This window comes from Microbispora sp. NPDC049633, from assembly GCF_040675265.1.
GTDB classification, from domain to species: Bacteria; Actinomycetota; Actinomycetes; order Streptosporangiales; family Streptosporangiaceae; genus Microbispora; species Microbispora maris.
Window position 1 is genome coordinate 1 of record NZ_JBFAOO010000024.1, and the last position, 56393, is coordinate 56393.

Genomic DNA, 56393 nt, shown 5'->3' on the forward strand with positions numbered 1-56393 from the left:
ACGGTGACACGCTGGTCTGGGGCACCCCCCCCCGGCGGAACGCCGGCCCCCCCCCCGGGCGGCCCGCCCCCCCCCGCGCCCCCCCCGCCCCCCCCGGCGGCCCCCCCCCCCCCCCCGGGTGGCGTCGCGGGCCGGGCCGGCATGGCGTGCGCGGCCAGGCCGCCTGGCCGCTCGCCCGGCGTGCGGGCAGGCGCCGCCGGCATCCGGAGCAGGCCGGTGAAGCGGGGCCGCAGGTCCGGGCCGGAGCGGCCCCGATTCCGGCACCGTTCGCCGCTGTATTTCGCTCGCTTGACGAAAGGGGCATCCGGCACACTTTGCCGGGTGATCCTCACGATCTCGACGACTCTGCGGCCCGCCACGGACCTCGGCTTCCTCCTGCACAAGCACCCCGACCGGGTGCAGGAGTTCGAGCGGTCGTTCGGCACCGCCAGGGTGTTCTACCCGGAGGCGGGCGAGGACCGGTGCACCGCGGCGCTGCTGCTGGAGGTCGACCCCGTGCGGCTGGCCCGCTCGCGGGGCTCGTCCTCGCCCGACTTCTCCCTCGGCCAGTACGTCAACGACCGGCCGTACGCCGCGTCCTCGCTGCTGGCGTCGGCGCTCGCGGACGTGTTCCGCACGGCGCGGGCCGGGCGGTGCGCCTCCCGGCAGGACCTCGCGGACGGGCCGATCCCCCTGGAGATCGCCCTGCCCGCGCTGCCGTGCCGGGGAGGGGCCGATCTCGCGCACCGGCTGTTCGGGCCGCTGGGCTGGGAGGTCGACGCCGCGCCCGTGCCGCTCGATCCCGGCTATCCCGAATGGGGCGAGTCCCGGTACGTACGGCTCGCGCTGCGCGGGAACGTGCGCCTGGCCGACGCGCTCAACCACCTGTACGTCCTGCTCCCCGTGCTGGACGACGCCAAGCACTACTGGCTGGCCGGCGACGAGGTCGACAAGCTCGTCCGCGCGGGGGAGGGATGGCTGGCCGGCCATCCGGACAAAGGGCTGATCACCCGCCGCTACCTCGGCCGGAGGTGGGCGCTCACCCGCACCGCGTTCGCCCGTCTCGCCGAGCTCGGCGACGACGTGGAGGAGAGCCTGGACCCGCCGGTGGAGGAGGAGCACGCCGCCGAGGGCGACACCGCGGAGGAGCACGTCCCGGTGGACGGCGCCGAGGAGGAGCGCGCCGCCGTGGGCGACTCCGCGCCGCAGCCCGCCGTGGTGGACGGCACCGTGCGAAAGACCGTGCGAAAGACCGTGCGGGAGACCGCGCGGGAAACCGCGTGGGAGCCGGGCGCCCAGGCTCCCGGCGACGCCGTTCCGCGGCCGGACGCCGTCCCACGTCCGGACGGCGGACCGGCCGCGGGCGACGGACCGGCTCCGGGCGACGGGGCCGGTGCCGCGCGGGTGCCGCTCAACACGCTGCGCCGCGAGGCCGTCGTGGCGGCGCTGGAGGAGCTCGGCGCCCGCACCGTCCTCGACCTCGGCTGCGGCTCGGGGCAGCTGCTGTCGGCGCTGCTGGACAGGCCGGCCTTCGCGAAGGTGGCCGGCATGGACGTGTCGGCCCGCGCGCTCGCGCTGGCCAAGCGGCGCCTGCGCGCCGAGCGGATGCCGGACGCCAAGCGGGCCAGGCTGGAGCTGTTCCAGGGCTCGCTGACGTACACCGACGCGCGCCTGGCCGGGTACGACGCCGCGGTGCTGATGGAGGTCGTCGAGCACGTGGACCCGCCGCGGCTGCCCGCGCTCGAGCGCGTGGTCTTCGGCACGGCGCGGCCCGCACATGTGATCGTGACCACGCCCAACGTGGAGCACAACGTCAGGTACGAGCTCCTCACGGGGGCGCGGCGCCACCCCGATCACCGGTTCGAGTGGAGCCGGGCGGAGTTCGCCCGGTGGGTGGCGGGCGTCTGCGAGACGTACGGCTACGCGGCCGATCTGCGGCCGGTCGGCGAGGACGACCCGGAGGTGGGCCCGCCCACCCAGATGGCGGTTCTCAGCAGAAGGGAGGGACGGCCGTGACCGAGGTCAGTGTGCCCGAGCTGTCGCTGGTGGTGCTCGTCGGCATCTCCGGGAGCGGCAAGTCGACGTTCGCGGCCCGGCACTTCGCGCCCACCCAGGTCGTCTCGTCCGACTTCTGCCGTGGCCTGGTCGCCGACGACGAGAACGACCAGACGGCCACGCCCGAGGCGTTCGACCTGCTCCACCACATCGTGGGCATCCGTCTGCGCCGGGGCCTGCTGACGGTGGTGGACGCGACCAACGTGCAGTGGGAGGCCCGCAAGAAGCTCATCGAGCTGGCCAGGTCCCATGACGTGCTCGCCGACGCGATCGTGCTCGACGTGCCGGAGGAGGTGGCGCGCGCCAGGAACGCGGACCGCCCCGACCGGGCCTTCGGCCCCCATGTGATCACCCGGCAGCGCAAGGAGCTGCGCCGGTCGCTCGGCAAGATCACCAAGGACGGCTTCCGCCGGGTCCACGTCCTGCGCGGCGACGAGATCGACGACGTGACCGTCACGTACGAGAAGGCGTGGACCGACAGGACCCACCTCACCGGGCCGTTCGACATCATCGGCGACGTGCACGGCTGCCGGGCCGAGCTGGAGTCCCTGCTGGTGAAGCTCGGCTGGGAGGTCGGGCCGGACGGCGCCGCCCACCCCGAGGGGCGTACGGCGGTCTTCGTCGGCGACCTGGTCGACCGCGGTCCGGACACGCCGGGCGTGCTGCGGCTGGTCATGGGCATGGTCGAGGCCGGGACCGCGCTGTGCGTGTCCGGCAACCACGAGCAGAAGCTGGTCCGGGCGCTCGACGGCCGCAAGGTGCGGGTGGCCCACGGCCTGGAGCGGTCGCTGGAGCAGCTCGCGGCCGAGCCGGCGGAGTTCCGCGCGGCCGCCAGGGCGTTCATGGACGGGCTGATCAGCCACTACCGCCTCGACGGCGGCCGGCTGGTGGTCGCGCACGCCGGCCTGAAGGAGGCCTACCACGGGCGCGCCTCCGGGCGGGTGCGGGCGTTCGCCCTGTACGGCGACACGACCGGGGAGACCGACGAGTACGGCCTGCCGGTGCGCTACCCCTGGGCGAACGACTACCGGGGGCGTGCCATGGTCGTCTACGGCCACACCCCGGTACCCGAGCCGGAGTGGGTCAACAACACGATCTGCCTCGACACCGGCGCGGTCTTCGGCGGGCGGCTGACCGCCCTGCGCTACCCCGAGCGGGAGCTCGTCTCGGTCCCGGCGGAGAAGGTCTGGTACGAGCCCACGCGGCCCCTCGCCGCGCCGGCCCCCGCCCGCGATCCCGGCGTGCTGGACATCGGCGACGTGGACGGCACCCGCTTCGTCGAGTCGCGGTTCGGCGGCCGGATCAGGATCGCGGAGGAGAACTCCCGCGCGGCGCTGGAGATCATGAGCCGGTTCGCCGTGGACCCCCGCTGGCTGGTCTACCTGCCGCCGACCATGGCCCCGCCGGAGACCTCGGCGCTTGAGGGCTTCCTGGAGCACCCGGCCGAGGCGTTCGAGGAGTTCGCCCGGGCCGGGGTGACCCGGGTGGTGTGCGAGGAGAAGCACATGGGCTCGCGGGCCGTCGCCGTGCTGGCGCGGACCCCGGAGGCCGCGGCGCGCCGCTTCGGCATCGCCGACGGCACGGCGGGCAGCGTCTACACCCGCACCGGGCGGCCCTTCTTCGACGAGCGCATGCCGGAACTGGTCGACCGGCTGCGCGCGGCCGCGGCGCCGCTGTGGGAGGCGCTGGAGACCGACTGGGTGGTGCTCGACTGCGAGCTGCTGCCGTGGTCGGCCAAGGCGGAGGGGCTGATCCGCGACCAGTACGCCTCGGTGGGGGCGGCCGCCCGGGTGGCCCTGCCCGAGGCGGTCGCGGCGCTGGAGATGGCGGCGGGACGTGGCCTGGATGTAGGCCCTCTGCTCGACCGCACCCGCCGCCGTGCCCACAACGCTGCCCTTTTCCGCGACGCCTATGCCCGTTACTGCTGGCCGGTCTCGGGCCTCGACGGCGTACGGCTCGCGCCGTTCCAGATCCTCGCGTGCGAGGGCAGGGCGACGGCGGTGGAGGAGCCGCACGAGTGGCACCTGAAGACGCTCGCTCTGTTGGACTCGCCGCTCGTCACGCCGACCCGCCACGTCTTCGTCTCCCTCGACTCGCCGCAGGAGCGGGAGGCGGCGGTCGCGTGGTGGACGGCGCTGACCGAGGCCGGGGGCGAGGGCATGGTGGTGAAACCGGCCGCCCACCCGGAGGGGCGGGTGCAGCCGGGCGTCAAGGTGCGCGGCAGGGAGTATCTGCGCATCATCTACGGCGCCGACTACACCGAGTCGCTCGACGTGCTGCGGCGCAGGTTCACCGGAAGGAAGCGCTCGCTCGCGCTGCGGGAGCACGCGCTCGGCCTCGAGGCGCTGGCGCGGCTGGCGGAGGGCGAGCCGCTATGGCGGATCCACGAGGCGGTCTTCGCCGTCCTCGCGCTGGAGTCCGAGCCGGTCGACCCGCGTCTGTGACCGGACGCGTGTCTGTGTCCGGACGCCCGTGTCTGTGACCTGAGGGCCCGTGTCTCTGACCGGACGGCCCCCGGCACGGCCGCCCGCCGGTGAGGCGGGAGCCGTGCCCGGGGGCCCGGGGGTCGTATCTCGAGACGCGGCTCAGCGAGACTCGGCCGCCGCGGGCGCGTCCGCTCCGGGGGCGGCCGGCCCGGTAGCCGGCTCCGGCAGGTCCACGCTGTCGCGCAGCCGCACCTGCGGGAGGAACAGCACGGCGAGGATGCCGACGACCGCGATGCAGGCCGAGATGAGGAAGATGTGGCCGGTGGCGTCGCCGTAGGCGGCGCGCACGATGCCGCGGATCGGCTCGGGGAGCGCCCCCATGTTGAGGCTGCCGCCGCCCGCGCTCTGCGACGCCGGCACCGGGATGCCCGCCTTGGCCAGGCCCGTGGCGATGTTCGCGGTGACCTGGTTGGCCAGCACCGCGCCCAGCACCGAGACACCGATGGTGCCGCCCAGCGAGCGGAAGAAGGTGATCGCGCCGCTGGCGGCGCCCAGCTCGCGCAGCGGGACGGTGTTCTGCACGGCCAGCACGAGGTTCTGCATGGACATGCCGACGCCTGCGCCGACCACGAGCATCCCTGCGCCGACGAGGACCAGCGAGGTGTCGTGGTCCATGGTGGACAGGACGAGGAACCCGAGCGTGAGCACGATCGAGCCGACGAGGATGTACGGCTTGACCCGGCCGCTGCGGGACACCATCCGCCCCGAGATCGTGGACGAGACCAGCACGCCGAACATCATCGGGATCGTGAGCAGGCCCGACTCGGTGGGGGTGTAGCCGCGGCCGATCTGGAAGTACTGGCCGAGGAAGACCGCGCCGCCGAACATGGCCATGCCCACGGCCAGGCTGGCGAGGATCGCGAGGGCCGGCGTGCGCCGCCGGATGACGTGCAGCGGGACGACCGGCTCGCGGACCACGGACTCCACCCAGACGGCGATGCCGAGCAGCACCACCGACGCGCCGACCATGACGAAGGTCTGCCAGGAGATCCAGTCGAAGGAGTTGCGGACGAAGGTGACCCAGATGAGCAGGATGCTCACGCCGGCGGCGATGAGGATCGCGCCGGGGTAGTCCACCGAGGTGCCCGGACGGCGGACCGAGGCGATGTCGAGCGTACGGTGCAGGATGATCAGTGCGATCGCGGTGAACGGGATCGGCAGGAAGAAGCACCACCGCCAGCCCAGCCAGGACGTGTCGGTGATCAGGCCGCCCAGCAGCGGCCCGCCGACCGTGGCCACGGCCATGACCGCGCCGAGGTAGCCGTTGTACTTGCCCCGGTCCTTCGGGCTGATCATGGCGGCGATGACCACCTGCACGAGGATCTGCAGCGCGCCCATGCCCAGGCCCTGCACCGCGCGGAAGGCGATCAGCATCGGCGTGTTCTGCGCGAAGCCGCAGGCGAGCGAGGCGACGAGGAAGATGCCGATCGCGATCTCGAGCAGCAGCTTCTTGCTGAAAAGGTCGGCCAGCTTGCCCCAGATGGGGGTCGAGGCGGTCGTGGTGAGCAGGGCCGCGGTGACCACCCAGGTGTACTGAGACTGGGTGCCGTTCAGCGCGCCGATGATCTGCGGCAGCGCCACCGACACGATCGTGCTGCTGATCATCGCGAGGAACAGGACGAGGAGCAGGCCGCTCAGCGCTTCGAGTACCTGCCGGTGGCTCTTGGCCCCCGTCTCCGGCAGCGTGGGTGCGCTCACGCGCAGCCTCCAATGCGAGTTCGAAGGGGATTACCCGTCAACGATACATGCCCAGCAGGCAACTTTGCTCGGTGGGCAATGTTTCAGCGGCTAAGCTGAACGCACCATGGAACCGACGGCGGGGTTGCGCGAGCGTAAGAAGGCCGAGACGCGGCAGGCCATCCACAAGGCCACGCTGCGGCTCGCCGTGGAGCGTGGGCTCGACCACGTCACCGTCGACGACATCGTGGAGGCCGCCAACATCTCCCGCCGGACCTTCTCCAACTACTTCGGCAGCAAGGAGGACGCCCTCCTGTACGGCGAGGAGGAGCGGGTCCGATCCCTGGTCCGCGCGGTCCGCGAACGGCCGGCGGGGGAGTCGGGCTGGCAGGCGCTGCGCGGAGCCGTGCGCGACATGCTGGAGGACATGGGCGAGCTCGACCGCGAGTGGGCGGTGCGCACCGCGCTCACCAAGCGCCACCCGTCCCTGCTCGCCCGGCAGCTCGCCAACCACGCCGCGCTGGAACGGGACCTGGTCCAGGCGATCGGCGAACGCGACCGGGCCGGGGATCCCGCCGCCGAGCTGAGGTCGCGGATCATGGCCGCCGCCTTCCTGGTCGGGCTGCGCATCGCCACCCACGTCTGGACCGAGGAGCAGGAGGCCCGCCCGCTCGCGCAGATCGTCGAGCAGGCTCTCGACCGGATGGAGCAGCCCTTCCGCTGAGCCCGGCGCCCGCCGGGGGCCGGTTCAGTCCGTGAAGCGGGCCAGGAGCAGCCCGAGCCTGAGCTCGTGGTGCTCGCGCGGGAGCCGGCCGCCGCGCATGAGGGTCACCAGCCCGTGCAGGGCGGCCCAGAAGGTCTCGGTCAGCGCGCCCAGGTCGTCGCCGCCCGCGTGGGGGCGGACGGCCTCGGCCAGCTCGCCGAATGCGGCCTGCAGGGCGGCCGGGGCCTCGGGGGTGGCGAACGGCAGCGGGACGGCCAGGCTGAAGATCACGTCGTAAAGGGCCGGGTGCCGGTCGGCGAAGGCCACGTAGGCCGCGCTGAGGTCGGCGATGGCACGGCGGGTGTCCGGCGCCGCGGTCCTGGCCGCGCGCAGCTCCCGGGCCAGGTCGGCGCAGCTCTCCACGGCGACGGCCGCCATGATCGCGTCCTTGCCCTTGAAGTGGCTGTAGAGCACCGGCTGGCTGTACTCGACCCGCTCGGCCAGCCGCCGGGTCGTGACCGCCTCCCAGCCCTCGGCCTCGGCCAGCTCGCGGGCGGCCGTGATTATCAGCTTTTCCCGCTCGGCGCGCTCGCGCTCTCTGCGTGACTGGATCGACATGCTTCGAACTCTAGCAGCGCTAGCGTTTGTGGCAATGCTCTGCTAGCTTCGTTCTTGTTCCTAGCGCTGCTAGCTCTCGGAGAGAGACATGCTCACCCCCATCGCGTACGGTCTCGCCGTCGTCCTCAACCTGATGATCCTGTTCATCGGAGTCCGCTTCCTGCTCGTGCCGCGGGCCGCGGCCGCCGGCTACGGCGTCCCGGCGAAGAAGGACGGCGACGCCGCCTATCTGACGATCAAGGGCCTGCGTGACGGGACCTACGGTCTGCTGGGCCTGGCCCTGCTCGTCTTCGCCGGCGCCCGCGCCGAGGCCTGGTACATGCTGGTCGTCGCCCTGCTGCCGCTGTGCGACACCCTGATCGTGCTTCGCAACGGCGGCACCCGGGCGGTCGCGTTCGGCATCCACTTCGCGACCGCGGTGATCGTCCTGATCAGCGCCGCCCTGCTCTTCGCCGTCTGATCCCCGCCCGCCGCCACTCTCCACGAAAGGACCCGGCATGTCGCTGGTCGTCCCCAACTTCGCCGAATCCGTGATCGTGCGCTCCGCCGACGCCGAGGTCATCGGCCGGGCCCCCACCACCATGCGGCTGCTGGCCGACAGCAGCGCCACGGGCGGCGCCCTGTCCGCCCAGCGCGTCACGCTCACCGACGGCGCGGACGGCGCCGCCCCCCATCACCACGCCGGCTCCGCCGAGCTGTTCTATCTGCTCGACGGCCGCGCCCAGCTTCTGAGCGGGGACGAGGTCGTCACCGCGGAACGCGGCGACCTCGTCGTCGTTCCGCCCGGCCTCGCCCACGCGTTCGCCGCCGCCCCCGGCCACGACGCCGACATCCTCATCGTCGTCACTCCCGGCGTGGAGCGCTTCGAGTACTTCCGTCAGCTGGAGCGCATCGCCTACGGCAAGCAACCCCCGGAGTCGCTCCTGGAGGTTCAGGAGCTCTACGACAACCACCTGCGCACCAGTGCCGTCTGGAACGACGCCAGGCGCGGGCGGGCCGTCTAGCATCGCGGCATGGCGCCCACCAAGGCCGACCTCGAGGCGGCCAGGAACGCGACGATCGAGGACGTGCTCGGTCCCGGGCTCGACGTGCTGTTCTGCGGGATCAACCCCAGCCTCTACTCGGCGGCCACCGGTCATCACTTCGCGCGGCCGGGCAACCGGTTCTGGCCCGCGCTGCACCTGTCCGGGCTCGTGCCGCGCAGGCTCGCGCCGTCCGAGCAGCACCTGCTCCCGACGTACGGCCTCGGCATCACCAACGTCGTGGCCCGGGCGACCGCCCGGGCCGACGAACTGGCCCCGGAGGAGTTCCGCGAGGGCGGCGCGCGGCTGGCGCGGCTGGTGGCGGAGGTCCACCCCCGCGTCCTGGCGGTCGCGGGGGTGTCGGCCTACCGTGTCGCCTTCGTCCGCCCCGCCGCCCGGATCGGCCCGCAGGAGGAGACGATCGGCGAGACGGCGCTGTGGGTGCTGCCCAACCCCAGCGGGCTGAACGCCCACTGGACGCTGGAGGCGATCGCGGCCGAGATGGGCCGTCTCCGGACGGCGCACCTGTGATCGCGGCCGCCGTCCGGAGACGGGGCCGTCACGGGTGGCCGGGGCGGGACAGGATGCGCCCGGCGACCGGCGGCGGCAGGTGCGCGACCTCGCGGTCGTGGAAGGCCACCATGTCCTCGGCGCGGGCGTACAGCTCGGCGACGGCCCGGGTGCAGCTCTCGACGAGCCGGGTGTCGGTGATCCGCCGTCCGCCCACGTGGGCGCCGATCTCGTCGTAGAGGACCTCGTACATCAGGCCGTGGTTCACGATCAGCAGCTCGGGCAGCGGCGCGCGGCTCTCCAGCGGCCGTACGGACCGGGCGTGCAGCGCCCGCGCCCGCTCGCCCGCCCGGGTGCGCGCCGCGAGCAGGACGATCTCCCACTGCAGGTACGGCGTCGGCGGCATCTCGACGATCCGCAGCCGGCGCAGCTCCGCCCGGGGCGGCAGGTCGTCGGCGAAGCGCATCTCGTCCATCAGCGCCAGCGACCGGTCCCAGTCTCCGTTCGTCATCGCGACCCAGCTCGGGGTGTCGGGCTCGTGGAAGTGCTGGGCGCGCTCCAGCTTCCACACCACGCCCTCGGTCCCGCGCAGGTGATCGTAGAGCTCGGTCCGGTACTCCGCGGCGGGAAGCACCTCTCCCGCGGCCTGTCTGACGTGCTCGAACGCTTCTCCGGGCATGGAGCCTCCCTCGGCCGAAGCCGAATCGCTGGTAGGGGCGCGCCCCGGCTCCGGCCCGGATCTGGATACGTGGCGCGCGTGGGTCTTCCGCGGACGTCCTGGTGGGTGTCAGTTACCCGTCGAGTTGCTGCACACGGCCGTCTCCACCGCGTCCAGCAGCCTGATCCTGATCTGCCTCGTCCCCGCAGTCTCGGTCTCCCGCACCACCTCGGGTTCTGGCTCGGCCGGCTTCAATTCACCCTCCGTTCGTCGGCGTGGCCGCAAACACTCCCCCGAGGGCGACATGACGATCGTTGGCCGCTCCCGATCCGGGGTCAAGGCCCAATTCCGGCCGACGGGGGCGCGCCGGGCGGCGGCACGCCCCGCCGCTCACCGGTATCCCACGCCGTGTCTGTGGTGACGGCGCCGGATCAGCCCCACCACGGTCGCCACCAGCCAGGCGACCAGCAGCAGCCTGCCGATCACGAACAGTGGCCAGGCCCCGGTGAGCAGCCCGACGACCAGGATCGCCACGGCGGCGAGCGCGATCGGCGCGGGGCCGCCCCTCGTGCGCATCATGGCGCCGCCCGGCCCGGCCGGCCCCCAGGCCGGGCCGTGGCGGTGACGCCTCGCCCAGGGCGGCCCCGCGTGCGGGCCCCACGCACCGGCCCACGTGGGGGCCCCCGTCCACGGCCCGCCGTACGGCCCGGACCGGGTGCCCGGCAGCCCGGGGAAGGCCGGGCCCCACGGGCCCCCGGCCCGCCCACCGCCGTCATGGGCGCCCGCCGGCCGCGGGTCGTCCGGCCAGGCGCCGGGGAGGTCGGCGGTCACCCGCCGAAGGTCCTCGGCCGTGCGGGCCGAGAGCGTCGCGTCGAGGCGCTCGTCGAGTTCCTCGCGGGTGATGCGGCCCTGCGCGAACGCGTCGTGCAGGAGCCGCGTCACCTCGTCGCGCTCCCTGTCCCCGATGCGAAGGCCGCCGATCCGCGGCCCGCCGTACGCCGGACCGCCCGGCGGGGCGTGGCCCGCGGATGCGTTGCCGCCATGGGAGGTGTGTGCACCGCCTCCGGCGGCGGGCCGATAGGGGGAGCCCTCGGGGGAGACCATCGTCACTCCTCCGCCGGGTCGCCGTCGGCGAGGATCTGGTAGAGCCGCCGCCTGGTCTCGGCCAGGACCTGCTTCGCCTGCCCGACCTGCCCCGCGGAGCCCGAGTGGGCGATCTGGAACAGCGCGGAGGCCGCCTGCCTGGACAGGTCGAACAGCTCGTGGACGTCGTCCCCGATGTCCGGCGTCATCTCCTCCCACGGCGCCCGGACCTCGTCCCCGTGCTCCTCCACGTAGGTGCGCCCGGCCTCGGTGAGCTGGAACGTCTTGCGCCCCTCGGTCTCCTCCGCGCGCACCAGGCCCTCGTCGGTGAGCTGCTGCAGCGCGGGGTAGACGGCGCCGGGACTCGGCTTCCACCCGCCCTGGCTGCGCTCGGCGATCTCCTGGATGATCTGGTAGCCGTTGCGCGGCTGCTCGGCGAGCAGGGCGAGGATCGCGGCTCGTACGTCACCGCGCTTGGCCTTCCTCGGCCGGCCGAAGCCCCGGGGGCCGAACGGCAAGTTGCCGCCCGCCCACGGCCCGAACGGGCCGCCGGGCCCGAAACCGCCCCATGGGCCGCGCCCCCGCATGCCGCCCCTGTGCCGGTGCTCGTGAGGGCCCCCGCCCTGTTCCTGATGCCACATGGCCGCCCCCTTGACGAACCTCTCGCGCATGGCGCGCCGCATCTCCTGTCTGAACTGCTGTCTGAACTCCGGGCGGGCCCAGGGTGCGCCCATCGCGTGTGCCGAACTCATCGCAGTGCCCCCTTCTGGCCGCGATCTGTTCTCGATGGCTCAACGATATATCGCGATCGTTCTTACGACAATATCGCGGTAAGAGTGACGTAGCTCACGCGGAAGTTTTTCGAGTGCGGGGAACAGCCTCCGAGACCGTAGCGTTATCTCACACGAAGACGGGATCGTTCTGCTCTGAGAGGGCTGGGGGGTGCTCTTGGAGCGGGACGATCCCGTCTTTGTCGTTCCGGTGACCGCGCCGGACGGACGTGAGCGACACCAGTCCGGGTGGTGGGCGCTTCGCGGAATATGTCGGTGCTATGCCGTACAGTCTGCAAGCGTGATCTTGTCATGATGGGGCACTCGCACGCCCTCAGCGGGGCGGCGGTGTGGCTGGCGGTCGCGCCGGCCCTGATGGCGCTGCCTGACGCGGTGGGGCACCCGGAGCTGGCGACGCTGACGGGGCCGATCCTGACCCCGCCCGAGCTCGTCGCGGGCGCCGTGGTCTGCGCCGGTGCGGCCATGCTGCCCGATCTCGACCATCCCAGCGCCACGATCGCCCAGACGTTCGGACCGGTGACCTGGCTGCTCAGCAAGGGCGTGAACTTCGTCAGCGGCGGGCACCGGCACGCCACCCACTCGCTGCTGTTCAGCGTCCTGGCCGGCGTGGGCGCGCACCTGCTCGGGGAGCGCTACGCGATCGGCCGCGACATCCTGGTCGTGCTGATGATCGGCCTGGCGATCCGTGCCGTCGGCATCGGCGTGCCCGGCAGGACGCTCACCTCCGCCATCGTGAACATTGGGCTCACGGCGGCGCTGTTCTTCACGTTCATGACACTCGGGGTCACCTATGCCTGGCTGGGCCTGGCGATCGGGGTCGGCTGCCTGGTACACGTGATCGGCGACTGCCTGACCGAGCGCGGCTGTCCCGTCTTATGGCCGATCAAGGGGCGCTGGCTCCTGCCGTGGGACATCGGCATCAAGACCGGCAAGGCGTTCGAGAAGCAGTTCCTCGGCCCGGCCCTGTCGGTCGTGGTGATCGCGCTGTTCTGCCTGCGGCTGATGCCGGCCTGAGCGATCGTCTTAGCGAACCCGGAAAAATCCGGCTATTTGCCGGTGTCGGCCGCCTGGCGATCTTCCTACCCGAGGGTAACTTGATGTCGAGATATCTTGAGGGATATCTTGACGTCGAGACATCCGCCGAGCCGCACAGGTTAGGGCAACCTAATTGTCGGGAGTGTCCCGTGCGTGCGGGAGGATGCACACGAAACCTGTGACTAGCCCGGAACCCTGGGGAGGCGAACTTCGTGTCCGCGAACAGCTTCGGCAGCCGTGACACGCTGCGCGTCGGTGACGCGTCATACGAGATCTACCGGCTGGACGCCGTCGAGGGGTCGGCGCGCCTCCCGTACAGCCTGAAGATCCTTCTGGAGAACCTGCTCCGCACCGAGGACGGCGCGAACATCACCGCCGACCACATCCGCGCCATCGCGAGCTGGGACCCGAACGCCCAGCCGAGCGTGGAGATCCAGTTCACGCCCGCCCGCGTGATCATGCAGGACTTCACCGGTGTGCCCTGCGTGGTCGACCTCGCCACGATGCGCGAGGCCGTACGCGACCTGGGCGGCGACCCGGCGAAGATCAACCCGCTCGCGCCGGCCGAGATGGTCATCGACCACTCGGTCATCGTGGACTTCTTCGGTCACCCCGACTCCTTCCAGCGCAACGTCGAGCGGGAGTACGAGCGCAACCGCGAGCGCTACCAGTTCCTGCGCTGGGGCCAGACGGCGTTCGACGAGTTCAAGGTCGTCCCGCCCGGCACCGGCATCGTCCACCAGGTCAACATCGAGCACCTGGCTCGCGTGGTCATGACCCGCGACGGCAAGGCGTACCCGGACACCTGCGTGGGCACCGACTCCCACACCACGATGGAGAACGGCATCGGCGTCCTCGGCTGGGGCGTCGGCGGCATCGAGGCCGAGGCCGCGATGCTCGGCCAGCCGATCTCGATGCTGATCCCCCGGGTGGTCGGCTTCAAGCTGACCGGCAAGCTGCCGGCCGGCGCGACCGCGACCGACCTCGTGCTCACGATCACCGAGATGCTGCGCAAGCACGGCGTGGTCGGCAAGTTCGTGGAGTTCTACGGCGAGGGCGTCTCCAGCGTGCCGCTGGCCAACCGCGCCACGATCGGCAACATGAGCCCCGAGTTCGGCTCCACCTGCGCCATCTTCCCGATCGACGGCCAGACCATCGACTACCTCAAGCTCACCGGCCGCTCGCCGGAGCAGGTCGCGCTGGTCGAGGCGTACGCCAAGGAACAGGGCCTGTGGCTCGACCCCTCGGCGCCCGAGCCCGTCTTCAGCGAGTACATCGAGCTCGACCTGTCGACCGTCGTCCCGTCGATCGCCGGGCCCAAGCGCCCGCAGGACCGCATCCCGCTGGCCGACGCCAAGTCGGCGTGGCGCGCGGCGGTGCGCACCTACGTCACCGACGACGGCATCGAGGGCCCGGCCGACGAGGCGTCCGCCGAGTCCTTCCCGGCCTCGGACTCTCCGGCGATCGCCCACAGCGGGGCGGGCGACGTTCCGCACGAGGTGCGGCGCAACGGCGAGCGCCCGCACCGGCCCACTCCGGTGACGCTGTCGGACGGCACGTCCTTCGAGATCGACCACGGCGTCGTCACGATCGCCGCGATCACCTCCTGCACGAACACCTCGAACCCGTACGTCATGCTCGGCGCGGCCCTGCTGGCGAAGAACGCGGTGGACAAGGGCCTGTCGCGCAAGCCGTGGGTGAAGACGTCGCTCGCCCCGGGCAGCCAGGTGGTCACCGGCTACTTCGAGCGGTCCGGTCTCCAGCCGTACCTCGACAAGCTGGGCTTCAACCTCGTCGGCTACGGCTGCACCACCTGCATCGGCAACTCCGGCCCGCTGGAGCCGGAGATCTCCGCCGCCATCCAGGAGAGCGACCTCGCGGTTACCGCCGTGCTGTCGGGCAACCGCAACTTCGAGGGCCGGATCAACCCCGACGTCAAGATGAACTACCTGGCCTCGCCGCCGCTCGTGGTGGCCTACGCGCTGGCCGGGACCATGGACGTCGACCTCAACAACGAGCCGCTCGGCGTCGGCGCCGACGGGCAGCCGGTCTTCCTCAAGGACATCTGGCCGTCGCCCGAGGAGGTCGCGGCGGTGGTGTCGGAGTCGATCAGCCAGGACATGTTCAAGCGTGACTACGCGGACGTGTTCAAGGGCGACGAGCACTGGCGGTCGCTGCCGATCCCGACCGGCGACACCTTCGAGTGGGACCCGGAGTCGACGTACGTCCGCAAGGCGCCGTACTTCGACGGCATGCCCGCCAAGCCCGAGCCGGTGACGGACATCAGGGGCGCCCGGGTTCTGGCCAAGCTGGGCGACTCGGTCACCACCGACCACATCTCGCCGGCGGGCTCGATCAAGGCCGACACCCCGGCGGGCCGCTACCTGCGCGAGCACGGCGTCGAGGTCAGGGACTTCAACTCCTACGGCTCCCGCCGCGGCAACCACGAGGTGATGATCCGCGGCACGTTCGCCAACATCCGGCTGCGCAACCTGCTGCTCGACGGCGTGGAGGGCGGCTACACCCGCGACTTCACCAAGGGCGGGGAGCAGGCGTTCATCTACGACGCGTCGCAGAACTACCAGGCCGCCGGCATCCCGCTGGTGGTCCTGGCCGGCAAGGAGTACGGCTCCGGGTCGTCGCGTGACTGGGCGGCCAAGGGCACCGCGCTGCTCGGCGTGCGCGCCGTCATCGCGGAGTCGTACGAGCGCATCCACCGGTCGAACCTGATCGGCATGGGCGTGCTGCCGCTGCAGTTCCCCGAGGGCGAGAACGCCGACTCGCTGGGCCTGACCGGCGAGGAGACCTTCGACATCGCCGGCGTCGAGGAGCTCAACAGCGGCTCGACCCCCGCCACGGTCACCGTCCGCGCCGGGGACGTCGAGTTCCAGGCCGTCGTGCGCCTCGACACGCCCGGTGAGGCGGACTACTACCGCCACGGCGGCATCATGCAGTACGTCCTGCGCTCCCTGCTCGCCAAGAGCTGAACCGCATCCGCATCGGGCATGACGCTGTCCTGGACGGGATTCCGATCCCGTCCAGGACCGCTGGCCGTCCTACAACATGTCGGCGATCCAGTCGCCGATCTCCGACAGCACGTCGGGCGGAACGGTCCCGATTCTTGCGCCGAACCTTTCGGGTGACAGCGCGCGCACCTGTTCGACCATCGCCCAGCTCGTCTTCGGCAGCCCCGTCTCCTCGGGCGCTATCTCGACGTGCGTGTCCCAGCCGCGGAACCGCGTCGTCAGCGGAACGGCGAGCACGGGGTCCCGTACGAGCCTGTTGAAGATGTCGTTGCTGACGACGACGGCGGGCCGGCCGTACCCCTGCTCGCGGCCGATCGGCTCGCCGAGGTCGGCCCACCAGATGTCGCCTTGCCTAACCCTCATTCCTCTCCTTGGGCTCGCCGGGGAGATCCTCGGGTGGATCGATCAGGCCTTCCCACTCGGGGGCGACGCGGTTCGACGGGGGGCCGAGCCACAGGTCGCGCTCCGCGACGTACTCCGCCCAGCTTTCCGGGTCCTCCCGGCGGGTCCGCTCCATCTGCGCCGCGACGCGCTGCCAGCGGAGCTTCCTCCTGTGCTCCCTTACGGCGTCCTCGACCAATGCGGTCATGCTCTTGCCTTCCTGCTCCGAGAGTCGCGCTATCAGGTCTCTGGTCTCGACGCTGACCCGGATCGTCGTGTGGCGTTGCTCGCTGCCCATACCGCGAGGCTACGACCCTGTCTACAAAAAGCGTTGTCGCCACGTAGGAGTCGACGAAGGATCCGATTACTCTCGCAACATATTTCAAACTACTGACGGTGATTGTCCGAGTTCCTGAGCCGGATAACCGGTTGCCCGGGCGCCGGGGGACGCCGCTAGGGTCCGCGCATGGATCACGACGTGGTGCTGCTGCTCGTCGGGGGAGCGGCCGTCTTCATCGGGGCGGTCGTGCAGGGCGGGGTTGGGTTCGGGCTGGGCCTGGTGGCCGCACCGCTGATCGCACTGCTCGATCCCTCGGTGATGCCGGGGGCGGTCCAGGTGGTCAACCTCGCGATGCCGGTGTTCACGCTGGCCCGGGAGTGGCGCAGGACCGAGTGGCGGGGAGCGGGGTTCGCCCTGCTGGGCCGGCTGCCGGGCAGCGCGGTCGGCGCACTCGTGGTCGTCTACGTGAGCACGGCGGCGCTCGGCGTGCTGGTCGGCGTGATGGTGCTGGTCGCGGTGGCGCTGACGGCCCGCGCGGTCTCAGTGCCGCGCAACGGCGCGACGCTGACCGTCGCGGGCTTCCTCTCGGGGATCACCGGCACGGCCACCGGCATCGGCGGCCCGCCGATCGCCCTGGTCTACCAGAACGCCCGCGGCCCGCAGATCCGCGCGACGCTGGCGACTTACTTCTGCCTGAGCGCCGCCCAGTCGCTCGTCATCCTCGCCGCGCTCGGCAGGCTTCCGGGGCGCGCACTGGCGGCGGGGGCGGCGCTGGTGCCCTTCGTCCTGCTCGGCTTCGCGGTGTCGGGACCGCTGCGCCGCTATCTCGACGGCGGACGGGTCCGCGCCGCGGTCCTGGCGGTGGCCGCCGTCTCCGCCTGCGCGCTGCTGGGGCAGAGCCTCGCCCACTGAGCGCGGCTGTCCGAGATTCGAGGACTGGACAGTCCCTCCTTAAGATCGGCAGGCTTGTGTCCTCATACGTAGGGGGACCGATGGTCAGCAGCGTCCTGGGGGTGCTCATCTCGCTCGTCGTTTCGGCGACCGTGATGTTCCTCGTCATCTACTGGGCCGTGCGGCTCGCGGTGCGGCACGAGCGGATCGGGGCGCAGCACGCTCAGATGATTCAGCAGCCCGCATACGGTCCGCCGCAGCAGCCTTACGGTCCGCCTCCCGGTTACGGCACAGCGCAGCCAGGACCGCCCGCGCAGCCTGTCCAGCCCGTGCAGCCCGTCCACCAGCCCGCGCAGTCCTTCCAGCCGCCGCAGCAGCCTTACGGGCCGCCGGGTCACGGCGGATAGCCGTACGGCGGCGGGCCGTGGAACCGGGTCAGGCGGACGACTCGCGTGGCGCGTTCGCGGGCGCGTTCGCCGGAGTGGTCACCGCCGGAACACCGCCGCCCGCAGGTCGACCACCCGGTCGCACCGGCCGGCCACCTCCGGGTCGTGCGTGGTCACGACCAGTGCGGCGGGCGACGCGAGCAGGGCCTCCAGCACCAGGGCGCGGTTGACCTTGTCCTGCTCGGCCGTCGGCTCGTCGGCCGGCAGCGCCCGCGGCCGGAGCGCGAGGACGCGGGCGGCCGTCAGCGGCGACAGCAGGCCGTAGGACTGGAAGACCAGTGCGGTCTCCCGGCGCGGGTCCGGACGCTCGGCGAGCGGCACTCCGCCGACCAGCACGCGGCCGGCGGCGGGCTTCAGCAGGCCGCTGAGTGTGGTCAGCAGGGTAGTCCTCCCCGAGCCCGAGGGACCGACGAGGGTGACACGTTCGCCCGGCGCGACGTCCAGCGACAGGGCGCGCACGACCTCACCGCCGCCGGCGCGGCGGCTCGGCGAATGGCAGGACAGAACGGGCTCGGGCATCACCGGCCTCCGCATCGCCGCCACGCCGCCGTACGCGGGGCGTCGCTGCCGACAGTAGGAGCCCCGGGATCGCCAACGTGTCACGATCGCCCGTCGCCTGCCGGGAAGTAACGCCGCCCGATGTTGATCGTGCGTTTCTTCATTGTTACCGCGGACAACAAACGTTACCGTCCTGTGTCTTTCACCACCTGGGCTTTGGGCTTACGTTGTCTCAAACAACATTCCCTGGAGCGGTGAACGCCGGGACCCGGCTCCTGCCGTACCGGGTGGCCAGAGTGTCTTGACCGACAGCACTCGCCCAGACGGCGGGACGAGGCACTGGCTCGGCCGCACCCCCTCATAGACCCCCAGCCAAAGAAAGGACCCACGCATCATGCGCAAGGGGATCCTCAGCATCGGCGCCGCTGCCGCGGCGCTCACCCTCGGTCTCACCGCCTGCGGGGGCGAGAGCGGTGACACCTCGGCGGAGACCAGCGGCGCCCCCTCGGCCGCCGCCGGCGACGCCAAGCCCGGCAAGATCGGCGTCATCCTGCCGGACAGCAAGTCCTCCGCCCGGTGGGAGACCGCCGACCGCAAGTACCTCGAGGAGGCCTTCAAGACGGCGGGCGTCCAGTACGACATCCAGAACGCCCAGGGCGACAAGACCGCGTTCCAGACGATCGCCGACCAGATGATCACCAACGGCGCGACCGTCCTGATGATCGTCAACCTGGACAGCGGCACCGGCAAGGCCGTGCTGGACAAGGCCAAGTCGCAGGGCGTGGCGACGATCGACTACGACCGCCTCACGCTCGGCGGCAGCGCCTCCTACTACGTGTCCTTCGACAACACGGCGGTCGGCAAGCTGCAGGGCGAGGGCCTGGTCAAGTGCCTGACCGACAAGAAGGCCGACAAGCCCATCGTCGCCGAGCTGAACGGCTCGCCGACCGACAACAACGCCACGCTGTTCAAGCAGGGCTACGACGGCGTGCTGCAGCCGAAGTACGACTCCGGTGACTACAAGAAGGGTCCGGACCAGTCGGTTCCCGACTGGGACAACACCCAGGCCGGCACGATCTTCGAGCAGATGCTGACCCAGGAGCCGAAGATCGCCGGTGTGCTCGCCGCCAACGACGGCCTCGGCAACGCCGCCATCTCCGTGCTGAAGAAGCAGAAGCTGAACGGCAAGGTCCCGGTCACCGGCCAGGACGCCACCGTGCAGGGCCTGCAGAACATCCTCGCCGGCGACCAGTGCATGACGGTCTACAAGGCCATCAAGAAGGAGGCCGACGCGGCCGCGCAGCTCGCGGTCTCGCTGGCCAAGGGCGAGCAGCCGCAGGCGAGCGGCACGGTCAAGGACACCGAGGGCAACCGTGACGTCCCCTCCGTGCTCCTGGAGCCCCAGGCCATCTTCTTCGACAACGTCAAGGACGTCGTGGCCGACGGCTTCGTGAGCAAGGACGAGCTGTGCACCGGCGAGTTCGCCGACAAGTGCACCGAGGCCGGCATCAGCTAAGCCCATCCATCCACCGGGTGCGTACGGCGACGCGGACCCCCCTTAGCGGGTGACGTGCTGAGCCGCGACGAGCACCGTGCGGGGCGTCCTGTCCCGGGATACGACACAGTCCCGGAAAGGGCACAGGGCGCCCCGCACCGCCCGGAGCGACGAGTGGCGGCCCGGAGAACGGCGCCGTACCGGCCCCATCGATCTACGGAGTAGCCCATCGTGTCCCAGGGACCGATCCTGGAACTGCGCGGCATCAACAAGAGCTTCGGCCCCGTGCAGGTCCTTCACGACGTCGCCTTCTCGGCCTATCCGGGCGAGGTGACAGCACTGGTCGGCGACAACGGCGCCGGCAAGTCGACGCTGGTCAAATGCATCGGCGGCATCCACCCGATCGACTCGGGCGAGTACTTCTTCGAGGGCGAGCGGGTCCAGGTGCACGGGCCCAGGGACGCGGCGGCGCTGGGCGTCGAGATCGTCTACCAGGACCTCGCCCTCTGCGACAACCTCGACATCGTGCAGAACATGTTCCTCGGCCGCGAGCGCCGCAGCGGGCTGGTCCTCGACGAGGACACGATGGAGGAGATGGCGGCCAAGACCCTGGCCGGCCTGTCGGTCCGCACCGTCAAGTCGCTGCGCCAGCACGTCTCCAGCCTGTCCGGCGGCCAGCGGCAGACCGTGGCGATCGCCAAGGCCGTGCTGTGGAACAGCAAGGTCGTCATTCTCGACGAGCCGACCGCCGCCCTCGGCGTGGCGCAGACCGCCCAGGTGCTCGAGCTGGTCCGCCGTCTGGCCGACAAGGGCCTCGCGGTGGTGCTCATCTCGCACAACATGAACGACGTCTTCGCCGTGTCCGACCGGATCGCGGCGCTGTACCTGGGACGGATGGCGGCTCAGGTCAAGGCCTCCGAGGTGACCCACTCGCAGGTCGTGGAACTCATCACTTCCGGGCGGAGCGGGGAGCTCGGGCTCAGGAACGGCAACGGAGCGGCATCATGACAACCGAAACGCTCCCCAAGCAGGAGAACGCCGACTCCTCGATCGGCGTGCACGTCAAGGGCTACATCGAGCGGGTCAAGGGCGGTGAGCTGGGGGCGCTGCCCGCGGTCTTCGGCCTGGTCATCCTCTGCGTGGTCTTCTCGGTCCTGCGCCCGGCCTTCCTGTCGGCGGTCAACTTCGCCAACCTGTTCACCCAGGGCGCGGCGGTCGCCGTCATCGCCATGGGCCTGATCTTCGTGCTCCTCCTCGGCGAGATCGACCTGTCCGCCGGCTTCGCGAGCGGCGTCTGCGCGGCGGTGCTCGCCGTGCTGCTGACCCTGCAGGGCTGGCCCTGGTATCTCGCGGTCCTGGCCGCGATGGTCACCGGCGCCGTCATCGGCATGGTCCTCGGCTCTCTGGTGGCCAAGCTCGGCATCCCGTCCTTCGTGGTCACGCTGGCGGCGTTCCTGGCCTTCCAGGGCGTCGTGCTGCTGCTGGTCAAGGACGGCACCAACATCTCGATCCGCGACGAGACGATCCTCGCGATCGCGAACAAGAACGTCCCCCCGATCGCCGGCTGGATCGCGCTGGTGGTGGGCGTCGCCGCGTACGCCGCCCTGCAGTTCGTGCAGGCGCGCCGCCGCGTGTCCCGCGGCCTGGTCGCCACCCCGATGGCGGTCATCGGCGCCCGGATCCTGACGCTCGCCGTGGTCGCCGGGTTCGCGGTGTACGTGCTCAACCTGGAGCGCAGCCGCAACGCGGCGATCGTGTCGCTCAAGGGCGTGCCGATCGTCGTCCCGCTGATCGTGATCCTGCTGATCGTCTGGACCTTCGTGCTGCGGCGCACGTCGTACGGCCGGCACATCTACGCAGTCGGCGGCAACGCCGAGGCCGCCCGCCGGGCCGGCATCAACGTGGACCGCATCCGCATCTCCGCGTTCGTCATCTGCTCCTTCATGGCCTCGATCGGCGGCATCATCGCGGCGTCGCGGGCCAACTCGGTCGACCCCAACACCGGCGGCAGCAACGTGCTGCTGTTCGCGGTGGGCGCGGCCGTCATCGGCGGCACCAGCCTCTTCGGCGGCAAGGGCCGGGCGCTCGACGCGGTGCTCGGCGGCGCGGTGGTCGCGGTCATCGAGAACGGCATGGGCCTCATGGGCTACAGCGCCGGCGTGAAGTTCGTCGTGACCGGATCGGTGCTCCTGCTCGCCGCGGGCGTGGACGCGCTGTCGAGGAAGCGCGCGGCGGCGACCGGCAGAAGATGACGTGATCGGGACAGCTAAGGTGATCTCCGCCCCCTGAGCTCTCTCACGGCCCCCCTGACCGCCCCCCCCACGGAATCCGCGAGGCTGCCCCGATGATGCGCGCCGGTCCCTCACAGGAGGAGATCCGCAAGCACAATCTCGGGACGCTCCTGCGGCACGTCCACCTGGGCGGTCCGACGTCGCGGGCCGAGCTGACCGCGCTGATGGGGCTGAACCGCAGCACCATCATGGCGCTCACGGCGGACCTCACGGCGGCCGGTCTCGTCAGGGAGGAACTTCCCAAGGACACCGGCCGGGCGGGACGGCCGTCGCTGGTCGTCCGCCCGGAGACGGCCCGCGTCTACGTGCTGGCCTTCGAGGTGGGGGTGGACCGGCTGGCCGCCGCCCGCATCGGCCTCGGCGGTGTGATCCTCGACCGCCGCGAGGCCGCACGGGCGCGCCAGTCGTTCGACATGGCGCAGGTCGTGGGGACGCTGGCCGGCTTCGCCCGGCAGATGCGGCGCAAGACGCGTGAGGACACGATCTGCGTCGGCGCGGCGGCGGCGGTCTCCGGCGTGGTCCGGGCCTCCGACGGCGTGGTGAGGATCGGGCCCAACATCGGGGCGTTCGAGGTGCCGCTGGGGGAGGAGCTCACGAAGCGGCTCGCGCTCGGGCTGCCGGTGGCGGTGGGCAACGAGGCCAACCTCGGCGCGCTCGCCGAGCACACCCGCGGGATCGGCGCCGGCTGCCGCGACCTGATCTACCTGCACGCGGATGTGGGCATCGGCGGCGGGATCATCGTGAACGGCCAGCTCCTCGGAGGGTACGGCGGGTACGGCGGCGAGGTGGGCCACATGGTGGTCAACCCGGACGGACGGCCCTGCGCCTGCGGCTCGCGCGGCTGCCTGGAGGCCGAGGTGGGGGAGCCCGCCCTCATGGAGCACGCCGGCCGGTACGGCGAGATCATCGGGCGGGACGGGGTCCGTGCCGTCGTCGACGCCGCCGACCGCGGCGACGTGAGGGCCCAGGAGGCCCTCGCCCGCGTGGGGAACTGGCTCGGGCTCGGCGTGGCCAGTCTGGTGAACATCTTCAATCCCGAGATGGTCGTCTTCGGCGGCATCCTGCGGGAGATCTACCTGGGCTCGGCCGCCCAGGTGCGCAGCCGGATCGCGACCGGCACCCTGCGCGCGACGCGGGAGCAGGTGCGGCTGCGCACCTCGGCCCTGGGCGACGACGCGACCCTGATGGGGGCCGCCGAGCTGGCCTTCGCCCAGGTGCTCGCCGACCCCCTCGAAGCGCTGTCCCGGGTCGCTCCCTAGGCCGTCTTCGACGCGGGGGCGGAGAAGGTGTTGCACACCTTCGGGCCGTTGCCGTACCAGCCGCGCTTGAGCCAGTAGCGGATGTTGGCCGCCTTGCCGTGCCACTTGTCGCCGATGATCCACTTGAGCTGGTCGTCCCAGTCGACCTGGTCACGGCCGAGCGAACGCCAGACGCTGCCGATGAAGGCGCCGGAGAAGCACTCGGCCTGCAGCTCGATGCGGCGGTTGAGGTCGTCGACGCGCTTCTTGCCCAGCCGGGGGTACTGCCGGGCGAACTCGAGCAGGATGCCGGCCCGGTCCTGCGCGTAGTGGCCGTACTCGTGGGCGATGACCGTGAAGAGGCTGAACTCGTTGGGGTCGGACAGCTGTCCCTTGGACAGCAGGATCCACATCGTCCCGTTCCTGGGGCAGTACAGGCCCGCCGCGTAGCCGGCCGGGTACTTGCCGCAGCCCGTCGCCACGCTCTTGGTGATGTACCGCACCTTGGGCGGAGAGAACTTCAGCCCGGCCTGCCGGAACTCCTCGGTCCAGGTCCGGTTGAGGCAGTCGAGCAGGTTGTCCAGGTAGACCCGGTAGGTGTCGATGTCGCCGGGCCTGCGGCTCAGCTCGCTGCACGCGAAGAACTCGAACTCGCCGGTGGTGTAGAGCGGGTTCCTCGTCAGGGCCCCCGGGCCCGTCGGCATGGGCCGGGCCGACGACGTGGCCGGTGCCGCCGTCGCGCCGGCCGCGCCCGCCGTACCGGTGAGGGACAGGACTCCGGCCACCGCCGTCGCCGCGACGGCCACCGAGCGGAGGCTTATGCGAATCATGAGTGGGCATCCCAAGCGGACAGAGAGATAGTCAGGAATCTGGCGAGGAACCCGAAGGCGCATTAATACGGACTTTCCCCACGTGGATCATGAGGGTAGGGCAGGAGGCGGCGGCGGGTAAAGCGGAATCGATGTCAACACGGGAAAGGTCTTGTGGAGGTTAGGCGCCACCCCTGATACCTCCAGGCCTGCCTGGAACTAGACTCGATCCGTTCGATGGCGAGCGGAAGGATGCGCGGTGGGGATTCTGGAGACGATCAAGGACCCGCTCGACGTGAAGCGCCTTGAGGCGGGGGAGCTGCCCGCGCTGGCGGAGGAGATCCGCGAGCTGCTGGTCTCCACGGTCGCGAGGACCGCCGGACACCTCGGTCCCAACCTCGGCGTCGTCGAGCTGACCATCGCCCTCCACAGGGTCTTCGACTCGCCGCGCGACCCGATCCTGTTCGACACCGGCCACCAGTCGTACGTGCACAAACTGCTGACCGGGCGGGCCGGGCAGTTCGGCACGCTGCGGCAGGAGGGCGGCCTGTCGGGGTACCCCAGCCGGGCGGAGTCAGAGCACGACTTCATCGAGAACTCGCACGCCTCCACCGTCCTGTCGTACGCCGACGGGCTGGCCAAGGCGCTCGTACTGCGCGGTGAGACGGACCGTACGGTGGTCGGGGTGATCGGCGACGGCGCGCTCACCGGCGGCATGGCCTGGGAGGCGCTGAACAACATCGCCGGGCGCAAGGACCTGCCGCTGATCATCGTGGTCAACGACAACGGCCGCTCCTACTCGCCGACGATCGGCGGTCTGGCCTCCCATCTGTCGTCCCTGCGGATGACCCAGGGTTACGAGCACGTGCTCGAACTGGTGAAGAACAACCTCGGCCGGGTGCCGGTGGTCGGCACGCCGCTTTACGACACGCTGCACGGCATGAAGAAGGGCCTGAAGGACATCCTGACCCCGCAGGCCATGTTCGAGGACCTCGGGCTGAAGTACGTCGGCCCGATCGACGGCCACGACGAGGGCGCCGTGGAGGCCGCCCTGCGCCGCGCCCGGGCCTTCCGCGGCCCCGTCATCGTCCACGTGCTCACCCGCAAGGGCAACGGCTACGCGCACGCGGAGAACCACGACGAGGACTGCTTCCACTCGCCGCAGCCCTTCGACGTCGAGACCGGCGAGGAGCGGCCCAAGCCGCACAGCTGGACCAACGTGTTCAGCGACCAGATGGTCAAGATCGGCGCCGAGCGGAAGGACGTCGTCGCGATCACCGCGGCGATGCTCCACCCGACCGGCCTGGCGGCCTTCGCCGAGGCCTATCCGGACCGGATCTACGACGTGGGCATCGCCGAGCAGCACGCCCTGACCAGCGCCGCGGGGCTCGCGATGGGCGGTCTCCACCCGGTTGTGGCGGTCTACGCGACCTTCCTCAACCGGGCCTTCGACCAGCTTCTGATGGACGTGGCGCTGCACCGGCAGCCGGTCACCGTCGTGCTCGACCGGGCCGGGGTCACCGGCGACGACGGACCGAGCCACAACGGCATGTGGGACCTGTCGATCCTGCAGGTCATCCCCGGACTGTCGGTCGCCGCCCCCCGCGACGGCGCGCGGCTGCGCGAGCTGCTGGCCGAGGCGGTCGGGATCGAGGACGGCCCGTCGGTGATCCGTTTCCCCAAGGGCGCCCTGCCCGAGGACGTGGAGGCCGTCGGCAAGCTCGGCGAGATGGACGTCCTGCGCGCCGGCGACGCCGACGTGCTGCTGGTCGCGGTCGGCCCGATGGCCGAGATCTGCCTGGAGGCCGCGACCCTCCTCGACGCGCAGGGCATCTCGGCCACCGTGGTGGACCCCCGCTGGGTGAAGCCGCTGGACCGGGCCCTGGTGCTGGCCGCGGCGGCGCACAAGCTGGTCGTCGTGGTGGAGGACAACGGCCGGGTCGGCGGCGTGGGCGACGCCGTGGCGCGCCTGCTGCGCGACGCCGACGTGGACGTGCCGGTGCGCACCTACGGCATCCCGCAGCGTTTCCTCGACCACGCCAAGCGGGCCAAGATCCTCTCCGAGATCGGCCTGACCGGGCAGGACCTCGCCCGTCAGATCACCGAGGCCGTGGCACGCCGGTCGCCGGTGATGGAGAGCCACCCGGCGCGGCTGGTGCAGCCGACCGATTGACAACCAGGAGTAATACCGGTGTGACCGGGAAGTCTGCAGGTCGTCGACATGATGAGGAGCCTGCGGATGAGCGTGTTCCGGACGAAGCCGGTAGAACAGTCGATTGAGGATGCCGAAGGCGGCGAGCATCGGCTCAGGCGCAGCCTGAGCGCTCTCGATCTGACCGTCTTCGGCGTCGGTGTCATCGTGGGCACCGGGATCTTCGTGCTCACCGGCGTGGCGGCGCGCAACACGGCCGGCCCGGCCGTCGCGATCTCCTTCGTGGTCGCCGGGGTGGTGTGCGCGCTCGCGGCCCTGTGTTACGCCGAGTTCGCCGCCACGGTGCCGGTGGCCGGCTCGGCCTACACCTACGCGTACGCCACGATCGGCGAGTTCCCCGCCTGGATCATCGGCTGGGACCTGATGCTGGAGCTCGCCCTGGGCGCGGCGGTGGTCGCCTCGGGCTGGTCGGGGTACTTCGCGTCGCTGCTGAAGAACTTCGGCGTCTACCTGCCGCCGTCGATCGCCGGCGACGAGGCCGTCTTCAACATCCCGGCGGCGCTGATCGTGATCCTGCTGACCGGGGTGCTGGTGGCCGGGATCAAGATGTCGGCCCGGTTCAACGGCGCCATGGTGGCGGTCAAGATGGCCGTCGTGCTGCTCGTGATCATCGCCGGGCTGTTCTTCGTCAAGGGAGCCAACTACCGGCCGTTCATCCCGCCGGCCCAGGCGATGCCCGCGACCGAGGGCATGAAGGCGCCGCTCATCCAGGTGCTGTTCGGCGTGCAGCCGGTCGCGTACGGCGTCTTCGGCGTCTTCACGGCCGCCGCCCTGGTCTTCTTCGCCTACATCGGGTTCGACGTCGTGGCGACCGCGGCGGAGGAGACCCGCCGCCCCCAGCGCGACCTGCCTATCGGCATCATCGCCTCGCTCGTCGTCTGCACGATCCTCTACGTGGCGGTCTCGCTCGTGGTCGTCGGCATGCAGCACTACTCCGAGCTCAGCGCGTCGGCCCCGCTCGCCGACGCGTTCCGGGCGGTGGGCCAGCCCTGGATGGCGACGGTGATCAGTATCGGGGCCATCGCCGGGCTCACCACGGTCGTGATGATCCTCATGCTCGGCCAGAGCCGGGTGCTGTTCGCGATGTGCCGCGACAACCTGCTGCCCCGCTCCCTCGCCCGGGTCCACCCGACGTTCCGCACGCCGTACCGGATCACGATCGTCATCGGCGCGGTCACCGCGCTGCTCGCGGCGCTGATCCCGCTGAGCGCCATCGCGGAACTGGTGAACATCGGCACGCTGTTCGCGTTCGTGATCGTCGCGGTGGCGGTGGTGATCCTCCGCAGGACCCGCCCCGACCTGCCCCGCTCCTTCCGTACGCCGCTGGTGCCGCTGGTGCCGATCCTGTCGGTGCTGGCGTCCGCCTACCTGATGCTCAACCTGCCGGTGGAGACCTGGATCCGGTTCTTCGTCTGGATGGCCATCGGCGCGGCCGTCTACTTCATGTACGGCCACCGCCGCAGCAGGGTGGCGACTACAACGCCCGGGGAAGCAGTCCTCGGACGGTGAGCACGGCGCCGACGGCGGCCAGCAGCAGGCCGCTCGCGCCCAGCAGCAGGCGGTAGCCGCGGGCGGTCAGCCGGTGCCGGCCGGCCCCCACGGCTCCCGCGAGCACCACCTTGGAACCCACCAGGACCAGGTAGAAGCCGCCCACGAAGGCCAGCGCGTACGCCGGGGCGTGGTCCCATGCCGAGACGAAGATCGGGGACCCCACGGCGATCCAGAACAGCCAGGGGTGCGGGTTGAGCAGGTTCACCACGACGCCGCGCAGGACCTCCCCGGCCGAGGAGGGCGCCGCCTCACCCGGCCGGGGCGGCAGGGCTGTACGGGCCTCGCGCAGCGTCTCCACGCCCAGGTACACGACGTAGAGCCCGCCCCCGACCGCCAGGACGCGCAGCAGCATCTGCGGGAGCGCCCCGACGGCCGTCACGGCGAGCAGCACCACGGGAAGATCGGACAGCAGCGGCACGCAGGCCAGGCGCACCCCCGCGCGGAACCCGCCGCGCAGGCTGGCCGTGATGACGAGCGTCAGCAGCGCCCCGGGTGTGACACCCGCCCCCAGGCCGAGGCTGAGCCCCATCAGCAGTTCCGTCACGCCCGTAACCTCCCGTTTCGTCCGCACGAGAGGCTACCGCCGGTCGGCCGGCGGGGTTCGGCGGAAAGCGCCGCCCAGCCCGCTGTCTCCAGGGCGATCGGCTCGTCTTGTGTCCTTTCCCGTCCGGCCTCTTCTCGCGAACGATGACACACGGGCCGCTTACCCGATCGCGGACGAGTATGCGGCTCCCGCGCCATTGGGAGGACGGTGACCCGGCGGGCGAACAGCCCGAGCCGCCGCGCCGATAACGAATTCGCTTGGGGCGACTGCGCGTCGCGGAGACGGAAACCGTGCGACGAGGAGTGCGACCGGATCGCCGTCTCCGGAAACGGCGTCTTTCGAATGAGCTGCCGATTCGGCGACGTCAGAGTCGCCAGTCAAGCAGCGGCGACCGTAACGCCGCGGTCGGCGCGGTCATGTCTGCGGCGCGGACGGCGCCCCCGCTGCCGTCCGTTTCCCATTCCGGTCGGCGTCGGCCGCTGCGGGCGGCGGACAAATGCGAGGTCACCCCTTGCGACGGTGAACCGGTGCCGTGTCCGCGCGCACGCCATGGATGCGACATGCGCCGAGCCGACGCCGGCGGAGCGGCCGTGGTCCGGCGGGGCGGCGCGCAACAGGCTTGTGGATTCAGATCATATCAATTAGCTTGATTCGTTGGAATCGCGGCCGATATCGCTCGCGACTAAAAGAGAGCGAAAGTGCCTGTGACTCGGACGTTCGGTCACAGAATCGGTGGCGCCATTCTACCGACGAGTAAGGTCGGTGGGTCGGACCGACCACTGCGGCCATCAGGGGAGTTTCGGTATGACGTTATTCCAGCACGGCGGCCCGCGCCTCACGGCGGCGCGCCGGCTCTCGGCGGTGATCACCGCAGGAGTCGTGGCGGTCGCGGCGGTTCTGGTCGCGCCCCGGCAGGCGGTGGCGGACACGCCGTGGCTGAGCGTTTCGGACGACGGTTACGTGGCGATCAGCATTCCGGCGGCCTACATCGAGGCCAACGCGGGCCAGATGTCGCAGGTGGCCGTCGAGGGGAACTTCGGCCCCTCCTTCGCCTGGGCGGAGTACGGCTTGACCCGCAGGGGCGACGTCTGGTGGGGGGCCCTCGGGCCGCTCAAGCCGGGGCTGTACTCCTACCAGGTCACGGGCGACGACACCAAGAGCCTAAAGGACCCGACGAACGCCACCGGGGTGACCTCCAAGCACCTGTGGAGCACCTTCCTCGTTCCGGGCGACCCGGCGCGCCTGCTGGCGGACGCGCCGCAGGGGCAGGGCGGCAAGGTCGAGACCCTGACCTATCGGATCAAGAAGAAGGAACACTCGGCCCTGGTCTGGACCCCGCCGGGCTACCAGGCCAAGAGCGCCAAGGGTCCCAAGGGGCCGAAGGGGTATCCGGTGCTGTTCCTGCAGTCCGGCGAGGGGCAGAGCGCCACCGACTGGCTCGACCTCGGCCGGGCCAAGCAGATCCTCGACAACCTCTCGGCCCAGGGCTCCATGGAGCCGATGGTGGTCGTGGTCGGCGGCGGTGACGGGCGGGCGGACGACAAGGAGTTGAAGGACCTCCGGAAGGCGGTCGCGGACAAGTACGACGTCCTGCGCGACCCGGCGCACCAGGCGATCGCCGGAGTGGCCGAGGGTGGGGCGCTGGCGCTGCGTGCCGCGCTGACCCACCCGAACGAGTTCGCCTACGCGGGCTCGTTCTCGGGCCTGCCGACGGACGGCGCAGGCCGGCCGGACGCGAGGGCGATCGGCCGCGGCCTCACGCTGCTGCGGCTGTACACCGGGAACGTGACCGATCCCGCGTACAACGCCACCGTTCGACTCACGAAGACACTGGACCGCGCGGGAGTCAGGTACGAGTTCGACGGGGTCAACCCCGACGGCGGGGCGAACTGGAACACCTGGCAGGAGAACCTGATCGACTTCGTGCCGCGGCTGTTCCGCCCGGTGCGCGATCACGGTCCGAGCGCCGGTCACGGACGGCTGAAGGGCGAGTTCCACCCGCCCGCGCCCGGCACCACGCCGACGCCGTTCGTGCGGGACGGTTTCGTCACCTTCGAGACCACGACGGACTTCAAGGACGCCAAGCACGTCACGGTATGGGCGAACGACGCTCCCGGCGGGAGCTGGCTACGCGTTCCGATGTCCCGCGACGGCGACCGTTGGCGGGTGACCATCGGTCCGCTGGACCCGTGGTTCTACTACTACCAGTGGATCGTGGACCGGGTCTCGGTCAAGGACACGTCGAACCCGACGAAGGTGACCTCCGAGCCGAACTGGAGCTCTTTCTTCATCCCGGGGGAGAGGGCGCGCCTGCTCTCGGACGTTCCCGCCGGCCGGGGTGGCAAGGTCGAGAGCCTGACGTACCCGAGCAATGTCGCCAACCAGGACCGGACCGCGTTGGTCTGGACCCCGCCCGGGTACGACGCCAAGCGCGCGGAGCCGTATCCCGTCCTCTACCTCCAGCACGGCAGCGGTCAGAGCTACACGGACTGGGTCGAGATGGGCCGCGCCAAGCAGATCCTCGACCACCAGTTCCTCGACGGGAAGCTGGTGCCCATGGTGGTAGTGATGGGCAACGGCAACGTGCCCGACTTCAACAAGGAGCTGCTGGACAACATCGTCCCGGCGGCCCGCGCCCGCTACAACGTCTCCGGCGACCCGTCGCGGCAGGCCCTGGCCGGTCTCTCGATGGGCGGCGTGCAGACGCTCGGGGTGCTCAAGGCGTACCCGGGCCGGTTCGCCTACGTCGCCGCGTTCTCGGCCTGGTTCGGCAGCGGCGACGGCGTCGACGCGGCGGCGATCAACAACGGGACCAGGATGTTGCGCCTGTACGTCGGCGACCAGACCGACTTCGTGCAGCCCCTGTTCATGGGATCCTTGCCCACCTTGGACAGCCTCGGCATCCGCTACGAGTTCGACGGGGTCACCCCTGGGCCGCACGGCTGGGACGTGTGGCAGAAGAACCTCATCGACCTGGCGCCGCGTCTGTTCAGGCGCTGACCCGGCTTCCGCCGCGCCCCTCCCGCGCGTGCACGGGAGGGGCGCGGTGGCCTGTCATGGTGGCCTGTCGCGGTGGTCACGATCGGCGGCGCGCCGTCGCTGTCGTGTCCGAGGTCAGCGGGGCGTCAGGTGGGCGTCCGGTGGGCGCGGTGCGCTCGGTTGGCGTCGATGAGCAGGTCGAGGGCGTCGCGGGCCTGGGCGAGCTCGTCGATGTGCCGGCTGATCCGGTCCCGCTCCTGGACCAGCCGCTCGAACGCCTCGTCGGAGTTCCGCTCGCTCGGCGTGTCGACACACGGCAGGACCTCGGCGATCGTCCGGCTCGACAGGCCCGCGCCGTACAGGCGCTGGATGAACCGCACCCGCTCGACCTCGTCCTCGGTGTAGTGGCGCTGGCCGCTGGGGCTGCGCGTGCTGGTGAGCAGGCCCTGCTCCTCGTAGTAGCGCAGGGAACGGACGCTCACCCCCGCCTGCGACGCCAACTCGCCGATCCGCATCGCGCCTCCTGTCGGAAAATCTCGGCTCAAACGCTTGCATCTGACGTCAATGTCAGGTCTTAGCGTAGTCGCGTGTCCAGCCGGCGGACACGTCCATCCGCAGAGATTCCCGAAAGGCGTTCAGAAATGACGACCCTCTTCGACCGCTACCGGCTCGGCGCGCTGACTCTGCCCAACCGTGTCGTGATGGCCCCGATGACCCGGGTCCGCGCGGCCGCGGGCGGCCTGGCCACGCCGTCGATGGCCGCCTACTACGCCCAGCGCGCCACCGCCGGGCTCATCGTGACCGAAGGAGTGCAGCCGAGCCTTGTGGGGCAGTCCAACCCGGGCACCCCCGGGCTGTACACCGACGAGCAGGTCGCGTCGTGGCGGCCGGTCACCGCCGCGGTGCACACCAACGGCGGCCGCGTCTTCGCCCAGATCATGCACGGCGGCCGCGTCTCCCATCCCGACACCACGGGGATGCGGCCGGTGGGCCCCTCGGCCGTCCCCGCTCCCGGCGAGGTGTTCACCCCCTCAGGGCCCAAGCCCGCGCCCGTACCGAGGGCGCTGGAGACCGCCGAGGTGCCCGAGCACGCCATGTCCTACGCGCAGGCCGCGCTCCGGGCCGTCGACGCCGGCTTCGACGGCGTGGAACTGCACGGCGCGAACGGGTATCTCATCGCCCAGTTCCTGTCGAGCACCGCCAACCTGCGCACCGACGCGTACGGCGGGTCGGTCGCGGGCCGCATCCGGTTCGCCGTGGAGGCGGTGTCGGCGACCGTGGAGGCGGTGGGAGGCGACCGGACCGGCATCCGGCTCTCGCCCGGCGCGGGCCTGTGGGGCGCGGAGGAGCGCGACGTCCCCGAGCTGTACGGCGCGCTGCTCGCCGAGCTGGCCCCCCTGGACCTGGCGTACGTCCACCTCGAGGCCACCACCGACGAGGACGTGCTCGTCGAACTGCGCAAGGCCTGGCCCGGCACGCTCATCGTCAACCCGGTCTTTCCGATGGGCCCCCGGAAGGCGGACAAGGCGGCGGCCGATCACTGGCTGGGGCTCGGCGCCGACCTGATCAGCTTCGGCCGCGCCTTCATCGCCAATCCCGACCTCGTGGAGCGGCTGCGCCAGGGGCTCCCCATCGCGCCGGACGACGAGTCCACCTGGTACCAGGGCGGCGACGCCGGCTACCTCACCTACCCCGCCTACCGGCACGCGGCCTGACCGCGTCGCTCCGGGCAGCCGTGTTCCGCCCCGGGGAGCGCACGCCCTTCCGGAGGGGGGCGAGGTTCGTCAGGGATGCCAGACCGGGCCCTTCCCTGGTGATGCCCACCGGCAGACCGCTCGGCGACGGGGAGTTCTGACGGGGGGTTCTGATGGGGAGTTCTCCGGCCGTCGCCATGACCCCACGACGCCGGCGAGTTCGGTGCGTGAGGTGACACCCAGCTTGGGGAAGGCCCGGTAGAGGTGGTGGCCCACCGTACGGGGACTGAGGAAGAGCTGGGCCGCGATCTCGCGGTTGCTGATGCCGGCGGCCGCGAGCCGTACCACCTCCCGCTCCTGGGGGGTCAGGCGGCCGAGCAGGGTGCCGGTGGCGCCGGCCTCGTCGACGACCGCCCCGGTGCCGCGCAGTTCCGCTCGGGCACGGTCCGCCCAGGGGGTGGCGCCGGCCCTCTCGAAGGCTTCCAGCGCCGTCCGGAGGTGACGCCGGGCGTCGGTGCGCCGGCGTCGGCGACCAGCCATTCGCCGTACAGCAGGTGGGTACGTGAGCGTTCCAAGCCCTGCTCGTGATGGTCGAGGGCGGCGGTGAAGTGGTCTTCGGCCTGTTCGTCAGGGCTCGTCAGGGCGCGGCAGCGGGAGGCCAGGGCGAGCGTGGCCGGGCGGCTGGTCAGCTGCGCCCATCGCTCGTAGCGGGCCACGATGTCGTGGCGGGGCGGTGGTCCAGCCCCGCGTACTCGGCGATACGCAGCCCTTCCGCGGCCGCCTGTCCGGCCTGGTCGAGCCGGCCGAGGGCGAGGTCGCTCTCCGCCAGTAGCGCGTTCGGCGGCGCGCTCCAACTCCAGGGCGGCCTGCTCGTCGGCGCCGGTCGCCGCGGCCGCGCGGTGCCAGGCGCGGCGGTCGGCGTGTTCGTCGCCGTCCAGGCTCGTCACCAGGGCCTGGTGCACGGCGATCCGCCCGGCCAGGGTGGCGCCGTGGTAGGCCGCGGCCCGGACCAGCGGATGCCGGAAGGCCAGCGTGGGTCCGGTCAGGCGGATCAGCCCGGCTTTCTCGGCCGGTTCCAGATCCGGCACCGTGGCCCCCGGCCGCGCAGCACCACGGCCAGCTCTCCCGTGTCGTCGGCGGCGGCGACAAGCAGCGCCGTTCGCGTGGACTGCGGCAGCTGGTCGATCCGCGCGCCGAAGCCGGCCTGCACGCGGCTGGACGGGGTGGCGCCGCCCGGCGTCGGCGGAAGCGGGCCGAGCAACCCCGCGTCCAAGGACGCCTGGTCCACCCATTGGGCGTCGTCGACCAGGCACAGCACGGGATCCTCCCCGGCGTGCTCCGACAGGAGCGTCAAGACGGCGAGCCCGGTCAGGAAACGATCCTGCCCGGCGGAGGCCGTCACGCCGAAGGCCGCCCGCAGCGCGGCCGCCTGCGGCTCGGGGAGCAGGTCCAGCCGCCCCAGCGCGGGTCGCAGAAGCTGGTGCAGCGCCGCGAACGGAAGCTCGGTCTCCGATTCGATCCCGGTCGTCCTCAGGATCTTGGCCGATCCCGCCCGGGCGGCCAGGTGCTCCAGCAGCGCGGTCTTGCCGATGCCCGCCTCCCCGGTGATCACCAGCGCCGCGCTGGCGCCCGCTCGGGCCTCGGTGAGGAGGCGTCGCAGTTGAGCAGCGCGTGACAGTCTTCCGGCAGCCCGTTCGCCGCACGGGCGTGCGAGGTGGGCGGTGACGATGTTCACTCTGGAAACGGCACGGCTCCAGTTGCGCCCGTTAACCCGAGAGGAGGCCGAGCACGTCGTGGCAGGCTCTCGCGAGGGCCGGAACTGGAGCCCTGGCTACCCGCGCCACGACGACCAGGACATCGCGCGGCTCGTCCTCCAGGAAGCTCCGGCCGACCCGCTGTTCGGCCCGCTGCAGATCGTGCTGCTCAGCTCCGGCGCGGTCATCGGCGGCATCGGCTTCTTCGGCCCGCCCGGCGACGAGGGAAGCGTCGGTTTCGGGTACGGCGTCGCCCCCGAGGTCGAAGGGCGCGGCTATGCGACCGAGGCGCTGCGTGCCCTCCTGCACGAGCGGTTCGCCACCGGGCGGATCAGCCGTGCCCTCGCCGACACCGCTCACGGCAACCTCGCCTCCCAGCGGGTGCTGGAGAAGGCCGGCCTGCGCCGGATCTCCTCCGACGAGCGCCTCCACTACTACGCGATCGAGACATGCGTTCCCCTACGCGCGGCGGGCCGCCCGGCCCGGCTCTCGCCATACGGCGGCGGCCCGGGCGGCCCCGGGCGTCAGGCCGGTACGGACGCCACGCCGGGCTCCAGGAAGCGGGAGCCGGTCACCTCCTCGGAGATGCCCGTACGGTCGAGGTACGGCGTGATGCCGCCGGTGTGGAACGGCCAGCCGGCGCCGAGGATCATGCACAGGTCGATGTCCTGCGGCGCGGAGACCACGCCCTCGTCGAGCATGAGCCTGATCTCCCGGGCGAGGGCCCGCAGCGCGCGCAGCCGCACCTCCTCACCGGTCGAGGGGGACGAGCCGCCCTCGAACAGCGCCCGCACCTCCGGGTCGATGCGGAAGTCCGGGCCGTACAGGCCGGGCTTGCCCGCGGCGACCAGCCTGGCGAGGTTCTCCGACACGCCGAACCGGTCCGGGAACGCCGCGTGCATGGTCTGGGCCACGTGCAGCGCGACGGCCGGGCCGACGAGCTGGAGCAGCGCGAACGGCGTCATCGGCAGGCCGAGCGCGTCGAGCGCGTGGTCGGCGACCTCCAGCGGGGTGCCCTCGTCGGCGGCGGCCGTGACCTCGCCCATGAAGCGCGTCAGCAGCCGGTTGACGACGAACGCGGGCGCGTCCTTGACCAGGACGGACGACTTCTTCAGCGTCTTGCCGACCGCGAACGCCGTGGCCAGCGTGGCGTCGTCGGTGGCGGCGCCCCGGACGATCTCCAGCAGCGGCAGCACCGCGACCGGGTTGAAGAAGTGGAAGCCCACGACCCGCTCGGGATGCCGCAGGCCGGAGGCCATGTCCGTGATCGACAGCGAGGAGGTGTTGGTCGCGAGCACGCAGGTGTCGGAGACGACCTCCTCGACCTCGGCGAACACCTTCTGCTTCACGCCGAGGTCCTCGAACACGGCCTCGATCACGAAGTCGGCGTCGGCGAAGGCGTCCTTGGTCAGCGACCCGCTCACCAGGCCCTTCAGCCGGTTGGCCTGGTCGGCGGAGATCCGGCCCTTGCCGAGCAGCTTGTCGACCTCGGCGTGGACGTAGCCGACGCCCTTGTCGAGGCGGGCCTGGTCGAGGTCGGTGAGCACGACCGGGACCTCCAGGCGGCGGGCGAACAGCAGCGCGAGCTGCGAGGCCATCAGCCCGGCGCCCACCACGCCGACCTTGGTGACCGGACGGGCCAGCGACCTGTCCGGCGCGCCGGCCGGGCGCTTGGCCCTGCGCTGCACCAGGTCGAAGGAGTACAGCCCGGCCCGCAGCTCGTCGCTCATGAGCAGGTCGGCCAGTGCCTCGTCCTCGGCGGCGAAGCCCTCGTCGCGGGACGCCGTACGGGCCAGGGCCACGAGGTCGAGCGCCCGGTACGGCGCGGGGGAGGCGCCCCGCAGCTTGAGGTCGACGAGGGTACGGGCCTGGGCGATGACCGGGGCCCAGTCCCCGGCGGTGTGGTCGGCCCGCTCGACGGTCACCTCGCCGCGCAGCACCTGGGCGGCCCACCGCAGCGACTCCTCGACGAAGTCGGCGGGCTCGAACATCGCGTCGGCGATCCCGAGGGCGAACGCGTCCCGTCCCTTGATCATGCGGTTCTGCGACAGCGGGTTCTCGATGACGACCTTGAGCGCCTTCTCCGGGCCGATCAGGCGGGGGAGGAGCTGGGTGCCGCCCCACCCGGGCACCAGGCCGAGGAAGCACTCCGGCAGCGCGATGGCCGGGACGCCGGACGACACGGTGCGGTAGGTGCAGTGCAGGGCGATCTCCAGCCCGCCGCCCATCGCCGCGCCGTTGACGAACGCGAACGACGGCACGTCCAGCTCGCCCAGACGGCGGAACACATGGTGCCCGAGCCGCCCGATGGCGAGCGCCTCCTCGCGGGAGGAGACCGCCGCCGCGCCCTTGAGGTCGGCCCCGACCGCGAAGATGAACGGCTTGCCGACGACGCCGACGGCCGCCAGATCGGAGCGCGCGGCGATCGCGTCGAGCGCGTCGTTCAGCGCGAGCAGGCCGTGCGGGCCGAAGGTGTTCGGCTTGGTGTGGTCGTGGCCGTTGTCGAGCGTGATCAGCGCCATCGTGCCCGCGCCGTACGGCAGCTCGACGTCGCGCACGAGGGCCTTGGTGACGACCTCGTCGGCGTTCTTGCCCTCCAGAAGGGCCTTGCAGGTCTCGATCGTGCTCATGCCAGGTTCTCCCAGATGACCGTGCCGCCCATGCCCATGCCGACGCACATCGTGGTGATCCCGTAGCGGACGTCGGGACGCTCGGCGAACTCGCGCGAGAGCTGGGTCATCAGCCGCACGCCCGACGACGCGAGCGGGTGGCCGAACGCGATCGCGCCGCCGTACGGGTTGACGCGCGGGTCGTCGTCGGCGATGCCGAAGTGCTCCAGGAAGGCCAGCACCTGTACGGCGAACGCCTCGTTGATCTCGAACAGGCCGATGTCGCCGATGGACAGCCCGGCCAGGCGCAGCGCGCGCTCGGTCGAGGGGATCGGCCCGATGCCCATCACCTCGGGGTCCACGCCGGCGAAGGCGTAGGACACCAGGCGCATGCGCGGGGTCAGGCCCAGCTCCCGCGCCACGTCCTCGGCGGCCACGATGCAGCCGGTCGCGCCGTCGTTGATGCCGGAGGCGTTGCCCGCCGTGACCCGCCCGTGCGCCCGGAAGGGCGTCTTGAGGGAGCGCAGGCCCTCCAGCGTGGTGCCGGGGCGCGGCGCCTCGTCCGCCGTGGCCAGGCCCCAGCCCTCGGCGGCCTTGCGGGCGGCCACCGGCACCAGGTCGACCTGGATCTTGCCGTCGGCGTACGCCTTGGCGACCTTCTCCTGGGAGGCGACGGCGAAGGCGTCGGCGCGCTCCTTGGTGATGGACGGGTAGCGGTCGTGCAGGTTCTCCGCGGTCATGCCCATGATCAGCGCCGAGCCGTCGACGAGCTGCTCGGACAGGAACCGGGGGTTGGGGTCGACGCCCTCGCCCATGGGGTGGCGGCCCATGTGCTCGACGCCGCCGGCGATGGCCACGTCGTACGCGCCGAAGGAGATGCCGCCCGCCACCGTGGTCACGGCGGTCATCGCGCCGGCGCACATGCGGTCGACGGCGTAGCCGGGAACCGACTTCGGCAGCCCGGCGAGCACCGCCGCGGACCTGCCGATCGTCAGGCCCTGGTCGCCGATCTGGGTGGTGGCCGCGATGGCCACCTCGTCCACCCGCTCCGGGGGGAGGCCGGGGTTGCGCCGCATCAGCTCGCGGATGACGCGGACTACCAGGTCGTCGGCACGCGTCTCGGCGTACAGGCCCTTCGGGCCCGACTTGCCGAAAGGCGTCCGAACGCCGTCGACGAAGACGACTTCACGGGACGCAGGCACGGGTTCGCTCCTACTGGTCGGTAGCTTCCGGAGGCCCATGCTACTGGTCGGTAACCGGTCGCTGGATCAGAGGGGGCGACGGACATGCCGTCGGTCTCGCGCACGACGCGAAGACGCCCCCGGAGGCCGCGCGACGATCGTGCCGCGCACCTCCGGGAGCCTCCGGCCGCACCGGGACGACGCGGGCGGGTTCAGCCCGCGTCCGGGACGGGCGTGCAGGGCTTCACGGGAGAGCCGGCCTCGGCCAGCCAGGCGCCGAGCCGCCAGGGCCGCCGCGCGTCCCGGTTGTCGCGGAACTCCAGGACGAGCGTCTCGCCCGGCCGGATGAACTCCGGGCGAATCCTGATCTCACGGACGTCGACCACCTGGGCCGCCTCGAACGAGCGCCACCGTTCCACGCCGTTCCGCAGTTGTTCCTCCGTGTGCCCCCGCGACCCGTAGGAAGGGTCCACGCCCTCGAACCGGGCGTCCGCGCACCGCGTGTGCGGCGCCAGGAACGACACGTCGGCCGTGACGCCTGCCGCCAGCAGATCGGCCCGCAGCCCCTCGGGGTCGCGCATCTCGTTGAGAGCCACCGTGATCGTGCCGTCGGCGTTCTCGGTCACGGCGTACGCCGGGGTCCCGCCTCCGGCGACCAGCGGTGCGGTGACGGCCGCCGCCGCGACGCCGGCCGCGATCAGCAGCCGAGGGGCGGTGAGGACCCGCCGCGGTGAGGTGGCGGGGGCGGGCCGCCGGGCCCGCATCCCGTCCAACAGCCGCCGCCTGGCCCCGGCGAGGTCGTCCTGCGAGGCCGCGGGGACGGCCTGCCACATGCTGGTGAGCGCGTTCACTGCCATTCTCCTTCGGGTAGATCCCGGCGAATCTGGTTGCGGGCCCGGTTGAGGCGCGAGGCGACCGTGCCCGGGGGGATCGCGAGCGCGTCGGCGACCTCCTGGTAGCTCAGCCCGGCCCAGGCGACGAGCAGCAGCACGTCGCGGTCGGCCCGCTTGAGCCGCAGCAGGGCCCGTGCCAGCGGCCGGTTGACGGCCAGGGTGTTGACTCCGTCCTCCACCTGCGCGCCCGGTATCTCCCCCGGATGGACGCCGCTGCGAAGGTACGCGCGGTAGAGGGCGGCCTCGGCGCGCCGCCGTTTACCGATCATGTTCGAGGCGATGCCGTACAGCCACGGGCGGGCGTCGGGGCGGCCCAGGTCGTAGTCGTCCCGGCTCTGGAAGGCGGCCAGGAAGGTGTCGGCCACGACGTCCTCCGCCTCGCCGGGCCCCAGCCGCCTGGTCACATAACGGTGGAGGAGCGGTGCGTGCCGGTCGAACAGGACGGCGAAGACCTCCGGCTCGTGCAGCGATCTCCCGATGAGGGTCGCATCATCCGCCGCGACGACTTCGCGGGTAGTTGTCATGCATCTCGGCCTTTCCTGGCGTCTGCGGTCACCTGTACTTACCGAGCCAGGCCGAAATGCTTCATTTCCGGTGACGGTCGTACGCCCCGGTCAGGTCTGCGGGGTGAGGAACTCCAGGCGGTTGCCGACGTTGTCGTGGGCGTAGAAGCGACGGTGGCCGGGGAAGTGCGGATCCCAGGCGACCTCGACTCCGGCGGCCTCCAGACGCGCGGCGAGGTCGTCGAGGCCGGTCACCAGGATGCCCGGGTGCGCCTTGCGCGCGGGGCGGAAGTCCTCCTCCACACCGAGGTGGATCTCCAGGTCGCCGGCCCGCACCCACAGGCCCCCGCGCGCGGCGAGCGCGGGGGGCTTGCCGATCTCGGTCATCCGGAGCAGGCCCACGTAGAAGGCGCGGCACTCGTCCTCCGCCCCGGGCGGAACGGCGAGCTGGACGTGGTGCAGGCCCTACCCGGAGGCATCGGTCATCTCACACCTCGCCCTTGATCTCCAGCCGTTCCAGTGCCTTCGTCAGCGGATGGACGCTCAGGCCGATCTGCCAGTCCCGCGCGCCCAGCTCGCGCAGCCGGTCTCCCACGGTCTCCTCGCTGATGGGCACGGGCGGTTCCCACGTCAGCCTGCGTACGGCGTCGGGCTGGAGCAGGTTCTCCGTCGGCATGCGGTGCTCGTCGGCGAGCGCCGCCACGACGGTCCGCGCCGCCGCGAGGCGCCTGGCGGCGGCGGGGTCCCGGTCGGCCCACCGGTTGGCCGGGGGAGGGCCGTCACCCGGCCCCACGGGCTGCGGCAGGGCCTGCTCCGGCATCGTGCGGGCCCGGTTCACCGCCGCCAGCCAGTCGTTGAGGTGACGGCGGGCGCTGCGGCCGACGAACGGGGTGATGTCGGTGAGGGCCTTGGTCGTACGCGGCTGGTCGAGGGCGGCCTGGACGATCGCCGAGTCGGGCAGCACCCGCCCCGGCGCGAGGTCGGCCTCCCGCGCGATCTGGTCGCGCAGCGTCCACAGCTCCCGCACCACCGCGAGCCCGCGCAGCGTGCGCACGCGGTGGATGCCCGAGGTGCGCCGCCAGGGGTCGGTACGCGGGGGAAGCGCGGGGGCGGCCAGGATCGACGCGAACTCCTCCAGCGCCCAGCCCAGCTTGCCGGTGGCGGCCAGCTCCTCGTGGAGGACGTCGCGCAGCTCGACCAGCACCTCCACGTCGAGCGCCGCGTAACGCAGCCAGTCCTCCGGCAGCGGGCGGGACGACCAGTCGGCCGCCGAGTGCCCCTTCTCCAGCCGAAGGCCGAGGACGAGCTCGACCATGGTCCCCAGGCCCACCCGCTCGTAGCCGAGCAGCCGCCCGGCCAGCTCGGTGTCGAACAGCCGCCGCGGGCGGAAGCCCAGCTCGGCCAGGCACGGCAGGTCCTGGTTGGCGGCGTGCAGGACGATCTCGGCGTCGCTCACGGCCTCGTCCAGCGCGGACAGGTCGGGGCAGCCGATCGGGTCGATCAGCGCGGTGCCCGCGCCGGCCCGGCGCAGCTGCACCAGGTAGGCGCGGCCGCTGTAGCGGTATCCGGAGGCGCGCTCGGCGTCGACGGCCACCGGTCCCGTCCCGCGGGCGAAGGCGTCCACGGCGGCCGCGAGCGTGGCGGGGTCCTCGATGACGGGCGGGATTCCCTCGCGCGGCTCCAACAGGGGCTGGACTACGGGTTCTGTCACGGGCTATGGAACTTTCGGATCATCTCGGCGGGCGGGACGCGGGTGCAGCGTCGCGACGTCGGGCGGCAGTGGGGGGATGCCCGCGGCCAGGCACATGAGGTCGCACCACGCGGCCGCGTGCGGCGACAGGTCCTCGTCGAGCGGGGACCACGAGGCGCGCAGCTCGATCTCGGTGGTGACGGGGTCGTCCGCCTTGCCGCCGAACCCCTCCGAGACGGCGCGGGTGACCGTGCCGCCCACCGCGGCGTACCGCGCGCCGTGGGCGTCGAGCGCCTCGGTAAGCCAGCTCCAGGCCACCGGCCCCAGCAGCGGGTCGGTGGTCATCTCCGGCTCCATGTCGGCGCGTACGTAAGCGACGAGGCGGAACGGCCCCTCCCAGCCGCGCTGGCCCTCGGGGTCGAACAGCATGATCAGGCGGCCGACGGCGAGTTCGTCGTCGTCGCGGTACACGGACGCCCCGACGGCTCCGGAGTACGGCGCGAGCCGCTGGGGGGCGGGGATGTCCTCCAGCTCGATCTCCGGCCGTACCTCGGCAGGGCGCAACGTCTCCAGCGCGCGCCTGAAGGCGGCGGGAGGCGCCGGCGGTTCACCGAGGGTCATGACGGAAGAGTAGGTCGGATTCGGGATGGCGCGAAGCAGGGGGGTGGCTGTGGGGGGCATCGCAAGTCGTCAAACCGTCGCCGCCAGTCGAGCCGTCACCCGGGCGGACGTCCGCGCCGAGGCGCGTCCGAGCGTGCGGTCCCGGCGGTCGCCGCAGCCGTCCACGCGGCGGCGCCGCCCCGTCACGCGCGCCGCGCGGCTCGGACGGGCGGGGCGCGCGGCGTCGCTGCCGGCACAGCGCTCAGTGCGGCGTTCGGGGGAACTCCACATCGAAGTCATCGCTCCGGGGCCTCTCGTCGGATCCACGGTCGTGGCGGTCGCTCGGGACTGATCCGACGTTGGCACGTCCCGGCGACATTTCCCCGCATCGCGCTCGGCGTGTCTCGAAAGTGGTATTGGAATCGATGCCGGATGGCCGATTGGCGAACACATTGCCGAGGTGTGAGAGGACTCACACGAGGGGATGGGGTTCACCTTACGCGATGAGCGGCCTTTCTCGCGTCGTTCTGGAACCCCAGGTCATGGGTCCGGGCGCCGGGCGACCCCCGGGCATGGCAGGCTGGTGCCGTGAAACCCCAGCTCGCCGATTCCGTTTTCGTCCGCGCCTGCCGGCGTGAGCCCGTCCCGTACACGCCGGTGTGGTACATGCGCCAGGCCGGTCGTTCGCTGCCCGAGTACCGCAGGGTGCGCGCCGGCGTCGAGATGCTCACCGCCTGCGCCACGCCCGACCTCGTGGTCGAGATCACGATGCAGCCGGTCCGCAGGTACGGCACGGACGCGGCGATCTTCTTCAGCGACATCGTGGTGCCGCTCAAGGCCATCGGCGTCGACCTCGACATCAAGCCGGGCGTCGGCCCCGTCGTCGGGACCCCCATCCGCGACAAGGCGGGCATGGAGGTCCTGCGCCCACTGGAGCCGGACGACGTCCCGTACGTGACCGAGGCGGTCGGCGCGCTCACCGGGGAGCTGGGCGGGACCCCGCTGATCGGCTTCGCCGGAGGGCCGTTCACACTCGCGTCGTATCTGATCGAGGGCGGCCCCTCCAAGAACCACGACCGCACCAAGGCCATGATGTACGGCGAGCCCGAGCTGTGGCACGAGCTGATGGAGCGGCTCAGCGCGATCACGCTCGCCTTCCTGCGCGTCCAGGTGGCGGCCGGCGCCTCGGCCGTCCAGCTCTTCGACTCGTGGGTCGGCGCGGTCGCGCCGCAGGACTACCGCTCCTACGTGCTGCCGCACACCAGCCGGATCTTCGCCGGCCTGGCGGACCTCGGCGTGCCGCGCATCCACTTCGGCGTCGGCACCGGCGAGCTGCTCGGCCTCATGGGCGAGGCCGGCGCCGACGTGGTGGGCGTCGACTGGCGGGTGCCGCTCGACGAGGCCGCGCTCCGCGTGGGCGCGGGCAAGGCCCTGCAGGGCAACCTCGACCCGGCGATCCTGTTCGCGCCCTGGGAGGTCGTCGAGAGGCGGGCCAGGGACGTGCTCGAACGGGGCAGGGTGGCCGAGGGGCACGTGTTCAACCTCGGCCACGGCGTGCTTCCCTCGACCGACCCCGACCAGCTCGCCCGGCTCACCGACTTCGTCCACGAGTCGTCGGCCCGCTGAAGGTCCTACCTCCGCGTGCGCCCGGACGCCCGGCCCTCGTCCCGGGCGCCCTCAGAGGCCTCGGCAGAGGCGTCGTCGAAGCCGTCTTCAGGGCCGTCGTCGCGGTCCTCGGCGCGGTTCGCGTCCCTGTCCTCGTGCGGGGCCGGCTCCGGCGCCGCGGGGCGCGGCCGCCCGGGATGAGGCGCGGCAGGGTCCGGTGAGCCTGTCATGGCCGGCCCGGCGGGCTCGCCGCCCGGTCCGTACGACGCAACGGGGACGGGGGCGCTTCCGGGGGAGGCGGGACCGTACCCGGGAGGCACAGGACCCGAGGGCACGGCACCGTGGGGCCCGGCGCCGGGAGGCATGGCGCCGGGGGGCACGGCACCGGCAGGCACGGCGCCGGGGGGCGGAGCGGCACGGCGGCGCATCCGGCGCATGACGGTCCGGACGACCAGCCACACCAGCCCGGCCACGACGAGCCAGGGCAGCAGCGCGCCCAGCACGGTCAGCGCCACCACGGTCGACGCGGTGAGGGTGTCCCATCCGGTGCGCAGCCCGCCGAGGAAGCCGGACCGGTCCTCCTTCGTGGGCCGGGCCGAGGCCTTCGGCGGAAGCACGAGGGTGAGCGTCACGGTGGCCATGCCGGTCTGCGCCGCCAGCGCCTTCTGCCTCGCCTGCAGCGACTCCAGCTCGGCCTCGCGGTTGGTGATCTCCCGCTCGATCTCCAGGATCTCGCCGATCTTGTTCGCCTTCGACAGCAGCGTGCGGAACTGCCCGAGCGCCGCCTCGGCCGACTTCACCCGGCTGGCGACGTCGGCGACCTCCTCGGTGACGTCCTGCGCGTTCTGCCGCATCGACCGGCGTTTCCCGAGGTCGCGGCCGAGCTGGGCCAGCACGTCGGCGTAGCGGGCGGGCGGCACCTTGAACGCGATCACCGCGCGCTGGCCGCTCGAATAGGAGTCGCTGCGCTCCTCGGCGACGTACCCGCCCGCGCCGGTCACGATCGACTTGGCGCCGTCGGCCGCCGCGGTGACGTCCTTGGCCTCGACGGTGAGCTCGGCCTGGTAGATGACCGCGCGGTCGGCCGGATCGATCCTGGCCTTCTCCTGCCCGCCGCCCTCGCCGTCCGCGGCCTGCCGCTCCGCGCTCTGACCCGTGGTCCCTGTCGTGGGAGCGTCCGCGGCCGGCGCCGCGGGCGCGCCGCCGCTGTCGGCCGCCCCGCTGCTCGACAAGTCCTCCGCGCCGCCGCATCCCGTCAGCAGAAAGGCGACGGCCGCCAGGGCCGCCGCGCCGTACCGGATTCGCCTCATGCCCTTACATCGGATCACCGCCGGGCACAGTTCAGCGCCGGCGATCACGATGGCATCACGATGCCACCGTGGTCGCCGGCGCCTTTGCCGGGGATGGGGGTCCCGTGGGTCCCGGCCGGGCCGGGCCGGAACCCACGGGACGTCTGGCTAGCCGCGCAGCTGCTCGATCAGGGCCTGCGCGTCGCGGATGAGCGCGTCGCTCGCGGCCTTGTCGGTCACCCGCTTGGCGTCGCCGGCGAAGCCGGCGAACCGCTCCAGAGCCTTGATCGCGTTGTCCTTCTTGCCCATGCCGGCCTGCTTGGCCGCCTGGTCGAGCTGTGCGGTCAGGACGTCACCGTCGCCGGTCACCGTGCCGGCGCTCCGGAAGGCGGTGAGCAGGGCCTTCACGTCGTCGAAGGAGGTCGTGACCGTGAAGGTCACCGACTTCTCCGTGACGTGCCCGGCCTTGTCCTTGGCGCTGACGGTCAGCGTGTTCTCGCCGAGCGGCAGCTTCCACAGCGGGAGGGCCTCGCCCGACTTGACCTGCAGGTCGCCGATGGCGCCCGTCACGCTCGCCACACCGGAGCCCGCGTCGGTCGCGGTGAAGACCGGCGTGATCGAGGCCGAGTCGCCGTGCTCGCCGGACTCGACGCCGTCGACGGTGAGCGCGGGTGCGGTCTTGTCGATCTTCACCGTCACGGTGCCGATCTGCGAGACGTTGCCGCCGCTGTCGGTGGCGCGGTAGCGGACCTCGGTGGTGCCCTCGGTGCTCAGGGTCACCGGGTTGTTGGCGTTCGACCAGGTGGCGCCGCCGTTGACCGAGTACTGCCGGCTCGCGACCGTGCCGTTGTCGGTCGCGGTGACCGTCAGCGTCACGTTGCCCTTGTACCAGCCGTTCTCACCGTTCGGCTGGGCCGGGTTGAGAGTGGCGGTCACGGTCGGCGGGGTCTTGTCGGCGGCACCGTCGCCCACGAAGGTGAACGCGTCCACCTCCACGCCGCCGGTCGAGGTGACGTACAGCTTGCCGCTGCCCGTGGGGGCGTTCTTCAGCTCGGTGGTCACCGTCTGCCAGCCGGAGCCGGCCGGGATCGCGACGGTCGCGAACGGGGTCGCGGCCGGCGAGTTCCAGTGCAGCGACAGCGTGCCCGCGCCGCTGGCCACGGTCTTCACCGAGGTGATTCCGGCGAGGTTCACCGGGTCGTAGCCGATGTGGTCGCCGGCGTCGAGCGAGGTGACCTTGTTGAGGCCGGACGCCGTCTCGTCCGGGGTCTTGGTGACGCCCTTGCTGTCGTCCCCGTGCTCGGCCTGCATGAGCTTGGGGTTGAGGATCAGGGTCGCGTCGCTGGAGGCGCCGGGGATGCCGTTGGCGCCGTTGTCGCGGTAGCTGACCACGACCACGCCGAAGATGTTCTCGGTCACGCCGTGCTCGGGAGCGTCCGCGGGGGTCGCCCAGGTCACGGTGCAGCCCGTGCCGGTGGTGATCGGGTGGGCGTGCGTGTCGTGGCCGAGGCCGAAGGTCCACGCGACCCGGCTGCAGGTCGGGTTGTCGCCGTCCTCCTGGTCGGTCACCTTGACCGTGAGCGGAACCGCGTTGCCCCAGTCGATGAAGGAGCCGTCGCCGGGGGTCTCGATGCTGACCTTGGGCGCGGTGTTGCCCACGGTGATCTCGGTCGTGGCGAGGCCGAACCTGCCGCCCGAGTCGGTGACGCGGAGCCGGGCGGTGTACTGCCCGAGCTTGTCGTAGGTGTGGGTCGCCGTCACGCCCTTGGCGTCGAAGGTGCCGTTGCCGTCGAAGTCCCACTCGTAGGTCAGGTCGCCGGCCTCGGAGTCGGAGGACTTGGCGCCGCTGAACTCGACGGTGAGCGGCGCGTTGCTGCCCGACGTCTTGTCAACGGTGATCTTCGCCTGCGGGGCCTTGTTGCCGGGTGAGTAGTCGATGCGGTACAGACCCGAGTCGGGGTTGGCGCGGAAGAAGCCGTCACCGTAGTCGAGCACGTACAGCGCGCCGTCGGGGCCGAACTCGATGTCGATCGGGTTGTCCGTGATGGGCATCGCCATCTTGGTCAGCTCGGCGTTCGGCAGGAAGTGCTCGAGCTTGGTCACCGGCCCGTCAGAACCCGTCACCGTGAACGCCGCCAGGTAGTCCTGGGAGAACTCCGCGAAGAAGAACTTCTTGTCCCAGTACGCGGGGAACTTGGTGGGCGAGGGGTTGTCGGCGTCGTAGTGGTACACCGGACCGCCCATCGGGCCCTGGCCGTTCTGCACCGGGTCGAACTCGGTCAGCCCGGCCCACTCCGCCGGCTGGTCGCCCGCGCGGTCGCCGTAGTACATGTCGGCGGAAACCGCGGGCGGGAGCTTGTCCAGGCCGGTGTTCCAGCGGGAGGTGTTGACCGGGCCGCCCGCGCAGTCGAACCACTCACGCGGCTTGGAAGTCGCGTAGTCCCAGTTGTTGTAGTTGAAGTTGTCGCCCGTGCAGTACGGCCAGCCGGCGTTGATGGGCTTGGTGATCGGGGTGACGTTCCACTCGACGTATCCCATCGGGCCGCGGTTGGGATCGGCGGTGCCGGCGTCCGGCCCGTAGTCGCCCCACGACACCGTCCCGGTCTTCGCGTCGACGTCCATGCGGAACGGGTTCCGCACGCCGGTGACGAAGATCTCGGGCCGGGTCTTGGCCGTGTCCTTCGGGAACAGGTTGCCGTCGGGGACGGTGTAGGAGCCGTCCGCCTGCACCTTGATCCGCAGGATCTTGCCGCGCAGGTCGTTGCTGTTGCCCGCACCGCGCCGCGAGTCGAAGCCGGGGTTCATGCCGGGCGCGTCGTTGTTGGGGGCCATGCCGTTGGCGCCGGGCGTGCTGGCCGGGGTGTTGTCACCGGTGGCCAGGTAGAGGTTGCCGTCGTCGTCCCAGTCGAAGTCACCGGCGACGTGGCAGCACTGTCCGCGGTTGGTCTCGACCTTGATGATGACCTGCTCGGTGGACAGGTCGAGCTTGTCGCCGTCCCACTTGAACCGGGAGAGCTGGTTGTAGCCCTTCCACTGGTTCCAGTAGGACTCGTCCGCGCCCGCGGGAAGGGAGTTCGGCGCCGACCCCGCCGGGGTCTCCGAGGGGTACGGCCCGGTCATCTTCCGGGGCGCGTAGTAGACGTAGACCCACTTGTTGTTCGCGAAGTCGGGGTCGATCCCGATCGTCTGCAGGCCGTCCTCGGAGTTGTTGTAGACGTCGATCTTGTTGATGATCTTCGTGACGCCGGTGGCGGGGTCGGTCAGCCGGACGTCGCCGTTGCGGGCGGTGTGCAGCACCCGGCTGTCCGGCAGGATCGCCATGTCGATCGGCTCGCCGACGTCCTTGGTGAGCGTGACCTTCTCGTAGTTCTCCCAGTGCAGGGCGTCTTCGTGCGCCTGCGCCGGTGCGGCGGTGAGCGCCGCCGCGAACGGGAGCGTCAACGCGGCGGCGAGAGCGCCGCCCAGAATGCGAGTACGCTTCAAGTCTGCTGCGCCTCTTCTTTCACAGGGGGGTGACAGGGGAAAGGCGGGCCGCCGCGTGCCGGTGGAACGGGTCGAACGCGTGGCGGTCCGCCATACTCGTCGAAGTCGTCAGCCGCGCAGAGCGGACATGTTCCGGTAGCTCAGGTCCGCGTACTGCAGGGACTGGCCGGGGTTGGCCGTGCCGCCGGGGGCGGTGTCCTGCTCGTACATCGGGTTGTGGTAGCCCTTGGCGCCCACGCCGCGGAGGAACGCCGCGTAGTCGATGTCACCGGTGCCGAACGGAACCATGTCGTAGCCGTTGGCCGTGCCCGTGTTGATCTTGCCGTCCTTGGCGTGGAACAGCGGGAACCGCTTGGTCTGGGCCTGCACGACGCCGAGCGGGTTGAAGACCTGGGTCTGGGTGGACCCGTCCGGGGCGGTGAAGGTCTTGTGCTTGTACTGCGCGACGTGGGCCCAGAAGATGTCCATCTCGAGCCAGACGTGCTTGGGGTCGGTGATCTGGAGGAAGTACTCGAGGCGGCGGATGCCGGAGGAGCGGGTGGGCCGGCCCTGCGCGTCGAGCGGGCCGCTGTCGAGCAGGAAGCTGTAGGCCACGTCGTGGTTGTGCGTGTACAGCTTGAGGCCCGCGGCGGTGGCGATCTCGCCGAGCGCGTTCCACTTCTCCGCGGCGACGTCCCAGTCGGCCTTGTAGGCGCTGCCGGTCGGGTCGCTGCCGGTGCCGACGTGGGCCATGCCGAGGATGTTGGCGATCTCCAGGTGGAGCTTGAAGCGGTCCAGGTCGGCCTGGCTCAGCGGCCAGGAGCCGGGGATGAAGCCGTGGTTGCCCTGGGCGACCAGGCCGTTGTCGTCCAGCCAGCCGCGCAGCAGCTTGGCGCCCTCGACGCTCTCCAGGCTGGCGCCGCCCTCGGCGTTGCGGTGCTGGCTGTAGCCGGCGAACTCCACCTGCGCGTAGCCGATCCGGGCGAGCTCCTCGAACACGGCGCGGAAGCCGGAGGGGAGGTTGCTGGACAGCGGGTCACGGGAGATGGCGTCGCGGACCGTGTACAGGATGATGCCGCGCCGCGGCGGCGGGATCAGGACGCCGTTCGGGCCGTTGCCGGCGGTCGCCGCACGCGCGACCGACTTCATCGGACCGGCGGCGGCCACGGCGGCGGCGGCCGCCATGCCGGTCGTGGCCGCGAGCAGCTGGCGGCGGCTGAGGCCCAGCCGGCGTCCGAGGTTGCCGGCCGACTCCATCTCTTCTTCGTACGCACTCATCGTCTTGCCAACTCCATCTGCGTGAAGAACCTTGATCCCCCGATGACGCGGCCGAGCCGCGGGTGCACTTGGCGAGCAAGCTACGCCACTTTTGTCTGACAGGGAAGAAGTTTCTACATGATCTTTTGTACTTTGTGTTGTCACAGGACAAAGTCCCGAGGAGTGATGGGAGAAGGGCGGCGACGGCGACCGTACGCGCGCGGGGGCTCCGACGGGCGGTTGACGGCCGGGGCCCGTTGATCACGGTTCCGAGATGGGGGGCGTTGAACTTTCCGTAGCCTGCTGGAAACTTTTTCTTGTCAGCGACGAAAGATGCCTCTTAGTATCCGAATGTTCCGGGGTCATCCTTCATACCCGAGTTGACGGGAGAGTTACAGTGCCCATCGGTGTCTGGCTGGTCGGCGCCCGGGGGTCCGTCGCGACCACGGCGGTGGTCGGGGCGGCGGCGGTTCGCGCGGGAGCGGCCCCGCCCATCGGGTGCGTCATCGAGGCCGCCGGCTTCCCGGGAGGCTTCGCTCCCCTCGGTGACCTGGTGTTCGGCGGTCACGACGTGGTCGGGACCCCCCTGCGTAAGAGGGCCGAGATGCTCGCCCAGGCGGGAGTGTTCCCTCCCGTCCTGACGACGCTGCTCGCCGCGGACCTCGACGCCGCGGAGGCGGAGAGCAGGCACGGCTACGTGCCCGGCGAGGAGAGCCAGGCCGACGCCGCGCGGCGGCTGGCCGCCGACATCACCGACTTCCGGGAGCGGCACGGCCTGTCCCACGTCGTCGTGGTGGACGTGTCGTCGACCGAGCCTCCCGCGGAGGTGCCGTACGCGCGGCTCGCCGACCTGGAGGAGGCGCTCGCGGCGGGGCAGGACCCGCTGCCCGCCAGCTCCCTGTACGCCTACGCGGCCTTCACCGCCGGCTGTGGCTACGTCGCGTTCACCCCGTCCGCCGGTCCGACGCCTCCCGCTCTCGACGAGCTGGCGCGGCGCAACGGCGTGCCGTACGCGGGACGCGACGGCAAGACCGGGGAGACGCTGGTCAAGAGCGCGCTCGCGCCGATGTTCGCCGGTCGTGCGCTGCGCGTGCGCTCGTGGTCGGGGCTCAACCTGCTCGGCGGCGGCGACGGCGCCACGCTGGCCGACCCCGCGGCCCGGGCGAGCAAGTCGGCGAGCAAGGCGCGCGCCGTCCCCGCGATCGTGGGCGAGGACGTCGAGGGCCTGACGCACATCGACTACGTCGCCGACCTCGGCGAGTGGAAGACCGCCTGGGACCACATCACGTTCGAGGGGTTCCTCGGCGTCCGCATGACCATGCAGTTCACCTGGCAGGGCTGCGACTCGACGCTGGCCGCCCCGCTCGTCCTCGACCTCGCCCGCCTCGTCGCACGGGCCCACGAGGCCGGGCACAGCGGTGTGCTCCCCGAGCTCGGCTACTTCTTCAAGGACCCGCTGGGCGGCGCGGGACACGACCTGCCCACCCAGTACGCCCGGCTGGTGGACTTCGCACAATCGATCTCAGGTGAACGGCCGTGAGGGCCTGGCTGGAGCTGGTCCGCGCGCCCGCCGCGCTGTCCGTCCCCGGTGACACGCTGGCGGGCGCGGCGGTGGCCGGGCGGTCGGCACGGCCCGGGCTCGCCGCCGCGTCGGTGCTGCTCTACTGGGCCGGCATGGCGCTCAACGACTGGTCGGACCGGAAGCTCGACGCGAAGGAGCGCCCGGAACGGCCCATTCCCTCCGGCAGGATCAGGCCGGAAGGGGCGCTCGGCCTCGCCGTCGCCCTGACCGGCGCCGGGGTGGCCGCCGCCGCGGTCTTCGGCGGGCGTCGCGGGCTCGCGGTCGCGAGCCTGCTCGCGGGCTCTGTGTGGGCCTACGACCTGAAGCTCAAGCACACCCCGGCGGGCCCCGCTGCGATGGCGGCCTGCCGCACGCTCGACGTGCTGCTCGGGGCGGGCCCCGACACCCGGGCGGCCGCCCCGATGGCGCTGGCCGTCGGCGCGCACACCTACGGGCTCACCGTGCTCGGCACGGCCGAGGTCGACGGCGCCACCCCCGCGATCGTCACCCAGGCGCTGACCGCGACCGGCGCGTCCGCGGCGCTGGCCGCCGTCGCCTGCCGCCACGGCGAGACGCCGGGGCGGCTGGGCGCCGCCGCGATGATCGCCGGCTACCTCGCCACGGCCGGCCGGGCCCAGCTGGCGCTGCGCGCCGACCCCGACCCCGAGCAGGTGCGGCAGGCGGTGCGGATGAGCATCCTCGGCCTGATCCCGCTGCAGGCGGCGGCGGTGGCCGGGCGGGGCAGGCTCGCCCAGGCGGCGGCGCTGCTGGCCGCGCTGCCGGCCGGCCGCTGGCTGTCGGCGAAGGTGGCCACGTCGTGATCTGGGCCTACTGCACCAACGGCTTCCGCGACCATCCGCTCGACCAGACGCTGGAGGTGCTCGCCGACCTCGGCTACACCGGCGCGGCGGTCACGCTCGACCACGGGCACCTCATGCCCGGCGCCTCTCCGGCGGAGGTCGGGCGGATCGCGGCGCTGGCGCGTCGGCTCGGCCTGGCCCTCGCCGTGGAGACGGGCGGCAGGTACACGCTCGACCCCCGGCGCAAGCACTTCCCGACGCTGCTGCACGACGAGGCCGAGGCGCGGGTGGACTTCATCCGCGAGGCGATGCGGATCGCGGCCGACCTCGGCGCCCCCGTGGTGCACCTGTGGAGCGGCATCCGGCCGCCGGAGGTGCCCGAGGCCGAGGCGTGGGACCGGCTCGTCCGGCACTGCGAGCGCCTGCTCGGCGAGGCCGACGAGGTCGGCGTCACGCTCGGGTTCGAGCCCGAGCCGGGGATGCTCGTGGCGGACCTGGCCGGATACGAACGGCTGCGCGGCCTGCTCGGCGGCCACGCGAGGTTCGGCCTCACCCTCGACATCGGGCACTGCCGCTGCCTGGAGCCGTACGACGTGCCCGAGTGCGTCGAGCGGGCGCTGCCGTACCTCGTGCACGTGCAGATCGAGGACATGCGGCGAGGCGTCCACGAGCATCTCGAGTTCGGCGAGGGCGAGATCGACTTCCCGCCCGCGCTCGCCGCGCTCGACGGTTTCGGCGGGCTGGTCGCCGTCGAGCTGGCCAGGCACAGCCACGCGGCGCCCGACGTGGCGCGAAGGTCGATCGAATTCCTGAGGAGGGCACATGACCTGGCTGGCGCAGGCCGTAGCCGACGTTGAGCGCGACCCGGAGACCGTCTACGCGCTGTTCACCCGGGCCGCCAGGGAGGGCGGCCCGGGCGCCCGTGCCGAGCTGCTGAGAACGCTCACAAAGGCCCTGCCGGATCCGGTGGCGGCCATCACGAAGCTCTACTGGCAGGGCGACGCGGGGGAGCGGCTGGAGATCCTGGAGGCGCTTCCGCAGCTCGACCTCGGTCCGGCCGCTCTCCCGCTCGTCCACGACGCCCTGCGCACCAACGACACCCGGCTGGTCGCCGCCGCGCTCGGCCCGTACGGCTCGGCGTGGCTGGACGACCACGCCTTCCGTCAGGGCGTGCTCAAGTGCGTCTTCATGACCGTTCCGCTCGCGTCGGTCGAGGGCCTCGACCGGCGCTTCGACGACGAACTGCGGCGCATGCTCGCCGACTTCGCCGCCGAGCGCCGTGCGGCCGGACGGCCCGTTCCCCCCGACGTTCTCGAGAGGCTCTGATTTCCGATGAGGATCTTCGACCCCCACATCCACATGACGTCCCGCACGACGGACGACTACGAGCGCATGTACGCCGCCGGGGTCCGTGCCGTCGTGGAGCCCGCCTTCTGGCTCGGCCAGCCGCGCACGAACGTCGGCAGCTTCCTCGACTACTTCGACGCCCTGCTGGGGTGGGAGCCCTACCGGGCGGCGCAGTACGGCATCCGCCACCACTGCACGCTCGCGCTCAACCCCAAGGAGGCCAACGACCCGCGCTGCGCGGGCGTGCTGGACGAGCTGCCCCGCTACCTGCTGAAGGACTCCGTCGTGGCCGTCGGCGAGGTCGGCTACGACTCGGTGACGCCGGAGGAGGACCGCGTCTTCGAGGCGCAGCTGGCGCTCGCCGAGGAGCACGGCCTGCCGGTGCTCGTGCACACGCCGCACCGTGACAAGGCGGCCGGGACCCGGCGCACGCTCGACGTGGTCAAGGGCATGGACCCGGGCAGGGTCCTGGTCGACCACCTCAACGAGCTGACCGTCGGCATGGTCCGCGACGCCGGGTGCTGGGCGGGCTTCTCCATCTACCCGGACACGAAGATGGACCCGGACCGGATGGTGGCGATCCTCAAGGAGTACGGCACCGAGCGGATGATCGTGAACTCCGCCGCCGACTGGGGGCGCAGCGACGTGCTGAAGACCCGCGAGGTCGGCGAGGCCATGCTGGCCGCCGGGTTCACCGACGAGGACGTCGACCGGGTGCTGTGGCAGAACCCGGTCGCCTTCTACGGTCAGAGCGGGCGCCTGCACCTGGACGACGTCGAGTCCGGCGGCGACTACGAGGGCAACACGATCCTGCGCGGGACGCGCTGACCATGCGCCTGCTGCATCCCTCCGGTTCCGTCGTCCATCTGGCCTACTGCACCAACGTCCACCCCGCCGAGGACCTCGACGGGATCCACGGACAGCTGTCCGGGGTCGCCGCCCGGGTGCGGGCGCTGACCGGCGCGCCGGTGCTCGGCCTCGGGCTGTGGCTGTCGTCGCGCGCCGCGCGGGCGCTGCGGGCCGACCCCGCCGAACTCGCGCGGCTGCGCGCCCGGCTGGACGAGCTGGGGCTGGAGGTCGTCACCCTCAACGGCTTCCCCTACCAGGGCTTCCACGACCAGGTCGTGAAGCTCCGGGTGTACCGGCCCGACTGGGCCGAGCCGGAACGGCTCGCCTACACCCTCGACCTGGCCGAGATCCTCACCGCGCTGCTGCCGGACGACGTGACCGAGGGCTCGATCTCGACGCTGCCCCTCGCCTGGCGCACGGAATGGACGCCGGACAAGGCCGCGGCGGTCGACGCCAACCTGGCCGCGCTCACCCGGGGCCTGCGGGCGCTGGCGGAGCGCACCGGCAAGACCATCCGCGTCGCCTTCGAACCGGAACCGGGCTGCATCGTGGAGACCACCCCGCAGGCCGTCGCGCTGCTGGGCGGCACCGACCCCGAGTTCATCGGCGTGTGCCTGGACGCCTGCCACCTCGCCGTCGGTCTCGAGGAGCCCGCCGACGCCGCCGCCCTCGGGCTGCCGATCGTGAAGCTCCAGGTGTCGGCCGCGGTCGAGGCGCCGCCGGGCGGCCAATCCGCCCTGGCGGCGTACGAGGAGGAGCGGTACCTCCACCAGACCCGCTGCGCGGCCGGGTACGCCGACGACCTGCCGGAGGCGCTGGCCGGAGGGCTCCCGGCGGACCTGCCGTGGCGCACGCACTTCCACATGCCCCTGCACGCCGCGGCCCCGCCGCCGCTCACCACGACGGCCCCGTACCTGGAGGACCTGCTGGAACGCCTCCTGGCCTCCCCGGACGCGCCACTCACCCGGCACCTCGAGGTCGAGACCTACACCTGGAGCGTGCTGCCCGGCGCGGTCGACGTCGCCGAGGGCGTCGCGGCCGAGCTGGACTGGACCCGGCGGCGGCTCGCCGCCCTCGGACTTAAGGAGATCTGATGGCGCCCGTCGTCGTCGTGAACGTCGTCGGCCTGACCCCGCGCCTGCTGGCGCACATGCCGAACGTGGCCAAAGTGGGGGCCGCCGCGTCCCTGAAGCCCGTGCTGCCCGCCGTGACCTGTTCCGTGCAGGCCACCCTGCTGACCGGTTCGATGCCGCGTGACCACGGCATCGTCGGCAACGGCTGGTACTTCAGGGACCTCGGCGAGGTCTTCCTGTGGCGGCAGCACAACCGGCTGATCCAGGGCGAGCAGCTGTGGGACGCGGTGCCCGGGATCCGCACCGCCAACGTCTGCTGGTGGTACGCGATGGGCGGCTCCAGCGACTTCATCGTCACCCCGCGGCCGATCTACTACGCGGACGGGCGCAAGGAGCCCGACTGCTACACCAGGCCGCCGTCCCTGCGCGACGACCTGGTGGGCGAGCTGGGCGAGTTCCCGCTGTTCACCTACTGGGGACCGACGGCGAGCATCACCTCGTCCAAGTGGATCATCGCGGCCGCCCGCCGGATCCTCGCGAAGGAGCGGCCCGACCTGCTCATGGTCTACATCCCGCACCTCGACTACGACCTGCAGCGTTTCGGGCCCGACGCGCCGCAGGCCGTCGCGGCGGCCCGGGAGGTCGACGCCGCGCTCGCGCCGCTGCTGCGGGAGGACGCCACCGTCGTCGTGCTGTCGGAGTACGGCATCACCAACGCCTCCCGCCCGGTCGACGTCAACCGGGCGCTGCGCCGCGCCGGGCTGCTCGAGGTCTACACGCAGGACGGCATGGAGTATCTCGACCCCTGGGCCTCGCGGGCCTTCGCGGTCGCCGACCACCAGGTCGCCCACGTCTACGTGAACGACACCGCCGACCTGCCCCGCGTACGCGACATCGTGGCGGAGCTGCAGGGCGTGGACGAGGTCCTGGACCAGGAGGGCAAGGCGAGGTACGGCCTCGACCACGAG

51 protein-coding genes and 1 pseudogene (1 of these 52 running past the window's edge) are annotated in these 56393 nt (G+C 71.7%); 27 read left to right on the top strand and 25 right to left on the bottom strand.

All coding sequences use genetic code 11. The features are described 5' to 3' along the window. Positions 1-321: 321 nt before the first annotated feature. Positions 322-1995 (top strand): 3' terminal RNA ribose 2'-O-methyltransferase Hen1, encoded by a 1674-nt coding sequence (locus tag AB0J39_RS09105; protein WP_363462879.1) that lies wholly within the window; start codon positions 322-324, stop codon positions 1993-1995. Next, entirely contained in the window at positions 1992-4478 is a 2487-nt protein-coding gene (locus tag AB0J39_RS09110; RefSeq protein WP_363462880.1) for a polynucleotide kinase-phosphatase, read from the top strand. The genes AB0J39_RS09105 and AB0J39_RS09110 overlap by 4 nt, the downstream gene beginning before the upstream one ends. Before the next feature lie 141 nt (positions 4479-4619). Here the strand turns inward: AB0J39_RS09110 and AB0J39_RS09115 are convergent, their stop codons facing one another. Next, on the bottom strand, positions 4620-6218 hold the full coding sequence (locus AB0J39_RS09115) for an MDR family MFS transporter (protein ID WP_363462881.1): 1599 nt from the start codon (positions 6216-6218) through the stop codon (positions 4620-4622). A gap of 106 nt (positions 6219-6324) precedes the next feature. Here AB0J39_RS09115 and AB0J39_RS09120 point away from each other — a divergent pair, with 106 nt between their 5' ends. Further along, positions 6325-6921, top strand: coding sequence for a TetR/AcrR family transcriptional regulator (locus AB0J39_RS09120; RefSeq protein ID WP_363462882.1), 597 nt, complete (start codon positions 6325-6327; stop codon positions 6919-6921). A gap of 24 nt (positions 6922-6945) precedes the next feature. Here AB0J39_RS09120 and AB0J39_RS09125 read toward each other — a convergent pair whose 3' ends face one another. Next, positions 6946-7518, bottom strand: coding sequence for a TetR/AcrR family transcriptional regulator (locus AB0J39_RS09125; protein ID WP_363462883.1), 573 nt, complete (start codon positions 7516-7518; stop codon positions 6946-6948). Positions 7519-7606: 88 nt separating this feature from the next. On the opposite strand from AB0J39_RS09125, the gene AB0J39_RS09130 reads away from it, so the two are divergent. Genes AB0J39_RS09130 through mug form a run of 3 tightly spaced genes read left to right on the top strand, consistent with a single transcriptional unit; the run spans position 7607 to position 9071 of the window. Continuing rightward, the gene (locus tag AB0J39_RS09130; RefSeq protein WP_363462884.1) at positions 7607-7978 is read left to right on the top strand and encodes a DUF4267 domain-containing protein; all 372 of its coding nucleotides are present in this window, start codon (positions 7607-7609) and stop codon (positions 7976-7978) included. Positions 7979-8015: 37 nt separating this feature from the next. Beyond that, the gene (locus tag AB0J39_RS09135) at positions 8016-8522 is read left to right on the top strand and encodes a cupin domain-containing protein (RefSeq protein ID WP_363462885.1); all 507 of its coding nucleotides are present in this window, start codon (positions 8016-8018) and stop codon (positions 8520-8522) included. A gap of 9 nt (positions 8523-8531) precedes the next feature. Continuing rightward, positions 8532-9071, top strand: coding sequence for a G/U mismatch-specific DNA glycosylase (mug, locus tag AB0J39_RS09140; protein ID WP_363462886.1), 540 nt, complete (start codon positions 8532-8534; stop codon positions 9069-9071). A gap of 28 nt (positions 9072-9099) precedes the next feature. On the opposite strand, the gene AB0J39_RS09145 is transcribed toward mug, so the two are convergent. The 4 genes from AB0J39_RS09145 to AB0J39_RS09160 form a co-directional block, all read right to left on the bottom strand. After that, positions 9100-9729 carry a DUF6879 family protein gene (locus AB0J39_RS09145; protein ID WP_363462887.1) on the bottom strand — a complete coding sequence of 210 codons (630 nt, stop codon included), beginning with the start codon at positions 9727-9729 and terminating at the stop codon, positions 9100-9102. 108 nt (positions 9730-9837) lie between these two features. Further along, a complete protein-coding gene (locus AB0J39_RS09150; protein ID WP_259401020.1) occupies positions 9838-9963 on the bottom strand; it encodes a hypothetical protein in 126 nt (41 codons plus the stop codon). Between the two features lie 135 nt (positions 9964-10098). Then, positions 10099-10812 (bottom strand): DUF1707 domain-containing protein, encoded by a 714-nt coding sequence (locus AB0J39_RS09155; protein WP_363462888.1) that lies wholly within the window; start codon positions 10810-10812, stop codon positions 10099-10101. 2 nt (positions 10813-10814) lie between these two features. Continuing rightward, positions 10815-11543, bottom strand: a complete 729-nt coding sequence (locus AB0J39_RS09160) for a PadR family transcriptional regulator (protein ID WP_363462889.1) — start codon at positions 11541-11543, stop codon at positions 10815-10817. A 333-nt stretch (positions 11544-11876) separates the two neighbouring features. Between AB0J39_RS09160 and AB0J39_RS09165 the strand changes: the two genes are divergently transcribed. Together AB0J39_RS09165 and AB0J39_RS09170 are read left to right on the top strand one after the other, a co-directional pair. Next, complete coding sequence (locus tag AB0J39_RS09165) at positions 11877-12596, top strand: metal-dependent hydrolase (RefSeq protein ID WP_363462890.1); 720 nt, start codon at positions 11877-11879, stop codon at positions 12594-12596. A gap of 233 nt (positions 12597-12829) precedes the next feature. Further along, the gene (locus AB0J39_RS09170; RefSeq protein ID WP_363462891.1) at positions 12830-15604 is read left to right on the top strand and encodes an aconitate hydratase; all 2775 of its coding nucleotides are present in this window, start codon (positions 12830-12832) and stop codon (positions 15602-15604) included. 69 nt (positions 15605-15673) lie between these two features. On the opposite strand, the gene AB0J39_RS09175 is transcribed toward AB0J39_RS09170, so the two are convergent. Further along, a complete protein-coding gene (locus AB0J39_RS09175; RefSeq protein WP_363462892.1) occupies positions 15674-16006 on the bottom strand; it encodes a type II toxin-antitoxin system PemK/MazF family toxin in 333 nt (110 codons plus the stop codon). After that, positions 15996-16322, bottom strand: coding sequence for a ribbon-helix-helix protein, CopG family (locus tag AB0J39_RS09180; RefSeq protein WP_363462893.1), 327 nt, complete (start codon positions 16320-16322; stop codon positions 15996-15998). The genes AB0J39_RS09175 and AB0J39_RS09180 overlap by 11 nt, the downstream gene beginning before the upstream one ends. A 168-nt stretch (positions 16323-16490) precedes the next feature. Here AB0J39_RS09180 and AB0J39_RS09185 point away from each other — a divergent pair, with 168 nt between their 5' ends. Together AB0J39_RS09185 and AB0J39_RS09190 are read left to right on the top strand one after the other, a co-directional pair. Then, entirely contained in the window at positions 16491-17216 is a 726-nt protein-coding gene (locus AB0J39_RS09185; protein ID WP_363462894.1) for a sulfite exporter TauE/SafE family protein, read from the top strand. A gap of 80 nt (positions 17217-17296) precedes the next feature. After that, a complete protein-coding gene (locus AB0J39_RS09190; RefSeq protein WP_363462895.1) occupies positions 17297-17602 on the top strand; it encodes a hypothetical protein in 306 nt (101 codons plus the stop codon). 78 nt (positions 17603-17680) lie between these two features. On the opposite strand, the gene AB0J39_RS09195 is transcribed toward AB0J39_RS09190, so the two are convergent. Then, positions 17681-18160: an ABC transporter ATP-binding protein gene (locus tag AB0J39_RS09195; RefSeq protein ID WP_363462896.1), complete on the bottom strand. Its 480-nt coding sequence runs from the start codon at positions 18158-18160 to the stop codon at positions 17681-17683. 373 nt (positions 18161-18533) lie between these two features. Between AB0J39_RS09195 and AB0J39_RS09200 the strand changes: the two genes are divergently transcribed. From AB0J39_RS09200 to AB0J39_RS09215, 4 genes are all read left to right on the top strand, one after another. Continuing rightward, the gene (locus tag AB0J39_RS09200; protein ID WP_363462897.1) at positions 18534-19655 is read left to right on the top strand and encodes a sugar ABC transporter substrate-binding protein; all 1122 of its coding nucleotides are present in this window, start codon (positions 18534-18536) and stop codon (positions 19653-19655) included. A 210-nt stretch (positions 19656-19865) separates the two neighbouring features. After that, positions 19866-20642 carry an ATP-binding cassette domain-containing protein gene (locus AB0J39_RS09205; protein WP_169980220.1) on the top strand — a complete coding sequence of 259 codons (777 nt, stop codon included), beginning with the start codon at positions 19866-19868 and terminating at the stop codon, positions 20640-20642. After that, positions 20639-21886, top strand: a complete 1248-nt coding sequence (locus AB0J39_RS09210) for an ABC transporter permease (protein WP_363462898.1) — start codon at positions 20639-20641, stop codon at positions 21884-21886. The genes AB0J39_RS09205 and AB0J39_RS09210 overlap by 4 nt, the downstream gene beginning before the upstream one ends. Before the next feature lie 92 nt (positions 21887-21978). Continuing rightward, entirely contained in the window at positions 21979-23184 is a 1206-nt protein-coding gene (locus tag AB0J39_RS09215; RefSeq protein ID WP_363462899.1) for an ROK family transcriptional regulator, read from the top strand. On the opposite strand, the gene AB0J39_RS09220 is transcribed toward AB0J39_RS09215, so the two are convergent. Next, positions 23181-23993 (bottom strand): neutral zinc metallopeptidase, encoded by an 813-nt coding sequence (locus tag AB0J39_RS09220; protein WP_363462900.1) that lies wholly within the window; start codon positions 23991-23993, stop codon positions 23181-23183. The two genes, AB0J39_RS09215 and AB0J39_RS09220, sit on opposite strands and share 4 nt — an antisense overlap. Positions 23994-24231: 238 nt before the next feature. Between AB0J39_RS09220 and dxs the strand changes: the two genes are divergently transcribed. After that, positions 24232-26145, top strand: coding sequence for a 1-deoxy-D-xylulose-5-phosphate synthase (gene dxs / locus AB0J39_RS09225; protein WP_363462901.1), 1914 nt, complete (start codon positions 24232-24234; stop codon positions 26143-26145). Positions 26146-26211: 66 nt separating this feature from the next. Beyond that, positions 26212-27693 (top strand): amino acid permease, encoded by a 1482-nt coding sequence (locus AB0J39_RS09230; RefSeq protein WP_363462902.1) that lies wholly within the window; start codon positions 26212-26214, stop codon positions 27691-27693. On the opposite strand, the gene AB0J39_RS09235 is transcribed toward AB0J39_RS09230, so the two are convergent. Further along, positions 27659-28279, bottom strand: coding sequence for a LysE family translocator (locus AB0J39_RS09235; RefSeq protein ID WP_363462903.1), 621 nt, complete (start codon positions 28277-28279; stop codon positions 27659-27661). The genes AB0J39_RS09230 and AB0J39_RS09235 overlap by 35 nt on opposite strands. An 804-nt stretch (positions 28280-29083) precedes the next feature. On the opposite strand from AB0J39_RS09235, the gene AB0J39_RS09240 reads away from it, so the two are divergent. Further along, positions 29084-31279 carry an alpha/beta hydrolase-fold protein gene (locus AB0J39_RS09240; protein ID WP_363462904.1) on the top strand — a complete coding sequence of 732 codons (2196 nt, stop codon included), beginning with the start codon at positions 29084-29086 and terminating at the stop codon, positions 31277-31279. A 125-nt stretch (positions 31280-31404) separates the two neighbouring features. Here the strand turns inward: AB0J39_RS09240 and AB0J39_RS09245 are convergent, their stop codons facing one another. Beyond that, the gene (locus tag AB0J39_RS09245) at positions 31405-31773 is read right to left on the bottom strand and encodes a MerR family transcriptional regulator (protein WP_363462905.1); all 369 of its coding nucleotides are present in this window, start codon (positions 31771-31773) and stop codon (positions 31405-31407) included. Between the two features lie 126 nt (positions 31774-31899). On the opposite strand from AB0J39_RS09245, the gene AB0J39_RS09250 reads away from it, so the two are divergent. Then, positions 31900-32973 (top strand): alkene reductase, encoded by a 1074-nt coding sequence (locus AB0J39_RS09250; protein ID WP_363462906.1) that lies wholly within the window; start codon positions 31900-31902, stop codon positions 32971-32973. 69 nt (positions 32974-33042) lie between these two features. Here AB0J39_RS09250 and AB0J39_RS09255 read toward each other — a convergent pair whose 3' ends face one another. Genes AB0J39_RS09255 through AB0J39_RS09265 form a run of 3 tightly spaced genes read right to left on the bottom strand, consistent with a single transcriptional unit; the run spans position 33043 to position 34687 of the window. Beyond that, entirely contained in the window at positions 33043-33300 is a 258-nt protein-coding gene (locus AB0J39_RS09255; protein WP_363462907.1) for a helix-turn-helix transcriptional regulator, read from the bottom strand. Positions 33301-33317: 17 nt separating this feature from the next. Further along, a complete protein-coding gene (locus AB0J39_RS09260; RefSeq protein ID WP_363462908.1) occupies positions 33318-34040 on the bottom strand; it encodes a hypothetical protein in 723 nt (240 codons plus the stop codon). Then, positions 34004-34687 (bottom strand): AAA family ATPase, encoded by a 684-nt coding sequence (locus AB0J39_RS09265; protein ID WP_363462909.1) that lies wholly within the window; start codon positions 34685-34687, stop codon positions 34004-34006. Before AB0J39_RS09265 ends, AB0J39_RS09260 begins: the two co-directional genes overlap by 37 nt. Between AB0J39_RS09265 and AB0J39_RS09270 the strand changes: the two are divergent. Next, a pseudogene (locus AB0J39_RS09270) lies at positions 34680-35051 on the top strand (GNAT family N-acetyltransferase); the annotation flags it as partial. The gene AB0J39_RS09265 and the pseudogene AB0J39_RS09270 overlap by 8 nt on opposite strands. Positions 35052-35230: 179 nt before the next feature. Here the strand turns inward: AB0J39_RS09270 and AB0J39_RS09275 are convergent. The 7 genes from AB0J39_RS09275 to AB0J39_RS09305 all read right to left on the bottom strand — a co-directional run bounded on the left by AB0J39_RS09275 (position 35231) and on the right by AB0J39_RS09305 (position 42203). Continuing rightward, positions 35231-37336, bottom strand: a complete 2106-nt coding sequence (locus AB0J39_RS09275) for a 3-hydroxyacyl-CoA dehydrogenase NAD-binding domain-containing protein (RefSeq protein WP_363462910.1) — start codon at positions 37334-37336, stop codon at positions 35231-35233. Next, entirely contained in the window at positions 37333-38517 is a 1185-nt protein-coding gene (locus AB0J39_RS09280) for a thiolase family protein (RefSeq protein ID WP_363462911.1), read from the bottom strand. Before AB0J39_RS09280 ends, AB0J39_RS09275 begins: the two co-directional genes overlap by 4 nt. Positions 38518-38708: 191 nt before the next feature. Next, complete coding sequence (locus tag AB0J39_RS09285) at positions 38709-39347, bottom strand: hypothetical protein (protein ID WP_363462912.1); 639 nt, start codon at positions 39345-39347, stop codon at positions 38709-38711. Next, positions 39344-39913, bottom strand: a complete 570-nt coding sequence (locus tag AB0J39_RS09290; protein ID WP_363462913.1) for an RNA polymerase sigma factor — start codon at positions 39911-39913, stop codon at positions 39344-39346. The genes AB0J39_RS09285 and AB0J39_RS09290 overlap by 4 nt, the downstream gene beginning before the upstream one ends. Before the next feature lie 90 nt (positions 39914-40003). Then, positions 40004-40279, bottom strand: coding sequence for a hypothetical protein (locus AB0J39_RS09295; RefSeq protein ID WP_363462914.1), 276 nt, complete (start codon positions 40277-40279; stop codon positions 40004-40006). A 100-nt stretch (positions 40280-40379) separates the two neighbouring features. Further along, a complete protein-coding gene (locus AB0J39_RS09300) occupies positions 40380-41603 on the bottom strand; it encodes a ribonuclease D (protein ID WP_363462915.1) in 1224 nt (407 codons plus the stop codon). A 3-nt stretch (positions 41604-41606) separates the two neighbouring features. Then, on the bottom strand, positions 41607-42203 hold the full coding sequence (locus AB0J39_RS09305; protein ID WP_142563873.1) for a DUF3000 domain-containing protein: 597 nt from the start codon (positions 42201-42203) through the stop codon (positions 41607-41609). A 567-nt stretch (positions 42204-42770) separates the two neighbouring features. On the opposite strand from AB0J39_RS09305, the gene hemE reads away from it, so the two are divergent. Further along, the gene (gene hemE, locus AB0J39_RS09310; RefSeq protein ID WP_363462916.1) at positions 42771-43808 is read left to right on the top strand and encodes a uroporphyrinogen decarboxylase; all 1038 of its coding nucleotides are present in this window, start codon (positions 42771-42773) and stop codon (positions 43806-43808) included. A gap of 5 nt (positions 43809-43813) precedes the next feature. Here the strand turns inward: hemE and AB0J39_RS09315 are convergent, their stop codons facing one another. From AB0J39_RS09315 to AB0J39_RS09325, 3 genes are all read right to left on the bottom strand, one after another. Beyond that, positions 43814-45097 carry a DUF4349 domain-containing protein gene (locus AB0J39_RS09315; RefSeq protein ID WP_363462917.1) on the bottom strand — a complete coding sequence of 428 codons (1284 nt, stop codon included), beginning with the start codon at positions 45095-45097 and terminating at the stop codon, positions 43814-43816. A gap of 147 nt (positions 45098-45244) precedes the next feature. Further along, positions 45245-48559, bottom strand: coding sequence for a PQQ-dependent sugar dehydrogenase (locus tag AB0J39_RS09320; RefSeq protein WP_363462918.1), 3315 nt, complete (start codon positions 48557-48559; stop codon positions 45245-45247). Between the two features lie 108 nt (positions 48560-48667). Then, a complete protein-coding gene (locus tag AB0J39_RS09325; RefSeq protein WP_363462919.1) occupies positions 48668-49816 on the bottom strand; it encodes a sugar phosphate isomerase/epimerase family protein in 1149 nt (382 codons plus the stop codon). 376 nt (positions 49817-50192) lie between these two features. On the opposite strand from AB0J39_RS09325, the gene AB0J39_RS09330 reads away from it, so the two are divergent. The 7 genes in view from AB0J39_RS09330 to AB0J39_RS09360 are tightly spaced (at most 6 nt apart) and all read left to right on the top strand, a layout consistent with a single transcriptional unit that may run on beyond the window. Further along, positions 50193-51335, top strand: coding sequence for an inositol-3-phosphate synthase (locus AB0J39_RS09330; RefSeq protein ID WP_363462920.1), 1143 nt, complete (start codon positions 50193-50195; stop codon positions 51333-51335). Continuing rightward, the gene (locus AB0J39_RS09335; protein ID WP_363462921.1) at positions 51332-52177 is read left to right on the top strand and encodes an SCO3242 family prenyltransferase; all 846 of its coding nucleotides are present in this window, start codon (positions 51332-51334) and stop codon (positions 52175-52177) included. The genes AB0J39_RS09330 and AB0J39_RS09335 overlap by 4 nt, the downstream gene beginning before the upstream one ends. After that, positions 52174-53013, top strand: a complete 840-nt coding sequence (locus AB0J39_RS09340; RefSeq protein ID WP_363462922.1) for a sugar phosphate isomerase/epimerase family protein — start codon at positions 52174-52176, stop codon at positions 53011-53013. The genes AB0J39_RS09335 and AB0J39_RS09340 overlap by 4 nt, the downstream gene beginning before the upstream one ends. After that, positions 52979-53482 carry an EboA domain-containing protein gene (locus AB0J39_RS09345; RefSeq protein WP_363462923.1) on the top strand — a complete coding sequence of 168 codons (504 nt, stop codon included), beginning with the start codon at positions 52979-52981 and terminating at the stop codon, positions 53480-53482. The genes AB0J39_RS09340 and AB0J39_RS09345 overlap by 35 nt, the downstream gene beginning before the upstream one ends. 6 nt (positions 53483-53488) lie before the next feature. Next, positions 53489-54331 (top strand): TatD family hydrolase, encoded by an 843-nt coding sequence (locus AB0J39_RS09350; protein WP_363462924.1) that lies wholly within the window; start codon positions 53489-53491, stop codon positions 54329-54331. A gap of 2 nt (positions 54332-54333) precedes the next feature. After that, positions 54334-55446, top strand: coding sequence for a metabolite traffic protein EboE (gene eboE / locus AB0J39_RS09355; RefSeq protein WP_363462925.1), 1113 nt, complete (start codon positions 54334-54336; stop codon positions 55444-55446). Further along, positions 55446-56393, top strand: partial view of a nucleotide pyrophosphatase/phosphodiesterase family protein gene (locus tag AB0J39_RS09360; protein WP_363462926.1) — the 5' portion only. Its footprint extends 378 nt past the window's final position; the window shows 948 of its 1326 coding nt (coding positions 1-948); its start codon is at positions 55446-55448; its stop codon lies off the right edge, out of view. Before eboE ends, AB0J39_RS09360 begins: the two co-directional genes overlap by 1 nt.

Excerpts from the sequence above, each read along its gene's own strand:
- AB0J39_RS09120 (WP_363462882.1), top strand. The coding sequence starts at position 6,325 with ATGGAACCGACGGCGGGGTTGCGCGAGCGTAAGAAGGCCGAGACGCGG.
- AB0J39_RS09125 (WP_363462883.1), bottom strand. The coding sequence starts at position 7,518 with ATGTCGATCCAGTCACGCAGAGAGCGCGAGCGCGCCGAGCGGGAAAAG.
- AB0J39_RS09130 (WP_363462884.1), top strand. The coding sequence starts at position 7,607 with ATGCTCACCCCCATCGCGTACGGTCTCGCCGTCGTCCTCAACCTGATG.
- AB0J39_RS09135 (WP_363462885.1), top strand. The coding sequence starts at position 8,016 with ATGTCGCTGGTCGTCCCCAACTTCGCCGAATCCGTGATCGTGCGCTCC.
- mug (WP_363462886.1), top strand. The coding sequence starts at position 8,532 with ATGGCGCCCACCAAGGCCGACCTCGAGGCGGCCAGGAACGCGACGATC.
- AB0J39_RS09145 (WP_363462887.1), bottom strand. The coding sequence starts at position 9,729 with ATGCCCGGAGAAGCGTTCGAGCACGTCAGACAGGCCGCGGGAGAGGTG.
- AB0J39_RS09155 (WP_363462888.1), bottom strand. The coding sequence starts at position 10,812 with ATGGTCTCCCCCGAGGGCTCCCCCTATCGGCCCGCCGCCGGAGGCGGT.
- AB0J39_RS09160 (WP_363462889.1), bottom strand. The coding sequence starts at position 11,543 with ATGAGTTCGGCACACGCGATGGGCGCACCCTGGGCCCGCCCGGAGTTC.
- AB0J39_RS09165 (WP_363462890.1), top strand. The coding sequence starts at position 11,877 with ATGGGGCACTCGCACGCCCTCAGCGGGGCGGCGGTGTGGCTGGCGGTC.
- AB0J39_RS09175 (WP_363462892.1), bottom strand. The coding sequence starts at position 16,006 with ATGAGGGTTAGGCAAGGCGACATCTGGTGGGCCGACCTCGGCGAGCCG.
- AB0J39_RS09180 (WP_363462893.1), bottom strand. The coding sequence starts at position 16,322 with ATGGGCAGCGAGCAACGCCACACGACGATCCGGGTCAGCGTCGAGACC.
- AB0J39_RS09185 (WP_363462894.1), top strand. The coding sequence starts at position 16,491 with ATGGATCACGACGTGGTGCTGCTGCTCGTCGGGGGAGCGGCCGTCTTC.
- AB0J39_RS09190 (WP_363462895.1), top strand. The coding sequence starts at position 17,297 with ATGGTCAGCAGCGTCCTGGGGGTGCTCATCTCGCTCGTCGTTTCGGCG.
- AB0J39_RS09195 (WP_363462896.1), bottom strand. The coding sequence starts at position 18,160 with ATGCCCGAGCCCGTTCTGTCCTGCCATTCGCCGAGCCGCCGCGCCGGC.
- AB0J39_RS09200 (WP_363462897.1), top strand. The coding sequence starts at position 18,534 with ATGCGCAAGGGGATCCTCAGCATCGGCGCCGCTGCCGCGGCGCTCACC.
- AB0J39_RS09210 (WP_363462898.1), top strand. The coding sequence starts at position 20,639 with ATGACAACCGAAACGCTCCCCAAGCAGGAGAACGCCGACTCCTCGATC.
- AB0J39_RS09215 (WP_363462899.1), top strand. The coding sequence starts at position 21,979 with ATGATGCGCGCCGGTCCCTCACAGGAGGAGATCCGCAAGCACAATCTC.
- AB0J39_RS09220 (WP_363462900.1), bottom strand. The coding sequence starts at position 23,993 with ATGATTCGCATAAGCCTCCGCTCGGTGGCCGTCGCGGCGACGGCGGTG.
- AB0J39_RS09230 (WP_363462902.1), top strand. The coding sequence starts at position 26,212 with ATGAGCGTGTTCCGGACGAAGCCGGTAGAACAGTCGATTGAGGATGCC.
- AB0J39_RS09240 (WP_363462904.1), top strand. The coding sequence starts at position 29,084 with ATGACGTTATTCCAGCACGGCGGCCCGCGCCTCACGGCGGCGCGCCGG.
- AB0J39_RS09245 (WP_363462905.1), bottom strand. The coding sequence starts at position 31,773 with ATGCGGATCGGCGAGTTGGCGTCGCAGGCGGGGGTGAGCGTCCGTTCC.
- AB0J39_RS09250 (WP_363462906.1), top strand. The coding sequence starts at position 31,900 with ATGACGACCCTCTTCGACCGCTACCGGCTCGGCGCGCTGACTCTGCCC.
- AB0J39_RS09275 (WP_363462910.1), bottom strand. The coding sequence starts at position 37,336 with ATGAGCACGATCGAGACCTGCAAGGCCCTTCTGGAGGGCAAGAACGCC.
- AB0J39_RS09290 (WP_363462913.1), bottom strand. The coding sequence starts at position 39,913 with ATGACAACTACCCGCGAAGTCGTCGCGGCGGATGATGCGACCCTCATC.
- AB0J39_RS09295 (WP_363462914.1), bottom strand. The coding sequence starts at position 40,279 with ATGACCGAGATCGGCAAGCCCCCCGCGCTCGCCGCGCGCGGGGGCCTG.
- AB0J39_RS09305 (WP_142563873.1), bottom strand. The coding sequence starts at position 42,203 with ATGACCCTCGGTGAACCGCCGGCGCCTCCCGCCGCCTTCAGGCGCGCG.
- AB0J39_RS09315 (WP_363462917.1), bottom strand. The coding sequence starts at position 45,097 with ATGAGGCGAATCCGGTACGGCGCGGCGGCCCTGGCGGCCGTCGCCTTT.
- AB0J39_RS09325 (WP_363462919.1), bottom strand. The coding sequence starts at position 49,816 with ATGAGTGCGTACGAAGAAGAGATGGAGTCGGCCGGCAACCTCGGACGC.
- AB0J39_RS09345 (WP_363462923.1), top strand. The coding sequence starts at position 52,979 with ATGACCTGGCTGGCGCAGGCCGTAGCCGACGTTGAGCGCGACCCGGAG.
- AB0J39_RS09350 (WP_363462924.1), top strand. The coding sequence starts at position 53,489 with ATGAGGATCTTCGACCCCCACATCCACATGACGTCCCGCACGACGGAC.
- eboE (WP_363462925.1), top strand. The coding sequence starts at position 54,334 with ATGCGCCTGCTGCATCCCTCCGGTTCCGTCGTCCATCTGGCCTACTGC.